Source organism: Spiroplasma corruscae (assembly GCF_002237575.1).
In the GTDB taxonomy this organism is placed as follows: domain Bacteria; phylum Bacillota_I; class Bacilli_A; order Mycoplasmatales; family Mycoplasmataceae; genus Spiroplasma_A; species Spiroplasma_A corruscae.
On the sequence record NZ_CP022535.1, the window covers coordinates 57,672 to 115,342 of the forward strand.

Consider the following 57,671-nt stretch of genomic DNA (forward strand, 5'->3'; position numbering starts at 1 on the left):
ATATGCAATCAAAGTAAAAAATGACCCAAAAAAATCTCCTGTTTATGAAGATAAAGATATACACGAAAAATTGTTTGCGATATCTCAAGATATACCTAAGTTTACTAAGAAACGAAAAGCTATTTTAGCAATATTTAGTGTAACTTTCATTATAATGATATTCTCCTTAATTGCATGAAATCAATTTGGTTTGAGTGTATTTGAAACATTTACTAAATGAGTTAGTCAAAAATCTCCATATATTGCAAGATTTTATAATCCAATTGGTAGTTGAAATTTTTTAGAAACTTCCGCCTTATTCTTGTTATCTTCAATAGTTATTGGTTTTATTGAATGAAAAGGAGAAGAAGACTTCGTTGAGAGTTTTATTAAAGGCTCATCTGATATTTTGTCCGTATGTTTAGTGATAGCATTTGCTGGAGGAATTGGTTTTATTATGGAGCATACAGGAATGCAAAAAGTTTTAGTAAACTCACTATCATCTCCAATGAGAGGGATTGGTAAATACGGTTTTATTGTGCTTGCGTTTTTATTCTTTTTATTAATTTCTGTATTTATTCCTTCTACATCCGGATTTGCAACAGCGGTATTTCCGGTATTAGGTCCTATAGCAAATAGTATTACGATAGGTCTAACATCGGGTACAATAACTGCTTTTTCATTTGCGAACGGAATAATAAATGTAATTTCACCAACTAGTGCAACATTAATGGCAGTTCTATCTTTATCTAAAGTGTCATATGGTAAGTTTATAAAGGCTAGTTGACCATTAATATGTAGTCTAATATTTATTTCGATTATAATTTTATTAATTGGAGTTTCATTACCACTTTCAAATGAAAGCCCATGGTTTTAAGTCATAAAAGATTATATGAAGTGTGTAAAAAAAGTATAAAATAAGTTTACTTTTTAATTTATTTTATGTAAAATAAAATTTACTAATAACTAGGCAAAAGAAACCTAGATTTTTTAGTTTTTTATTGGTGGTGAAAAAATGGAAAAAGAAAATAGAATTTTTGAATTAGTTACTGAATATAGTCCTGCTGGCGATCAACCAAGTGCAATAAAAAAACTCGTTGAAGGTTTAAAACAAAATAAAGAACACCAAGTACTTCTTGGTGCTACAGCAACGGGTAAAACTTTTACAATGGCAAATGTTATTAAAGAAATAAATAAACCAACTTTGATATTAGCCCATAATAAAACGTTAGCAATGCAGCTTTATATTGAACTTAAGGAATTTTTCCCAAGAAATAGAGTCGAATATTTTGTGTCTGACTTTGACTTTTATCAACCAGAGGCCTATGTGGCAGCTAGGGATTTATATATTGACAAAGATGCTAGAAAAAATAATGATTTATCAATGTTGCGATTAAGTGCAATGAATGCTTTAGTAACAAGAAAAGATGTTATTGTTGTAGCAAGTGTTGCGGCAATATATGCTAGTCAAGATCCTAATGAGTATAGTAAGGTATTCTTTGAATTAAAAGTAGGTCAGCAAATATCAAAGAAAGATTTATTAACATTTTTAGTTAGAACTGGTTATGTAAGAAATGATATTGCACTTGAAATGGGTAATTTTAGTGCAAAAGGTGATGTGATTAACATTGCACCAAGTTGAACTGATAATTACAATATCAGAATATCCTTGTTTGGTGAAGAGATAGAAGCTATTGAAATGGTAGATTCATTGAATAATAATGTAATAGACAGACTTCGTTTATTTACTGTTTTCCCTGCGTCTGCTTATGTTACTAACTTCGATAAACTAAAAATAGTAATTGATAATATACGTAATGAGTTAGACCATCGTGTCGATGAATTAAACAAGTTAGGAAAGTTTATTGAAGCAGATAGGTTATTAAAAAGAACAAATTATGATTTAGAAACAATGGCAGAATTTGGAGTATGTAATGGAATTGAAAACTATTCTGCACATCTTGATTTCAGAATGCCTGGCGAAGCTCCATTTACTATTATCGATTATTTTGGAGATGACTTTTTAACTATTATAGACGAATCACATATGATGATGCCACAAATCAGAGGTATGTTTAATACAGATAGAAGTAGAAAAACAACTTTAGTTGAATATGGTTTTAGATTACCAAGCGCCTTAGACAATAGGCCGCTGAATTTTGAAGAGTTTACTTCAAGATTGAAAAATGTTATTTATACATCTGCTACTCCTGGTGATTATGAATTACAACTAACAAATAATGATGTTGTAGAACAAATTATTAGACCAACAGGTTTGCTAGATCCCATAATTGAAGTAAGACCATCTTTAAATCAATTTGAAGATGTGATTAAAGAAATAAAACATAGAACTCAAAAAAAACAGAAAGTTTTTATAACTACATTAACTATTAAAAGTTCAGAAGATATTTCATTTCACCTGCAATCAAGAGATATTAAGGTTGCTTACCTTCACTCTGAACTAAAAACTTTGGAAAGAAATCAAGTATTAAATGATTTAAGAAAAGGAATTTATGACGTAGTTGTTGGTGTCAATCTTTTAAGAGAAGGACTTGATATACCAGAGGTAAGTTTAGTTTGCATTCTTGATGCTGATAAACAAGGATTTTTAAGAAATACACGTAGTTTAATTCAAACTATCGGTCGTGCAGCAAGAAACTCTGAAGGTAGAGTAATTTTTTATGCAGATACTATATCACCGGCTATGAAAGAAGCAATGGAAGAAACTGAAAGAAGGCGAAATATTCAGTCTGATTATAATCAATTGCACAATATAACACCAAAAACAATTATTAAAAAAATAATTGATATTGACGGTGAGTTTAATATTAATGATAAACTCGGAAAACTGTTAAATTCAAAGTCAAAAGAAAAGAAAATTGAAAAAGATAATTTAATAAAAAATTTAAGAAAAAAAATGTTAGAAGCAGCAAAAGAAGAAAACTATGAAAAAGCTGCAGAACTTAGAGATTTAATCATAGAAATCGAAGCCAGTTAGGAGAAATATGCAAAATAAAATAATAGTAAAAGGTGCTAGAGAACATAATTTGAAAAATGTTGATTTAGAAATCCCTAAAGAAAAATTAGTTGTATTTACAGGGTTGTCAGGAAGTGGTAAATCATCATTGGCATTTAATACAATTTATGCAGAGGGTGAGAGAAGATATATTGAATCATTATCATCATTCTCAAGACAGTTCTTAAAATCGGTTGAAAAACCAGATGTTGATGATATTGAAGGATTAAGTCCTGCTATATCAATTGATCAAAAGACTACTAGTCATAACCCTCGTTCTACAGTTGGAACAACAACAGAAATACACGATCATTTAAGAATCTTATATGCTAATATTGGTACTCCATATTGTATTAATGGTCATGGTCCAATAAAGTCATCATCACTTAAAGAAATAGTTGAATCAGTTAAATTAGACAGTGTAGATGATGATCAAATTTATATTTTAGCACCAATCGTAAGAGACAAAAAAGGAACACATAAAGACTTATTTATAAAACTAAAAAAAGAAGGTTTTTTAAGAGTACAAGTCAACGATGAAATAATATCGCTTGAGAGTGAAATAAATTTAGAACAAAACAAAAGGCATAACATTGATATTGTTGTTGATAGGGTAATATATAAATCAAAAGATGATGATTTACAATCCAGAATCTATTCTGCAATAGAAGTTGGTTTAAACTATTCTAAAGGTTTAATTAAAACATTTTACCCCGCAAAGAATAAAACATCAAAATTATTCTCAACCAATTATTCTTGTAGAGAATGTGGATTTGCTATACCTAACTTAGAACCAAACCTATTTTCATTTAACAAAAAAATCGGAGCTTGTTATACTTGCTATGGGCTTGGTGTTAATTTAGAAGCAGACCCAGAATTAATCATGCCAGATACCTCTCTTTCAATTAACCAAGGCGCTATTTTATATTATAAAAACTTAGTTGGCACTCAAAACATCGAGTGACAAAAGTTTAAGCTACTTTGTTATAACTACTTAGTTGATTTGGATGCACCTTTAAACTCATTATCTAAAAACCAGATAAGAAATTTATTGTATGGAAGTGATGAACCTATCGAAAGCAAAATTGTCACTTCATCTGGAAATATTTTAAAGTCATATGACTATATCGAAGGAGTAGCCAACCTGATTGAAAGAAGATTTATAGAAACAAAATCTGAAGACAATAGGAAATATTATGGAAAGTATATGATGTCAAGGATTTGTAAAACTTGCCTAGGTAAAAGATTAAACGAAATTGCCCTAAGTGTAAAAATTAATAATTTATCTATATCAGATTTTACTGAATTAACCATTGAAGAAAATTTAAATTTCTTACTTAATATTAAGTTAACAGAGAGTCAACAAAAAATTGCAAACTTGGTTTTGAACCAATTGATTTCAAGAATAAGTTTTCTAAATGAAGTAGGTTTAGAGTATTTAACTTTATCAAGATCTGCAACAACTTTATCCGGTGGAGAGTCGCAAAGAATAAGATTGGCTAAGCAATTAGGTTCAAAGTTGTCAGGAGTTTTATATGTACTAGATGAACCATCAATTGGTTTACACCAAAGGGATAATGATAAATTAATTCTAACACTAAAAAAACTTAGAGACCTTGGAAATACCTTAATTGTGGTTGAGCATGATGAAGACACAATGATGGAAGCTGATTGAATAGTTGATATCGGCCCAAGAGCTGGTATTGATGGTGGGGAAATAGTTGCTCAAGGTACCTATGATGATATTTGTAAAAACGAGAACTCTATAACTGGTAAGTACTTATCAAAAAAATTATCTGTACCAGTCCCCAAAAAAAGAAGAGGTGGTAATGGCTTAAAAATTGAGGTTATTGGAGCGACTGAAAATAACTTGAAAAATATAGATATAACTCTACCGCTTGGTAAATTTATAACAGTTACAGGTGTTAGTGGTAGTGGTAAATCAACTTTAGTTGAGGAAGTCATTTTTAAAGGTTTAAAAAAAGAGTTACATAAAGAGTTAATTAGAGCTGGTAAGTACAAAAAAATTAAAGGGTATGAAAATATTGATAAAATAATATATGTATCACAGGACCCTATTGGAAAAACCCCAAGATCTAATCCTGCTACCTACACTTCTGTATTTGATGATATTAGAGATTTATATGCAGAAGTTCCAGAAGCTAAAATTAGAGGTTATAAAAAAGGGCGATTTAGTTTTAATGTTCCTGGTGGAAGATGTGACGCATGCCAAGGTGATGGAATCATTAGAGTTGACATGCAATTTCTCGGATTTGTTGAAGTAGTATGCGAAACTTGCGAAGGTCGTAAGTATAATGAAGAAACTTTACAAGTTAAATATAAAGGAAAAAACATTTGAGATGTATTAAATATGACTGTTAAAGAAGCGAATGATTTTTTTGAAAATATTCCAAAAATAAAAGAAAAACTTGAAACGATCTTAGCGGTTGGACTTGGTTATATTAAACTTGGACAAAATGCAACAACTTTATCAGGGGGAGAAGCTCAAAGAGTTAAATTATCTACATTCTTATTAAAAAAACAAACTGGTAAAACACTTTTCCTTCTTGATGAACCTACTACTGGACTTCACATAGATGATGTCAAAAGATTAATTGAAGTATTAAATATTTTAGTAGACCAAGGAAATACAGTTTTAACAATAGAGCATAACTTAGACTTTATAAAAGTTTCTGATTATGTCATTGATTTAGGACCTGAAGGCGGTTATAATGGCGGAGAAGTTTTGGTTACAGGAACACCAGAACAAATTATTAAGAGCGATAAAAGTTTTACAGCAAAATATTTAAAAGGATATTTAAATGATTAGAGTTGATGAAAGTTTTATAGAGACAAAAATTTTATTTAGAAAAAAGTATAACTTAAAAAAGCTACTTGAAGATGTCGGTAATCCACAAAATAATATAAAAGTAATAAATGTGGTTGGTACAAACGGAAAAGGTTCAACATCAAAATTTATTTATGATGGCTTAAGAACTAAGTATCAAAATGTTGGATTATTTATATCACCTGCTTTTATATACCAAAATGAAAGAGTACAAGCAAACGGACAATATATTGACGATGAATCTCTTAAAAAAATTTATGAAGATAATAAAAAAACTTTTCTAGAATATGAACTAACATTCTTTGAAATCTGGACTTTTATAGCAATAGTTTATTTTAATGCTAAAGGGGTAGAATATGCCGTAATTGAAGCTGGTATTGGTGGTAAATTAGATTGTACAAATCTATTTAACAACCAAGTCGCTGTATGTTTAACTTCAATAAGTTTTGACCATACAGAGTTGCTTGGTAATACTATAGAAGAAATTATTGATCACAAAATAAATATCACTAAGTTAAATAACCCTGTTTTTATTAGCAATGATAATATTAAATATAAAAAGATAATAAATAAGTATACAAGTTTAAACATTGTATATACAAAAAAAGCTAAATCGAATATAAGTTATCAAAAGGCAAATGTAGGACTGGCAAAAAAGGTATTAGATTACCTTGGAATAAAAGTAAGTACATTTATTCCACCAATCGGAAGATTTACAATATTAAGAGAAAAACCTTTATTATTAATTGATGGGTGTCATAACATTGATGGACTAATGAAGTTTACTAAAGATGCAAAGAAGTATAAAAACTTTAAACTAGTTTATGCTTCTAGTAAAGATAAAGATTATTTAACTTCTTTAAACTTTTTAAGGAAAAAATTTAAAAATATCTATATAACTGAATTTAATCATCAAAAATCGTGAATAGTTCCAAATGAACTTAAGGGAAAGTATACCTTCATTGATAATTGACAATCATTTTTAGATAAAAACATATACAATAATATTGTAGTTTGTGGAAGTCTTTATTTCATACCACAAGTTTTGGAATGATATAGGAGCAATAAATAAATGGGTTATTGATACATCTGAACTAATGTTATTGGAGCTTTAGGTTTAATTATAGTATTTTTCATTTCATTATGAATTGAAGGTTTTACATTTAAAAAAATAAGTGTAAAACACATAGCTGTTTTATCAATGCTATGTTCTTTAAGCGCTGTGATGACTGGTTTATCATATAGATTATCAGATTTAATATTTGGTGGGTTTAATATTAGACTAGCTTTTGGTGATTGAATTATTTTCCTAGTAGGAATGTTATTTGGTCCACTTTGTGGTGTAATTGCAGGTATTTGTACCGACACTTTAATGACTATATTAATACCAAATAGTTATGGTTACCATTGCGGGTATATGCTTTGCAAATCCTTACTAGGGCTTGCCGGTTCTTTAGTTTTTATTTTTAAAAATAGAAATTATATATTTGCAAAAGTTATAGCAATATATTCTTTCGTGTATATATTTCAGAGTTTAGTACTAAATCAAATATGAATGATGTCTTGAAAAGGCAATGCCGCTTGACTAGATTTAGTTGCAAAAATTATAAAACTGCCAATAGCACTTTCTATATATATTTTCTTTGTATATACTTCGTTCCATGCACTAAAACCACTTCTAAATAAATGAACAACGAGTGATGTGTGGTGTTATAGAGGGTCTTTAAAAAGAAAGACGCAAAATCCAATAAGTGAAAAGGTATAAAGATGAGAAAATTAAAAGTAAAAGATATAATAAATAACTTTAATTTAGAAATACTTTCTAACAATGATCTAATGAAAGAAAGAGTGATAGAAGTATATGGTGTTAACAGGGCTGGTTTAGAATTAGCAGGTTATTTTGAAGAAGGGCAAAAGGCTCATAGGGTTATAATGATGTCTACAAAGGAATATCAGTATATCATGAACTTTAAGCCAGAAGATAGAATAGATAGATATAAAAACCTGTTTAGACAAAATGTCCCTTTAATTATAGTTACTAAAAAATTTGAAGATGACTTATTAATACAAACAGCAGTAAAAGAAAATGTTTTAATTGTAAGATCTGAAAGTGACTCAACAAGTAATTTTACTCAAAACTTGTTAGAGTTTATGGATGATTATTTTGCACCAAGCATTGAAGTTCATGGTTCATTAGTAAATGTTTTTGGTAAAGGCGTTTTATTAATTGGTGAGTCTGGTATCGGTAAATCAGAAATTACCTTAGACTTAATTAAGGCAAATCATTTATTTGTTGGAGACGACAGAATTGTTGTTGTGAGAAAGTTTAATGAATTATATGGTAAGAGTCATGAAATTCTAAAAAATTTGGTAGAAGTTAGAGGTATTGGTATAGTTGATGTATCTAAGACAAATGGTTATCAAGTAATAATGAATGATACAAAAATAGACTTAGTTATTGAATTATCACAATTTAAAAACAATGGTTCAGATGAGTATGACAGAATTGGTAGCGATTTTCAAATGTATCCTTTACTTGAAGCTGAAGTACCTTATATTAAAGTACCAGTAGCAACTGGTAGAAATATTCCAAATATTATCGAGGTCGCTGTTGCAAAATTAAAACTTAAACAAAACTCACAATATCAAGATGAAATCGATATAATTACAGAAAGAGCGATGAAGTACAGTGATTAATATTTTTGCAAGTTTTCAATGAAAGAATGGAGAAGAAATACCTAGCGATATATTTCCAAAAGGAGATGGTAGATATTCTGACAGTCTTTCTTTTCTTTACTCCATTTTTGTTCTCTCTGGAGTTATTTTAGTTGTTGTGGCTTCTATAATAAGTTTAAGATTAAGAAAAATACCGCTAAAAGATTTTGTAAATGGGATTTACATCTCTATTCCAGTAGCGGTTATTGGTGCAAGTTTCTTTGGAAAACTTGGTAGTACAGATGAAGATTGAAAAATATATAGACTTTTTTTCTTTTGAGAACCTGGTCTTAGTTTTTTTGGAGGTATGTTATTTGGGTCAACAGCTGCATTCATCTGATTTTGACATAAAAAGAGAGTGACTAAAATATCAATTTGAACATACGCAGATTGCATAGTCCCAAATATTTTATTAGGACAATCAGTTGGGAGATGAGGAAATCTTTTCAATCATGAGATAATGGGGAAGAAAATACTTGATTATAACATGGGTAAAATTACTTGATTGCCTGATTTTATTTGACACAGATTATTTTACTTTAGAAATCCACAAACTGGTGAAGAGTTAAACTATCTTCAATTTAGAGAACCGTTATTTTTATATGAGTCTTTTGCAACTCTAATATTCTGAATTATATTAGTTTTTATAATTCCAAACATCTGAAAACTTGTAAATAAAAAACCATATAAAATTGATCCTTATGCATTCCCTTGTAAAAAAAATAAAGAAGTAAGATGAATTAGTATTGATAAATTAAGAGAGTACCAAACTCAATCTCCGATACTTTATTTAAAAAATTCAAAAGGAGAGTTAAGTTTAAAAAGTAATTGGATGTGACGTAAAGCTTTTACATTATATGAGGCAGATTATATTAGTTCACAAAAACTACAAAAAGTTATTTTAGATAAAAAAGAAAACCAGTTAAAAGCACTTAATACTTACAAAAAACTTAAATCGAATTTTAAAAATAAAATCAAAATTATGAAAGAAAAAAAAGAGTATACAAAAGATAAATATACAAAAGAGTTAAGTATTTTGAAAAGTAATCAAGATTTTATTTATAGTAAAAAAAATAAATCAAGTTTTAAAGAGTTTATAAAAAGAGATTCAAAAGAGTTATATAAAATAAATAATCCAAATAACTATTTTATATTTCATGCTGGAACATACAGTTCAATTTATGTAATATTTATCTCAGTACTTAGAATTATATTAGACTCGTTTAGAGATCCATATGAATTATCTGTAAAAATGATACCAGTATTAAATTATTTATCACTTATAGGAATATTAGTTCTTGGAATTGTAATGTTCATTAGTGCACAATTTATCGCACCAAAAAAATGAAGGGAAAGTGGATGACTTTATGAAAAATCTTATTAACATTGATTATGACTTAGTTATAGTCGGAGAGGGTCCGGCAGGACTTTCTGCGGCTATTTATTCTTGTAGAGCGGGTTTAAAAACATTAATTTTAGAAAACTCAGTACCAGGTGGTAAAGTAATGAAGACTGATGAAGTTGAAAATTATCCTGGTTTTAAAACTATAAAAGGTCCAGAACTAGGCTATCATTTTTATGAACAAGCAATAAATCTCGGTGCTATAGAAGCCGGTTGTGGAATATTGAATTTCTTCAAAGAAGAAAATTATTTTACGATTACATTATCAAATAAGAAAGTTATAAAATCATACTCACTAATAATTGCTACTGGAACAAAAGAAAATTTACTTGGTATACCTGGAGAAAAAGAGTATTATGGTAAAGGTGTTTCTTACTGTGCGACTTGTGATGGTGCTTTTTATAAGGAAAATCAAGAAGTTATAGTTGTCGGTGGCGGTTACTCTGCAATCGAAGAAGCAATATTTTTAACTCGGTTTGTTGGTAGAGTATATATTGTTCATAGAAGACAAGAATTTAGAGTAGATCGAAAGTCTTTAGAAAAAGCAAAAAGTAATAGTAAAATAAAGTTTATTTTAGATAGTGCTGTAACAGAAATTAAGGGAGATTCATTTGTAAACGCTGTTCTAGTCAAAAATTTATTAACAAACGAAGTTAAGGAAATGAAAGTTGCTGCAATTTTTCCATTTATTGGTCATAACCCAAATACCACATTTGTTGATAATAAAGAAATACTAGATAATGATGGTTACATAATTACAAATGATAAAATGGAAACAATTATTCCAGGACTATTTGCAGCTGGTGATGTAAGAGTTACACCTTTTAGACAAATAGCAACAGCAGTTTCGGATGGTGCGATAGCAGGTCAGTTTGCTGTCAAATATATTGAAAATCTAAACTAATTAATCGCAACTTATGATAAAATTACAAGGTTATAAAGGTGTGATTATATGTTAACAAACTGAATCCAGGGAAATGATTGACATGAAGCTAATGTTGGATCAAGAGTTTATCCTGATTATGGAATTGTCCATATTTATGCTCTAACAATGACGTTAGGCGTTATCTTATCAATTTTAGGTTGTGCAGTCCAATTTTATAGAAAAAAATTAAACTTTAGAGAATTGTGAATCGCTGCTATTATTGTAGTACCGGTAGGTTTGTTCGGAGCTAGTTTTTTTGGTAAATTAAATGCAGAAAACGGAAATAACGCAGGCGGAGCAGGTTTTTTTGGGCTTTTTGCTTTTTGAAAACCAGGGATGTCAATACACGGGGCCATATTAGGAACTGTAATAGTTGGTTTAATAATGTTTAATTTTGTATCAAAGAAAAGCAAGGTATCAATATGAGTTTACGCGGATGCAATTGCTCCCAATGTATTATTAGGACAAGTAATAGGGCGTTGAGGTAATTTCTTTAATCACGAAATATTTGGTAAGCCTGTAGGACTTTACGAAGATAGTTCTGTTATGTCTTGATTGCCAAAAGTAATAAGAGATAATATGGCTTTCACATACTCTGGAAGCGATACAAATGGTTTAATAAATGGACAAGTTTATGTAATGCACCCAATATTTCTGTATGAATCTCTTGCTTTGTTGCTTAGTTGGATATTAATTACGCTTATAATACCTTTTATTGGCAGATGAATTGGGAAAAAACCTTGAAAAGTAAATCCTGATAAATATCAATTTGATTTAAAATACTCATTTAGAAACTTCTTTACAAGAAAAGTTGAGCCTGATAAAAAGACATATTGAGAAGTTTGAGATGAAGCAACTATTAGTAATTTTGATGAAAAGCAAAAAGATAGATATATTGAGGATGTTACTAAAATAAATAATAAAAACTCAATTATTAGAAGGTTTAAAAAAGGAAAGTTATTATTAGATACTAACAACCCAAATAAATACATGCTAACAAGGTGTGGTGTTGAATTTGGGGGGTATTTCCTAGCTTGAAATTTAATTAGATTTATTCTTGAGTTAGATAGACCAGATGATCATTTATTTATTATGTACCAAAAAACTTTATCATTAACACTAATTGGATTGACAGCGTTTTCTGGATTGGTTATAATGTTCTTGGCTCAGTTTTTACTACCATATGTGTTCAGAAAACCAGGATATATTTATGAACAAAAATACTTTATCATAAATAGTGTTAATGGTAAAAAGTTAGAAGTTAAGGAAAAACCTATAATAAAAAATCAATTAGAAGATTTAAAATTTCAAAAAGTTAAAGAAAAGCTTGCTAAGCAATTAGAAAAAAAGAATAAAAAATAATGTCTTTTGCTTTAAAAGTAAAAGAAGAAATTTTAAATCATAATTTTACTGAGAAACAAATGCGTATGATTTTGTTAGGGTTTTTAAAATTTAATGGAGAATTGATATATAATGATAATGAAGTCTTATTTCAGTTATCGAGTAGTAGCAATAAAATAATAAGGGGAGTGTTTAACCTTTTAAAAAACTTTTATCAAGAAGACTTCCAAACCACTGTTATTGATTTACCAGTAAATGTATCAAATAAAAAACTTTATCGTATATTAATATCCAAAAATGTGAAAAACTTTTTAGAAAGTTTTGAAGTCTATAATTTTAATGATAATAAAAAAGTTGTTAAAGTTAAAGAGTTTGAAATTAATAATACATTTGAAAAGCATCAAGATTTAGTTAGAGCATATGTGTCCGGGTTGTTCATTGCAATAGGTAGTGTCAACTCTCCAGAAACTTCTAACTACCATTTAGAATTACAATTTAAATCAGAAGAAGAATCTTCTTATTTTGTAGGTTTAATGAATCAGTATAACTTTGATTTTAAAATAGTTCAAAGAAGAAACAACTCGGTAGCTTACATAAAAAAATCAATGTTGGTATCAGATTTTTTAAAATTCATTGATGCATCTGAGTCAGTTATGGCTTTCGAAAATACAAGAATTGATAGAGATTTAAAAAACAATGTAAATAGATATTTAAATATCGAAATTCATAATCAAAAAAACACAATTATAGCCGGTAGTAGGCAAGTTAAAGAAATAGAGTTTATAAAAAAACAAGGGCTATTTGGTAAGTTGCCAATAAAAGCTCAAAAATTAGCACAAGCACGTCTTAAAAATCCAGATGCTTCTTTTTCTGATTTAGTTCAGATTTTAGAAGAAAACAATCTAAAAATATCTAAGTCTGGAGTAAGCAATTTGTTTAAAATTATAAGCAATATATTCAATCAAATAAAGAAAGGTTAAAACATGGAAAAAAATACTATTTTAGAAATTTTCAGCCAAAATATGAAACGTTTGAGACAGAATGCAAGAATTACTCAAGAAGAATTAAGTTTCAGATCAGGATTACATAAAAATTATATTTCTGATGCCGAAAGAGGTAAAAGAAACATTTCATTAAAAGCAATCGAGAAATTAGCAAGAGGTTTAGACATAGATTTAACAGAATTCTTTTTACAAAGTAATTAATATATTACTACATTTGTAAAGTTATCATAGGATTCTAAGTTTCTTATGTTCTTATAGCCCGTATCTAAAAGCCTTACATTAAATCCTTTTCTTTTAAGGTTTTTATATATTCATAAATTACTTCTATAGTCATTACTAATAAGAAGTATTTTTTTATTTTTATCTATTAATTTAAAATAATTAAAATTAAATGTTCAAGCAGGTACATTAGTTGTATTTATAAGGTGATGCTCTTCAAATTCTATTTTATTTCTTAAATCAATGACTTGTCATTTCTTGTTTTTAAGTATAGTTTTAAACTTTTTATTCTTGAGCACCTTGTATTTTCTATTAAATGAGTTAGTTCTAAATATTTTTTGTAATAATTTAAATACTAAATCTAGTCATTGCATAAATTCACCTTCTCTTAATATATATTTAAATATTTTATATCATATAAAATATTTTATAATGAATTCATATATGTTTTTTATAAATTAATTAAATATTATAGTAAGATATATATATTGAATGGAGGTAGGGTATGAATTTATTAGCAACAGCTTCACAAAAAGAACTGTCTAATCAAATTGTACTTGTATTTGAAGTTATAGCATTAATAATATCTATACTGATGATTGTAGTTGGTTTGGTTCAAAACAAAAGCTCTCAGACAGGTTTGAGCGCACTAAACGGTGGTAATGATGAACTATTCTCTAACTCAAAAGAAAGAGGTACTGATAAAACAATGTCAATTTGAATGTTTAGTTTGGGTATAATTTTATTTGTAATAACAATAGTAATAGGTATAATAACAAACACTATTCTTAAATAGTGTTTTTTCATAGAGGACATATTTGTATGAAAGATAAGTTAATTGATTTCTTAAAAACAAATGAACTTACAACATTAAATGATATATTAGCTAATTTATCTCAAAACAAAGATCAAATTACCAATCAATTAAAAGAATTAAAAGAAGAATACTTAGTTGGATGAACAAATGATAATAAGATTTTTTACATTGGAGATAAATATAAAATAGGGTCTATTAGAATTAATGATAAAGGGTTTGGATTTGTCAAAAACTACAACAATCTTGAAGAAGATTTTTTTGTTGCACCAAATTCATTAAATGGTTGTATAAGCACTGATGAAGTAGTATATACTATTGAAAAAGAGTCAGATGATCGTTATAAAGCAAATATTGAGGGAATATCAAACAGAACTAAGTTGTCACTTGTTGGAGAACTTGTTAAAAGCAAGTGCGGAAGATTCATTGACTTCATTCCAAGTGAACAAGGATTTAAAAATTATAGAATAGTTATGGTTAACCAAAAAGATTTCTCATTAAAAGTAGATTTAATTCTTAAAGCAAAAATATTGGATGTAAGAGATAAAAAACTCTTTGTTAGAATACAAAAAGTTATAGGTAATTCAAACAAAGCAATTGATAGAATTGTATCTATTGCTTATGAATTTAATATCAAACCAGAATTTTCTGTATTAGCTTTAAAGCAAGCAGAAGAAGTAGCAATACCAATAAATTATAATAGTGAAGAAGTTGCTAGAAGAAAAAATAACTCACTTATTGATAAGTGTTTAGTTACAATAGATGGTGAAGACTCAAAAGATTTAGATGATGCAATTTATGTCGAAAAAAACGGTGACAATTATAAACTTATCGTTGCAATTGCTGATGTATCTTATTATGTAAGGCCTCATTCAGAACTCGATAATAATGCATTGTTTAAAGGTAATTCAGTGTATTTGGCTAACAAAGTTATTCCAATGCTACCAGAAAAATTATCTAATGGTGTTTGTAGTTTAAACCCAAACGAAGATAAGTTATGTATGGTTGCAGAGATTATTTTTGATAAGAATGGAAAAGTAAAAAGGAAAAAAGTTTACGAGTCTATAATGAATTCAAAAGCGAGACTTACTTATAAAGAAGTAAACGATATTTTTAATAACAAAAACCCTCATAAAAGAAATAAAGAAGTATTAGATATGCTTCACGAAGCAAAAAAACTTCATCACTTAATTGAAGTTGAAAGACAAAGTAGAGGTTCAATAGAGTTTGAAATATCAGAACCAAAAATTATTTTAGACAAAGACTTTAATGTTGTAGATATTGTTAAAAGAAATAGAGGTATAAGTGAAAAACTTATTGAGAATTTTATGGTTAGTGCAAACGAGGCTGTTGCAACAATAATATTTGATAAAGAGTTACCATTCATTTATAGAAATCACGATTTACCTAAAGAAGATAGTTTAATTGAGTGACATGCATCTTTGAGGGCTCTAGGAATTAATGCAAAACTAAATGATAAAGAAAAATTAAATCCTAAAAAAATACAAGTAGCATTAAAAGATATTGAAGAGCAAGTTAAAAATGAAACCGAAAGAGAAGTTATAAACATCACATTGCTTAGATTTATGGAAAAAGCAGAATACGGATTAGATAATATTGGTCACTTTGGTTTAGCAAGTGAATGTTATACGCACTTTACCTCGCCAATTAGAAGATATAGCGACTTACTAGTGCATAGATACTTAAAACAATACATAATTGAAAAAGATTTTAATGAAAAGAAATTAATCAATAATGAAAAGTTTATTGTTAAAGCGTCAAACATAATTAATGAAACGGAAAAAAATGCAGTTTCAGCTGAAAGAGAAGTTAACAAAGTTTGTATGTGTGAGTATATGAAGGATAAAATAAATTTAGAGTATCAAGGCGTTATTTCTGCAGTATTAAAGTTTGGAATATTTGTGCAACTTTCTAATTGTGTAGAAGGACTTGTTCATATATCGGAACTAAAAGACTATGTTTATGATACTGATAAAAGTATAATGATAAATAAAAATAATAACACGTTAAGATTAGGACAAATTATTAAGATAAGAGTCAAAAATGCAGACGTAAAAAAAAGAGTAATAGATTTTGAACTTGTTAGTTAAGAGGTTAATATGGGGGAGCATGTACTATTAAAAAATAAAAAAGCTTATTTCAATTATCAAATATTAGAAACATACGAAGCTGGAATTGTTTTAACAGGACCGGAAATTAAATCCATAAGAGAAAAAAATGTTTCAATTGATGAGTCATTTATTTTAATAAGACGAGGAATTCCTGAAATATTGAATATGAATATAAAGAAATATGAATTTGCTAATAATGTAAATTTTGATTCAACAAGAAATAGAATTTTACTTTTACACAAAAAGGAAATCAAAAAAATTCTTAAACAAGTAATGTTGGAAAAGTTAACCATAGTTCCGTTAAAGTTATATTTAAAAGGTAATTATGCCAAATTAGAAATTGGACTTGCAAAAGGTAAAAAACTTTATGACAAAAGAGAAGTTATCAAAAAAAGAGAGATAGAAAGAAAAATAAAAAAGATTTAATTAGTGTAAGTGAGGATATGTGGAATAGGCCTCTTTTTTATTAAATAAAATTAAAATATTTTAGAAAAGTATAATACATTTAGAAAATTTTATTTATAATTATTATATGGGGGTGTCCCGGTCTCGACAGGATATTTTCGCCTATAGTTGCAGTGGTTTGGTAAACCTTAATACTTCTAGGTTTGATAAAATGCAAACGAAAACAAAAATGAATTTGAAATGCCAGCATTCATGATCAATAATGCATCAGCTGGAGTTGCATTAGCAGCTTAATAAGTATTTATTACTTATAGCATTCAACGTTAGTAAATGTGTTTATGCTTCATTTAATGACGTATTACCTAGCATAATAGATTAACTTATTGTGAGAAGGTTAATCGAAATTACTTCACAAAATCTATAAACTATTTTTGTAAGTTTTATTTTTTATAGATTAATCAAAACTTTCTAAACTGTAGACGCTATGGGTTGGAGTATTTTGGACGCGGGTTCGATTCCCGCCATCTCCACCATTTTTTTTATGCTAATTTTAAAAAAAGAAAGGCTAGTGATTATTGTGTTTGATATATGACCAACGATATTGATTATTCTTTCTTTTTCTATAATTAACATTTCATTTTATTTAGTATCTTGAGGTTTTACAAGACATATTTTTAAAAAAATTAGTTTATATTATCAAATATTTTGAGGAGTTATATTTGGATTCATTTCTACATTCTCTATTGCAATTACAAATATAGTTAGAGAACCTAAAAGTGATTTACATTTAACTTTGTTTATTCCAATTATTTCATACTTTATTGCAGTTCTATTTGTTAGTTGATACGCTTCAATTGGAATTTTAGTTTGAAATACACTAAATTTTTTATTATTTTCAAGTTTATTTTCACAATACTTTGGTACAGTTGATGATCAGTATACTAAAATACTAATAATTATTCTATATTTAATACCCTTTATTGGTAGTGTTATAAAAAAATATGCTTACAATAAGTTATCTCAGTGATTTATAGTTAGTTCAACAATATTAGTAGTTTTTATAACTATGTTAGTTATATTTATAGTTGAAGAAAAAACATATAGTTTAAAATTAGAAATAATAAATGTTTTATTTATTTTAATTGGAATATATTTAGTATATTTAATTTGTCAAACAGTTGAAAAGATTTATAAGCATGCTTTAAAGCTACAAAATATTGTTGTTTATGAAAATGAGTATTATCTTAATTTTGCTTCCACAAATAGTCAGATTTTCGATTTAATAGAAAAAGAAAAAATAAAGTATGGCATTTATTGCAATTTTTATATTCCAGGACTTGAGAAATTAGAAAGGAAAGTTAGTAATGTTATTAAGGATTATATTGTAAGTAGTATATCTTTTAATGCATACAAAAGTATTTCTGAATCATTTAAGAAAGTTGTTTTTTTTAAACCTAACTATAAAACATTTGGTGTATTTATTCCAATAAACATTGAAAATATAAACGATATGAGAAAGAACTTTGATGTAATAAAATTATTTAATTTATTGAAAAAAATAAAAACAGAATTTCTTTTAAGTAATTATGAAATTAAAATGAAATTGAAATCAGTTTCAAGTTTTTACGGTCTACATTCAAATGATCTAGATAAACTAAATGATTTAAATAGTTACTTAATAAAAAACCAACTTACAATAAAAAATAATGATAATAGTATTGCAGAACCAAATGTTATACTTTCTGAAAAAAATAGAAATAGAAGACTTGCATCACTAAATGAAGTTGTAAACTTAAACTTACATACTACAATCTATGAACCTATTTATGATTTACAAAAAGAATCATATCTCGGGTTTTTTATGAACGGTATGATAAATGGAGAAGAGTTTAATTCTCAAAGTTTTTTAAAGTACAAAAATCAAATAGAAGATATGGGGTTATCCAGTCTATTCCTAAGATTTATATGTCTTAACTCACTTAAAGATTATACAAAAAAAACATTACAAAATAAAACGACCGGACTTGTCTTTATTAATTATGATAGTGATTATTTATCAAGTGCAGAGTTTGATAAAGATGGGTTCATTTTAAAAATGAAAAGTTTTAAACTAGATATCAATAACATAGTATTTAATTTTGAAATAGATAAGGAAATTAATAGTAAGCTAGTTTTAAAAAACAATATTATGTTTCTTAAAAGTTTGAAAATAAAAATATCAGTGTCAAATTTTGGTAGTGAGTTTTCAGATTATAGTTTATTACAATGTTATGAGCCTGACTATATTTTTTTAGAATCTGAAATTGCAAAAAATATAACAAATACAGACGCATATAAAAAAATTATTGATGAAGTTTACAAAATATCTAAAAAAATTGAGGCACAAATTATTGTAACAGGAGTAAATAGTTATATAATATACAAAAGATTAAAAGAGTATGGATTAAATTATTTTCTTGGTGACTTAATTGGTAGTTCATCTGAAATTAAAACAAAAGTCCCAGAAGAGTTAAATTATTTATTAAAAAAATAAAGGAAATATATGAGCATAGATTCGAAAAAAAAAGAAATTATTGATAAGATTGAGTTCTTATTAAAACAAAATGATATCAAAGGTTTAAGAAGTTTAGTAGAAAAATACTATCCATATGATATAGCAAAAGCTTTAGAAGAAAAAGATGAAAGCATAATAATTCTTTTGTTACGTCTTTTGACAACTGATCAAAGTGCAGAATTATTTCCGTATCTAGAGCCTGAAATACAAGAAAATGTTATATCATTAATGAATTCAAAAGAGATAAACGAAATATTCGAAAATATTTATAGTGATGATATTGTAGATATATTAGAAGAGATGCCATCAAACATAGTGAAAAAAATATTACGATCTTCAACACCTGAATCTAGAGAACAACTTAATACAATTCTTAAATATGACGATGATACTGTTGGAAGTATCATGAATGTTGAATACATAAGATTAAGAGATAATTGAACTGTAGAGGAATGTATAAATGAATTAAAAGAGAAGAAAGACATTGTTGAAGAACAAAGTTTTTTCTTTGTTGTTGATAAATTAAATAATTTGAAAGGTATTGTAGATATTAAATCACTATTATTTGAAAGTAGAGACACATTAGTCAGTGATATAACTAATGAAAGAGTTATATCCGCTTATACTCGTGACGATCAAGAGTCAGTTATTGATTTATTTAAAAAGTATGAATTAAGTATCATACCAGTTACAAATAGTCAAAACAAATTAGTTGGTGTTGTTACATTTGATGATGTATTTGAAGTAATTGAAGAAGAAGTTACAGAAGATATACAAAAAATGGCAGCCATTAGGCCGACAGAAGATGAATACTTTAAAACAAGTATTTGAAGAATGATGAAGTCAAGATGCATATGATTAATTATTTTAATGACACTTGCAACACTTACTCAAACTATTGTTTTCTTATTCTTAAAATTATTCATTAGCAAAGATCCTAATATAAAATTAATGGATATTAGTAGTGGTTTATTTTATATTATTTTAATGGTTCTACCTGTAACTAATGTTGTTTCAAGCACATCAGGAAATAGTGTAATACAATCATCAACTATGGTAGTACGGGCAATATCATTAAAAGAAGTTAAAACAAATGATTATTGAAGAGTATTATGAAAAGAATTAAGAGTTTCGTTAATTACAGGAATAGTTTTGGTAATAATAAATTTAATTAGATCACTAATATTTTACTCAATACAATTTAAAGGGGACGTGTCGAGCAATATAGTTTGATATACAATAGCAATAACTTCTGTTTCATTGTTCTTATGCTTAATATTTTCAAAACTTGTTGGAGGTACATTACCAATAATGGCTAAGAAGTTTAAATGAGATCCAGCTATTATGGCATCTCCAATATTATCCACTTTTATAGATATTGTTTCTACATCAATATTTTTTGGATTTACTTATATTTTTTATTGCAGCTTTATACTATAGGAGATTAAATGAGATTAAGAAATAAAAATTGAACAATTAGCTATATCGAAGAGAATAAAGCATGATTCTTGAACGGAGATAATTATTCACTATCAAAAAATAAATTTATTAACAATAATGAAATTCATTTAGAGATTGGTTGTGGAAAAGGTAATTTCATTATTAATAAGTCAATGTTAAATGAAAAAATTAACTATATAGCAATTGAAAGAGAGAGAACAGTAATTGGAGTCGCTTTGAAAAAAGCTATCGAGTATTTTAAAACATTAAAAAGCAACTTAAGATTTTTAAATATTGATGCAAAAAATATAAAGGACTATTTTAAAGATACTAAAATTGGTAAGCTATATTTAAATTTTTCTGACCCGTGACCCAAAAAAAGACATTCAAAGAATCGTTTAACGCATATAAGTTATTTAAATTTATATTTTGATTTATTAAAAGTCGGTGGAATTATTGAAATAAAAACCGATAATAAAGATTTATATCTATTTACAATTAATGAAGTAAGTGATTCTAAATTTAAAATAATTTACAAGACAGATGATTTATATCAAGATCAAAATGAAATAAATAAAAACATACCCACTGAGTATGAAATAAAGTTTAAGGATCAAGGAAAAAAAATATATAAAATTCAATTAACTAAGAATTTATTTTAGTGTTGCATTTCTTATAAAATTCAATGTAGTTATTTTTAAAATCAGCATTATTATTTAGTAGATACAATGTAACACCAGTATATAAATAAAAATAAATTAGATTAACTAGAAATATTATTAAAAATACTCAATAAGTTTCTTTAGCATTTTCTTCTCAAGAAACTTTTTTTATTATTGAGCCACTTGTTAATTCAATAAAAAATGTCGATATTAATAGTATGGTAATAAATATGTAAGAGAAATTTGACTTCTTTATCATTACTTCGTATTCGCTTGACTCTTCTTTGGTAATAATTATTCTGTAGAATAAACTTATAGAAGATTTGCTTAAGTTAAGTATGCATGATATAAAGTACATCAATAAAAAATTTAATACGAATACACAACTAAATACAATTTTATTTTCTTTGCTAATCGGTATCAAAAGAACAATTAATAGGAATATTAACACTAATGTAAATATCACTGACCCAAACCAGATTATAGGTTTTCTTAACGTTTTCTTAACTAAATTAAAGTCCATTTATTTTCACCTATGCATTATTATATATAAAATAATAACTATAAATTATATTATTGAAAAGTTTAAACAAATATTTGAGTATAAAGAGGTTATTTTAATAAATACAAAAAATTTATATTTTTAAGTGCTATATCATAATAAAATCTTCACCATCATTATTTGATTTATATCTATTGATTATATTAAATACAATTATGATAAGGTTATAAATATAATTATTTATTAAAAAATAATATTTTTCTTGTATTATCATAATTATTCTATTTTTAATTACTTAACTCATATTAATTTATAAAAGCAAAAAATAATAAATATTTTTTTTGAGTTATTATTTGTAATTATGCATTCAGTTATTCAAATATTTTGATGCTTTTAAACTGATTCTTTGTAATATTATTCTTCTAAATGACCGAAAGTATTTATATATTTTTTTCTAATGTTGTAAAGTTTATTTATTGTAATCTTTGTAAGAAGAGAATTAGTGTGAAATAAATTATAAACTCCTAATAGTATTTAGAATCTATACTTGTTTTAGACCAAAATTCATTTTTTTGTATGATACTTTTTTTATTGCAATACAATATTTAGTAAAATATTTGTATATATTTTGTATATTTTTTGTAGTACTTACTAACTAAAATAATCTGCAAACTTTTTAATAGATTGGTAAATATAATCTGTTGATAGTTTTAAATCATTTGTGCAACCTAGACTTAAAGTATCGGCTAAAAACATTATTAAAGTAAGTTTTTTTAAGTTGTATGTGGATGTTAAAGAAGGCATGTGGGATAAATTATTGTTTGAATTTATTAATTAAATATAAATCCATTTTTATTTTGTTATACTAGTATTGCTAGATAACAGACTTTGTATTTCATAAGTTTCTCAATAATCAATTATTCTAAAATTTAATTACTTATTTTTATAATAGTTATAGTTTAATCTTCAATTTTACTAAACTTTTTAGGTGTTTATCTTTTTTCATTTATAAAAGTCTTTTCAATCAATTATTCTATATTATTAAACTTTGATATTACCATCTATATAAACCAAGTGTTTGGCACTTATTTCAATATAATTATTTAATTGATATTTCTTTAGTTACTTTAATTTTATTTTTTAATTGAAACTAAGCTATTTCTTTAATAACTATATCTCTAGGTAAGTTATATATGTAAATAACCGAACTATATTATTTTAAAGTTTGAATAAATATTTAATATCATTGTTCTATTAATATATAATAAATTTATCTATATATTATAAAAAAATAAATTTGTAGAGGGGTAAAATTAATATGACACCACATATAAGCGCTAAAAAGGACGAAGTAGCAAAAATTGTACTTATGCCAGGTGATCCTTTAAGAGCAAAAAAAATGGCTGAATTATTTTTAAAGGATTATAAACTAGTAAACGAAGTAAGAAATATGTACATGTACACAGGTACTTATAAAGGTAAGTCTATCACAATCGCTGGTAGTGGAATGGGTTGCCCCAGTATTGGAATATACTCATATGAGTTATTCAAGTTCTATGATGTAGATTGTATAATTAGAATTGGGTCAGCCGGTAGTTATAATAAAGATATTAATGTATATGATATATATAACGTTAAAGAAGCTCTTGGCGAAAATAATTATGCAAAATTAGCCGCTGGTATAGATGATAAAATATTAAATTCAAGTGATAATGTATATAATACAATAAAAAATACAGCTGATAATCTAAATATTAATTTATTTAGTGGTAGAATCCACTCGTCTGATGTTTTTTATAGAATGGGTGACTCGCTAGAGTTCGCAAAAGAAAATGATCTAGACCTTGTTGAAATGGAGTCCTTTGCATTGTTTGCTAATGCATTGGTAACAAAAAAGCAAGCAGGTTGTATACTTACTGTTTCTGATAGCTTTATCACTAAGCAAGTTACTACACCTGAAGAACGCCAAAATAATTTTATAAAAATGTGTGAATTAGCATTAGAATCATCGGTTAACTTATTTAATTAATATTAAAACTCAAGTTTTAACAACGGATTTATGTGTATTAAATAAATGTTTTTTTTACACTTTTGGGGGCTAAGTTATGACAAATACAAAAAATATTTCAAAAGAAATATCATCTATAATATCAGTTGAAAATAATGATCTTAAAAATGAAAATGCAAATATGAGTGGTGATACACCTAGTGGTAAGATGATGAAGTTTGCTTCAATTACATCAAAAGAATATGCACTTGATAATCTTCTTGATAAGCATCACGCAGACCTACATAGAAAATCATTAATCCATATACATGATTTAGATTATTATGCAACAAAATCAGCTACTTGTGTTCAGTATAACCTTGATGAAATATTTAAAGATGGATTTTATACAAGAAACGGTCACATAAGAGAACCAAAATCAATTGCAGTTTATGCAGAACTAGCAGCAATAGTTTTTCAAACTGCACAAAATGAAATGCATGGGGGACAAGCAATTCCTGCATTTGATTATTTTATGGCAAAAGGTGTAGCCAAATCATTTAAAAAAAGATTATATGAAAATATAATATCCTACTTAGAAATTTCTGATTCTATATTTACAGAACAGGATATTAAAGAAATTGTATATCAAAATGAACTTATATCATTTAATAATACCAAAGTAGAAAATCTCAAAAAGCTACTTATAAAATATGGTATTTCTTCGAAGATTGTTAATAAACTAATATTAAATGCAAATAAAAAGGTAGAATCAGATACTGACCAAGCAATGGAAGGGTTTATTTATAATTTAAATACACAACATTCAAGAGGTGGAAATCAAGTAGTTTTTTCATCAATTAATATTGGTACTGATACTTCAGACGAAGGTAGACAAGTTATTAAATCATTATTTAAAGCATTAAGAAATGGTTTAGGAAATGGAGAAACTTCAATTTTCCCAATTGTTATATTTAAAGTTAAAGAAGGAATAAATTTCTCTACAAAAGATAAAAAAAGAGCTGATTCATTAAGTCAGTCTGAATGAGATAATGTCAAAGATTGAGAATCAAAAAACTTTGATTTATTCTTAGATGCTTTAAAAACAACTAGCACAAGACTATTTCCTAACTTCATGTTTTTAGATCAACCATATAATAAACATGAAAAATGAAATGAAAATGATGATAATAGATGGATGTATGAACCAGCAACAATGGGCTGTAGAACTAGAGTGTTTGAAAACATCCGTGGTGAAAAAACTAGTGTTGGTAGAGGTAACTTATCATTTACCTCTCTAAATTTACCTTATATAGCCCTTGAATTACTTGAAGAAAAAGAATTGCTTGTTAACAACTTTATCAATTTAGAAACAACTTCAAGAGAGAAAATAAAAGCAGATTTTCTTACAAAAGTAAATCAGTTTTCAAATGTGGTTTGCCAACAAATGTACAATAGATTTAAGTTCCAAATATCAGCAGTTGCGAAAGAGTTCCCATTCCTAATGAGAAATAATGTATTAACTGGTGGACAATTGCTAACTTCTGGTGATAGTGTTGAAAGTGTATTTGTTAATGGAACTCTAACAATCGGTTTTGTAGGGTTAGCAGAATGTTTAAAAGCACTTTTGGGTTATCATCATGGTGAAAGTGAAGAAGCACAAGAGTTTGGTTTAGAAGTAGTTAGGGAAATGAATAAAGTATCTGAACTATGAAAAGAAAAAACTCATCTAAATTTCGGTGTAATTGCTACACCTGCAGAGTCAGTTGCTGGTAGAATGGCAAAAATAACAAGGTCTAGATTTGGTTCTATAAATGAAGTTACTACAAGGGATTACTTCACAAATTCAAATCATATTCCTGTATACTATAATCTATCTGCGTATCAAAAGATACAAAAGGAAGCTGCGTATCATAGCATTACATTAGGTGGTAATATAAGTTACATCGAACTTGATGGAGAAGCTAAAAAAAACTTACACGCAATTTTATCGGTTATAGATTATATGAAAAGTAGTGGAATAAATTATGGAAGTCTAAACCACCCTGTTGATAGATGCAAAAAATGTCACTACACATCTTTAATACAAATTGATTGTCCAAAGTGCGGAAATAATGATATATCTAGAACGAGAAGAATCACAGGATATCTTGTCGGAGATTTAGATGGTTGGAATTCTGGTAAACAGGCCGAAGAAAAAGAGAGAGTAAAACATCTAAAACAAGAAAATGAGAATTCTTAAAATCTTTAAAGAGACTATAAGTGATGGACCTGGCTTCAGATATTCAATTTATGTTGCTGGATGTTTGCATGCTTGTAAAGGATGTCATAATCTTCTTAGTTGAAGTTTTAAAATTGGAAGAGATTTTGATAAGGAATATGAAAATCAGATTATAAACGAAATTAAATCAAATCCATTACTAAGTGGCGTCACTTTCTCAGGCGGAGATCCAATGTTTAGTGCAAAAGAAGTTCTTGAATTGATAAAAGTTATTAAGAAAGAAACGGCTATGAATATTTGATTATATACTGGATTTACAATTGAAGAAATTATTAACCAAAGAGATAATGGTGAAGTTGAAAGAAATAGATTTGAAATATTAAAAGAGATTGATACATTAGTTGATGGTAGATGAGTACAAGAACTTTATGATCCACAATTAGAGTTTAGAGGAAGTAGTAATCAAAGAATCATTAACACATATGAATGGTTGTCTAATAATAATTTGATATAAAAAGACCTTATCATAAGGTCTTTTTATTGGAAGGAAAATTTTATATGTTAATACTAGCTATTGAATCAAGTTGTGACGAATTTAGTGTCGCTGTTATGGAAAATGGTAAAATTAAATCAAACGTAATTTCAACTCAAATAAAAGATCATACCAAATATGGGGGAGTTGTACCCGAGTTAGCTTCAAGGTTACATGTTGAAAACTTTTCAAAAGTTATATTAGATGCAGTGTCAAAAAGTAAAGTTATATGAAGTGATATTGATTACATAGCGTATACAAATAATCCAGGTCTTATTGGAAGTTTAATTATTGGAAGATTAGTTGCTAAAACTATTGGTCTATATTTAGATAAACCTACTATGCCTTTAAATCATATGGAAGGTCACATATATTCTGCAAATATAGATAATGATTTTGAATATCCTGTATTATCCTTAGTAGTAAGTGGTGGGCATACTCAAATTCAGCTATTGGAAAAACCACTTGATTTTAAAGTTGTTGGTACTACACTTGATGATGCTATTGGAGAATGTTATGATAAAGTGGCAAGATGTTTAGAACTGCCTTATCCAGGTGGTCCAGAAATCGATAAAATTACATTTGGTGGAAACTCTTCTGCATATGAATTTCCAAAACTAAATTTAATTAACGAATTAGATTACTCATTCTCGGGTTTAAAAACAGCAAGTATAAATCTAATAAATAAGCATAGAAAAAATAATACATTTAATATTAAGGACTTTTGTGCCGGTTTTCAAAACTCGGCTATCGATTATTTATTAAATGGTTTTGAAAAAGCAATAGTAAAATACAAACCAAGAACAATCACACTTGCAGGCGGAGTTAGTGCCAATAAACTTTTAAGAAGTAGAATTTTTTCCATTGGAAACAAGTATAATATTTGTAATATATTATTACCAGATTTAAAATATTGTACTGATAATGCTGCGATGATAGCAGAGTTATGCAATGAGTATATTAAGTATAAATAAAACATAAGGAGATTTATAATGAGGTCGTTTTTAAGTAAACTTACAACAATTGATGAGAATGATTTAACAATCAAAGAAAAGAAAATAGTAGATTTTATAAGAAGTCATCTAAAAGAAATAGTTGATACTAATATGAAAATTGAAAGAATGGCGCAAGAAGCCGGTACAGGTTATAGTGCAATATATGGATTATTAAAAAAATTAAATATAAAAGGATTCCGCGACTTTGCAATTTCATTAGCAAATGATGTAGAAAACCAAAAGATTAATGTAGCTAAAAATGACGAAAATGTTGTACAAGGTTATATAAATATTATTAAGCAAAACTATGCTTTAATAGAAAAAAAAGATATTTTTCAAACACTTACTGTTTTAAAAAACTCTTCAAGAGCTTTTATTTGTTATTGAGAAAATTTACTATCAGGGCCCGCTCAGGAATTATCTAATTTTTTATATAAAAATAATTTAGATACTTTCCTACTTGATTCAGATCAAGATACATTGAATCAAAGAACTGCTAGTTCAAGAGAAAATGATGTTTTTATATTCTTTACAAGATATGGTAATTCAAGTAGATTAGATAAGTTTATTACAGATATTGGTATTATGAATAGAAAAATCATATATATTTCTGGAAAAATTGCTTCACCGAACATTGTTCAATATTTATCATCAATTCATACATTAATTGTCGATAATCCCGATGAATCAATTTATAAGGGTCATATTTCAAATTCTGTTCCCTTTAACTATTTAAATGATTTATTAATCTATCATTATATGAATTCTGACTCATAGGGGGTATATATGGATATAATAAAAGTTCTTCCATATTTTTCTGAAAAAATATGAGGAGGAAATGAGTTAAAAAACTATGGTTTTGATATTGGTGATAAAAAAGTTGGAGAAGCTTGAATAGTAAGTGCTCATCCAAACGGTATATCATGATTACAAATTAATGGCGAAAAAGTTTCTTTACTAGATTTTTTTAATAAAAATAAATCTTTTTTTGGTGATTATCAAGAGCAATTTCCTATTTTAGCTAAAATTATTACAGCAAATGATTATTTATCAGTACAAGTTCATCCAAATGATAACTACGCCTTAAAAAAACACAAATCCTTAGGAAAACCTGAATGTTGATATATAATGAATTGTCCTGATAATGCAAGGATAATATATGGTCATAAAGCAACTACCTTAGAAGAATTTAAAAATGCAGTTGTCAATGACAAATGAAGTGAAATTTTAAAAGAAAAACATGTTAATAAAGGTGATTTCTTATATGTTGAGCCAGGCAAAATCCATGCAATCACACCAAGTTTAACTGTTTTCGAGTTACAAAGATCAAGCGATATTACTTATAGACTTTATGATTATAATAGAATTGATAATGGTAGACTTAGAGAGCTTCACATTGAGGACTCATTAAATAATATTAAAATACCAGATGTTAAAGATAATGTTATTCAAAATAAAGATAATTTTGATTTTAACTCAGATTTTTTTTCTTTATATAAACTAAAAGTTATAAATAAAAAAACCTTCTCGAAGCCAAAAAATGCATTATGACTTAACCTAACTATTATAAGCGGTGAAGGTTCGGTAAATGGATTTAAGATGAAAATGGGGGAGTCGGCAATTTGCAATTCAAATTTAGAGGAGTTATTTTTTATGGGTAATATGGAGTTAATAATATACTGGGTGTGCAAATAATGAATCAAAAATATGTTTATTTAATATGTGCAATCATATTTTTAGTATTAGCAATAATACTTTTTATTATCGATATTACTTTAAAGAAAAAGAACTCAATTAAATCTTCAAAATTATCTATAAAAGATAAAGGGATTTGAGGATTTACTAAACAACATCTTTTACAATACTCTGCAGTTTTTTGTTTAGTATTAGCAATTGGAAGTTTTTTCGGTTTTCTTTTATAAAAATATAAAAATTCCATTTATTGGTTTATAATAAACTTGTGAAAGGATAAGTAATATGAAAGAAAAACTAAAAGAAGAAAAAGCTAAAAGAAGTTTTAAAGAGCACTTAAAAAAACTCGGCAGTGGTATAATGCCGACTTTATCAAAGTTAAGTAAAGCTTTTTTACTTCCAATAGCCTTATTACCAATAGCTGGTATTTTTCTTGGTGTTGGTGCAACAATTGCAAATTTATGTATATATAATGGTGATTTAAATGCTGTAAACGATTATGTTATTATAAATAATAATAATATAATTGATGGATATCAAGGATTATACTTTTTTGGTAAAGTTTTAAATACTATGGGTGATGTGGCATTTGGAAATTTACCAGTATTGTTTTGTATATCTGTGGCTATTGCATATACAAATGACTCAGGGGTAGCCGCAATTACATCTGTAGTTGGTTTCCTTGCGTTCAACGGACTTCAATCCGCTTTGTTAATGGAACGTGAAAGTGGATTTGATATGTTATGGTACACTAATGTAAGTAAAAATCTAATTACACCTAATTTAGGTATTCAATCTTTGAATACAGGTGTTTTTGCAGCAATCTTTGTAGGAGCAATTTCAGCGTGAATGTATAATAGGTTTCACAAAACCCAGTTACCATCTGCAATAAGCTTCTTCTCAGGCTCAAAATTAGTACCAATTATAACATTCGTGGCTGTTATTCCACTAGCATTTTTATTTTTAATTGTTTGACCTCCAATTGGTAAAGGTCTAGCTTGATTTGGAGAAAACTCTGGTAAATTACCAATGGGAACTGACTCTTGAATATATGAAATATTTGAACGTTCATTAGTTCCATTTGGATTACATCACGTTTTCTATGCACCCTTATGGTGATCTGCAGCGGGTGGTGACCTTGAACAATTGCTAGCTGACAATAGTACATATGATTTAGGTACTAGAACCGCAGGAGAACTATTAGAATATTTAAAAACTAATAATATCCCAATCCCAAAAGGTGATCAAACAATGATGTATTGAGTTATAGGACATCAAGATTTAATTAACTTTACACAAATATCAGAGATGGGATTAAATCTAGGTAGATTCCAATCTGGAAAATTCCCATTTATGATGTTTGGTTTACCAATGGCTGCATTGGCAATGTGATTAAATGTGCCAAAAGATAATAGAAAAAAAGTAATGGGAATTTATTTCTCAGCTGCATTTACTTGTTTCTTAACAGGTATAACAGAACCAATAGAGTTTACATTTTTATTCTTAGCTCCTTGGTTATTCTACTTAGTTCATATGCCATTAGCTTCAATATCATTTTTACTAACAGGGTTAATGAAAACACATACATCAATGACAGTATCAGGAGGAGTAATTGATTATATTGTATTTGGTTTAATACCATTTAAAGCAGGAACTAATCCTCTACACATTTTATGAATAGGAGCAATAATGGGACCTGCATATTTCTTCTCATTCTACTTTGCTGTTAAATATGGAAAAGTAATGGTACCTGGAAGAGATGGATCTAACTTATCTACTTTATTTACTAAAAAAGACTTCAAAGAAAAAAAAGCGAGTGGAGGTAAAACAGCTGCTCAAGCAGAAAAAGCCTCTAAAATACTTAATTTCTTAGGTGGATGAGAAAATATAGAAAGTGTAGACTCTTGTGCTTCAAGACTACGTGTAACTGTAAAAGACTCAAGTGTCGTAAGCGCCGAAGGAATTAAATCATTAGGTGGTTGCAATGGAGTGATTGTTAAAGGTAAGAGTGTTCAAGCAGTTTACGGTGGAGAACAAGAAGTTATAAAACCATATCTAAAAGAATTAATTGAAGTAGAAAGAAATAAAATTAAAAATAAAGAATAAAAAAAAGATTTTTAAGAAATCTTTTTTTTATTATAAAATTATCTTGTTTAAGGAGCAAAAATATGGAAATTAATCAATTATTTAACAATTCAAATTTAAAAAATGGGGAAAAAGTAAATTTTATTGCTAGAATTAGAACCAATAGAGTTGGTAAGGCTGTAGGATTCTTAGTAGTAAATGATGGGACAACTTTTAGTGATCTACAAGTAGTTTATAAAAACTCATTAGATAATTTTGATTTGATATCACAACTTAAAATAAGTTCAGTTATTAGAGTGATTGGTAAAATCGTATTGACTCCTGATAAAGAACAAAAGTTAGAAGTTCAATCTGAACAAGTAGAAATACTTGATAGTGCAAGCCAAGATTATCCTTTACAAAAAAAAGAACATTCACTTGAATTCTTAAGAGAAATATCTCATTTAAGACCCCGCACTAAAACTTTTCAAGCAATTTTTAAGATAAGATCATCAGCTGCATTTGCACTTCACAAATTTTTTCAGGAGGATGGGTTTATTTATGTGAACTCTCCAATAATTACTGAAAATGATGCAGAAGGAGCGGGGGAATCTTTTATTGTAACAACATTATCAGATGGGGATTATGAAAAAGACTTCTTTGGTAAAAAAGCAAGTTTGACTGTCTCTGGTCAGTTAAATGCTGAATCATATGCACAAGCTTTTAAAAAAGTATATACATTTGGACCAACATTCAGAGCTGAAAACTCAAACACTTCTAAGCATGCAGCTGAGTTTTGAATGATAGAGCCTGAAGTTGCTTTTGAAGATCTGAAATACAATATGAATTTAATTGAAAATATGGTTAAGTATGTAGTGAATTATATTTTTGATAATTGCTATGATGAATTATTATTTTGTGATAAAAACCTTGAAGAAGGATTAATAAAAAAATTAGAATTAGTAAAGAACTCAAACTTTGAAAAAATTACTTATACAGAAGCGATAAATATATTAAAAGATGCTGTGAAAAATGGTCAAGATTTTATAGAAAAAAATATAGATTTCGGATTAGATCTAGCTACAGAGCATGAACGATTCTTATGTGAAAAACACTTCAAAAAACCTACATTTATTACTGATTATCCCAAAGACATAAAAGCATTTTATATGAAGCAAAACGAGGATGATAAAACGGTTGCGGCAATAGATTTATTAGTACCTGGAATTGGAGAATTAGTTGGTGGTAGTCAAAGAGAAGATGACTATAACATACTAATGAAGAGGTGTAAAGAAATGAATATAGATGTTAAATCCGTATCCTGATACAACGACTTAAGAAAGTTTGGTTATTATAAATCATCAGGATTTGGGCTTGGTTTTGAGAGATTAATCATGTATTTAACTGGTGCAGCAAACATAAGAGATGTAATTCCTTTCCCCAGAACACCAAAAAATCTACTATTTTAATAGTAGATTTTTTGTTTTTAAAAAATTTTTTAGAAAGTTTTTTAAAATGAGGTTAAAAAGACTTATAATAAAAAAAGGAGGATCTTATGAATAAATTAGAAGAAGTATTTAAAAAAGCAAGAGAAGCTTATGAAGAATATTCAAAATTCTCACAAGAGAAAGTAAATTATATTTTTAAAAAAGCTGCATTAGCTGCTAATGTAGAAAGAATAAGATTAGCAAAATTAGCATGTGAAGAAACATCGATGGGTATTGTAGAAGACAAAGTGATAAAAAATCATTTCGCAAGTGAGTTTATATATAATAAATACAAAAATTTACAAACTGTTGGTACTTTTTATTCAAATGAACCTGGTGGATTAGAAAAAGTATATGAACCAATTGGAATTGTTGGTGCGGTTATACCAACGACCAACCCAACATCAACTGCGATATTTAAATGTTTAATTAGTATAAAGACAAGAAATGCAATAGTTATATCACCCCACCCAGGAGCAAAAAAATGCACAATTGAAGCCGCAAAAGTTGTATACGAAGCCGCTGTTGCAGCAGGTGCACCAAAAAACATTATTAGTTGAATAGAAGATCCATCATTAGAAGGAACTGAATTTGTAATGAAGAACTCAGATATTATCCTTGCAACTGGGGGACCTGGTATGGTAAAAGCTGCATATTCATCAGGAGTTCCTGCAATAGGTGTCGGTGCAGGTAATGCACCAGCAATTATTGATGAAAGTGCAGATTTAGAAATGGCAACTTCATCAATTGTATTATCAAATACATTTGATAATGGTGTAATATGTGCTACAGAAAACTCAATTGTGGTTCTTGACTCGGTTTATGAAAAAGTTATAAAACTTTTTGAAAAGAAAAATACTTATATTGTAACAAAAGAAGAAGAAAAAAATAAGTTTAGACAAGCAATGTTTAAAGAAGGTAAATTTGGTGTACTAAATGCAAGTATTGTTGGTAGAAGTGCTCAGGATGTTGCCAAAATTGTCGGCATAAAAGTTCCTCCTAACATAAGGTTCATATTAGTTGAAGCGGAAAGTACTGACCACACTGAAGCATTGGCCCACGAAAAACTTTCAACATATGCAACGATATATAGAGCGAAAGATTTTAATGAAGCATTAAAAAAATCAGAGAATATATTAAAATTAGGACCTGGCCACACTGCATCACTATTTATTGATAGACAAAAGTCACCAGAAAAAGTTGAGAAATTTAAATCACTTAATCCAGGGAGATTATTAATAAATTCACCATCATCACTTGGAGGTGTCGGAGATATTTATAATTTTGTTTTAGAACCAAGTTTAACATTAGGTTGTGGGACAAAGGGTGGAAATTCATTCTCACAAAATATTACACCTTTAAATTTATTAAATATAAAATCTTTAGTGGAAAGAAGAGAAAATATGCAATGATTAAGATTACCAGAAAGAATTTATCATAAGTATGGGTCATTAGAAGTAGCTTTAGAAGACCTAAAAGACTGAAATATCAAAAATGTATTTATTGTTACAGATAAAGTAATTAATCAATTATATGGTAAAAGATTAACTTCAATTTTAGACCAACTCAACATAAATTACTCAATCTTTGACGATGTTGAACCAAATCCAATGCTTTCAACTACTTTAAAAGGAGCTAAATTATTAGAAAAAATAAAAGCTGACGCAATTATAGGAATTGGTGGTGGTTCATCAATGGATGCAGCCAAACTAATGTGATTGTTTTATGAAAGTGAAGAAGAAATTGATTTCAAAGATTTAGCAGTTACATTCGCTGATATAAGAAAAAGAGTTGTAAAATATCCAAATACAGGAAGAAAAGCTAAAATGATTTGTATTCCTACAACATCCGGAACTGGTTCTGAGGTTACTCCTTTTTCAGTTATAACAGATGATGTAGATCATAAAAAATATCCATTAGCTGATTATTCGTTAACACCAAACATGGCTATAATAGATCCTTCATTAACAATGACTGTTCCTAAATCTGCAACAAATGCTCCAGCATTAGATGCATTAACTCATTGTATGGAAGCGTATGTTTCTGTAATGTCAACAGATTATACTGATTCATATGCATTACAAGGAGCAAAAAACATTTTTGAATATCTTGTAAGGGCTTATAAGGACGGAACAACAGATAAAGAGGCAAGAGAAAAGGTTATGAATGGGGCTGCTTTTGCAGGTATATCATTTGCAAATGCTTTCTTAGGTATAGTTCATTCATTATCTCATAAAGTCGGGGGATATCATGATGTTATTCACGGGGCTGCAAATGCAATATTACTTCCATATGTCATAAGATATAATGCTGCTTGTATAATAGATGGTGGTAAACAAGGTTATTTCTCACAATATGAAACACAAAACTCAATGGAGAAATATGCCAAAATGGCTAAGTATATTGGTTTAAAAGGGAAAAGTGATGAAGAGTTAGTTGATGCTCTAATCGAAAAAATAAAAACCTTAACAAAAGATGTTGAACTTAAATCTAACTTTAAAGATTATGGAGTAGACGAAAAAGCATTTCTTGACTCTCTAGATAAAATGTCTGAAGATGCATTTGATGATCAATGTACTGGTGCGAATCCAAGATATCCATTAATCGAAGATATAAAACAACTTTACCTTGATGCTTACTATGGTAAGGAAATAATTAAATTTTCTAAATAATACAAAAAAACCTAATTTTAGGTTTTTTTAATTAAAAAATAAAATATATTATAATTTGTAAAAAAACTAGAAAAAATTCTAGTTTGTAATATAATTATATCAAAGGAGAGATTATGAGATTTAAAGAGTGAGAAGGATTCCAATCAGGTGAATGAGTTGGAGAAGTCGATGTTAGAGACTTCATTCAAAAAAATTATAAACCTTATATCGGTGATGACTCTTTCTTAAAAGGACCTACTGCTAATACTAATAAATTATGAGCAGAAATAATGGAACTTAATAAAAAAGAAAGAGAAGCGGGTGGTGTTTTAGATGTAGATAATGATGTTCCGTCTACCATTACTTCACATGCAGCTGGTTATATTAAAAAAGAGTTTGAAAAAGTTGTTGGTTTACAAACTGATAAACCTTTTAAAAGAGCGTTGATGCCATGAGGTGGTATTAATATGGCCATCCAAGCCAATGAGTCTTATGGATTCACTGTGTCGGATAGAGTCAAAGAAATATTTACAAAATATAGAAAAACACATAACCAAGGTGTGTTTGATGCATATACACCAGATATGAGGAAAATTCGAAAGAGTCATATTGTTACTGGTCTTCCAGATACGTACGGAAGAGGAAGAATTATTGGAGATTATAGAAGACTAGCTTTATATGGTTCTGATTACTTAATTGAACAAAAAATTAAGGATGCAACTTTATATGAAGGAGAAATGACTGAAAATAAAATTAAATTACGTGAAGAAATTTCAGAACAAATAAATGCCTTAAAAGATATAACAAAAATGGCTGCTTCTTACGGATTTGATGTATCCAAACCTGCAAAAAATGCTGTTGAAGCATTTAATTTTACATATTTAGCTTACCTAGCAGCAATTAAACAAAATAATGGAGCAGCTGAATCTTTTGGTAGAACAGCAACATTTTTAGATATTTATATTGAAAGAGATTTTAAAAATGGAGTATTAACTGAAGAAGAAGCACAAGAGTTGGTAGATCATTTAGTAATGAAACTAAGAATTGTTAAGTTTGCTCGTACACCTGCCTACAATCAAATATTCTCAGGAGACCCTGTTTGGGCTACTGAATCTATAGGAGGTATGGGCTTGGATGGACGTACATTAGTAACTAAAAACTGTTTCAGATATATTCATACTTTATCTAATATGGGTCCATCACCAGAACCAAACTTAACAATCTTATGGTCATCAAATTTACCTCAAAACTTTAAAGAGTTTTGTTCAAAATATTCAATTATGTTTTCTTCAATGCAATACGAAAATGATGACATAATGAGAACAACACATGGAGACGATTATGCAATAGCTTGTTGTGTATCACCAATGAAAGTCGGAAAACAAATGCAATTTTTTGGTGCTAGAACAAATCTAGCTAAAACATTATTATATGCAATTAATGGTGGAATTGACGAAATATCTAAAGAACAGATTACTCCTATTTTTGAACCAGTTCAAACTGGCGATGGTCCGTTAAACTTTGATGAGGTTTGAAAAAAACTTGATAATATGATGTCTTGAGTAGCTGATAAATATGTAAATACACTAAATGTTATTCATTATATGCATGACAAATATTATTATGAAAGTGCAGAAATGTGTTTTTATGATACTAAAGTACATAGGTTTTTTGCAACGGGTATAGCTGGGTTATCAGTTGTAGCTGATTCTTTATCAGCAATTAAATATGCTAAGGTGTTTCCGGTAAGGGATGAAAAAGGCATTGTTGTTTCTTATAAAACAGAAGGAGATTTCCCAAAATTTGGAAATGACGATGACAGGGTTGATGAATTAGCAAAAGATATTGTGAAAATTTTTATGAATAAAGTTAGATCACACAATACATATAGAGATTCGGAAGCAACTATGTCAGTTTTAACAATTACATCAAATGTAGTTTACGGTAAATCAACTGGAGACACCCCTTGTGGAAGACGTTATCCAGAAGCGTTTGCACCTGGTGCTAACCCAATGCATGGAAGAGATTGTTCAGGTGCTGTAGCGTCACTAGCATCAGTTTCAAAAATACCTTTTAAACATGCGGCTGATGGTATATCTAATACTTTTTCGGTAATTCCAAATGCATTAGGCAAAGATGAAGATTTAATTATTCCTGGAGAAATAAAAATCTCCGGAAAGTTACCAAAGTAGTACCAATACAACTTAAAAGGTTATATAATATAAGTAAATAGAGGAGTAAGAAAATGAAAACAAAAGTATCGCAACAACAAGTTGAAAATTTAGTAAATATGTTAGATGGTTATATGGGACATGGTGGACATCATTTAAATGTAAACGTTCTTGATAGAGAAATATTAAGAGATGCACAAAAACACCCTGAAAGTTATCCACAACTAACAATTAGAGTTTCTGGATATGCAGTCAACTTTGTAAAATTAACCAAAGAGCAACAAGAAGAAGTTATTTCAAGAACTTTTCATGAATCAATGTAATAGAGAAAAGAGGGCTAAGTCCCTTTTTTAGGTATATACTAATGAAAAAAGAAGAAAATATAATAGGGTATGTTAACAGCATAGAGACATTTGGGGCCGTTGATGGACCAGGACTAAGGTTAGTTATCTTTTTACAAGGTTGTTTATTAAGGTGCAAATATTGTCATAACCCAGAAACGTTAGAGTTTAAAAAAGATAACATTATTACAGTTGATGAAGTGATAAGTCTTTATGAAAAGAATAAATCTTTCTACAAAAATGGGGGTGTTACTCTTTCAGGCGGAGAAGCTACGACTCAGATTAATTTTTGTATTGAACTTTTTAAAAAGTTAAAAGAATTAAACATACATACTTGTTTGGATACTTGTTTTGGAACATACAACGATGTTGATAAAGTTAAGTCAAAATGAAAAGAACTTTTAAAATACACTGATTTAGTATTAGCTGACTTAAAACATATCGATAATGAAAAACATATAAATTTAACTTCAAGACCTAATACAAACATACTTGAGGCTATAAAGTTTGTAGATGCTTGTAATACAAAAATGTGAATAAGACATGTTTTAGTTCCTGGTTGAACTGATGAGAAAGAAGATTTAATCAATATGGCTAGGTTTGTAAAAAAACTTAACAATGTTGAAAGATTTGAAATGCTACCATATCATAATATGATGATTCCAAAATACGAGAATTTAAAAATGAAATTCTATTTAAAAGACGTAGTACCTCCAAAAAAGGAATATGTTATTGAATGTAGAAAAATAATAGAAAATGAGTTAAGAAAATAAAGTACTTTATAACATGTAAAGTACTTTTTATGCAAATGTAAAGTTATAAAACTCTCATATGACAAATTAGTGTAAAATTAAGTTATTATAGAAAGAAGAATTTTATATGTTGATATCATTCGTTTTAGTTGTACCAAATGCAAATGAAGAATTTAGAAATACAGTTGAAAGTGTACTAAAACAAAATAATAAAAGTAATTATGAGTTAATTGTAGTTCTAGATAGAAGTATTGATGATCTTGAAGCCAATGACTATTTTTACTCTTTATTTAAAAAAAATAAAAATGTAAAATTAGTATTTAATAATGATCGACATGGTTCTTCATATTCTTGAAATGTTGGAATAGATATTTGTTCGGGAGATTATATAAAGTTTATTTCTCAAGGAGATACATTAGAGAGTGATTTTTTAGACAGAGTTTTAGGTGCTATAAATAGCCATAAAGACATATCCCTTGACATTATTGAGTATAATTTCTCTTTTAAAGGTGATCAAATAATAGCCTCAAAGTCATATTTAGAACCAAATAAAGTTTATAACTTAAAAGAAGATTATGAACCACTTGCTCTAACTAATAACTTATTATTTAATAAGCTTTTTAAAACTGATGTTATAAAAAAATATAATGTTAGATTTAGAAATCAAGTACGATTTGATATGTTGTTTTTCTATATAATTTATAGCCAGTCAAAAAATTATATATATTTAAATTCAAAAAGCTTTGAAAATATTATTTTAAGACAAGTTCAGTATTCTAATTTTGATATAGTAAACCAATGAACTCATATTTTTAATTATTATAGAAGAATAAAAAAATACAATGATTTACATGATCAATTAAAATATTCATACTACAAAACAATATTACATATATGAATCTGAACAATTGCAAAAACTGATAATAAAGTATTGATTAGAAAAGCATTAGAATTTGTTAATAGGAAGTATGAACCTAAAAAAGATTTATTTGTTAAGAATAATATTGTTTTTAAAGAAACGAAGGATTTAACTTTTAAAGAATTAGCAGAAAACTTTTCAGAATATTATAGAGATTATTTAAAAACCAATAAGTAAAGAGAGATATAGATGGAAAAAAGTATAAGAGAATTAGAATATAAAACTCCAGCTATATCAATATTATTTTTGGCAAGACTGATTGACTTACTTATTGCCTCTGCGCCAATGTTGCTAATATATATATTTTATAAAATTTATGATTGACAAAGTTTATTAATAGTATTTAGCATTTTTAATGCTATTGTTTTTACTTACTTTGTTTTAATTCCTTATTGATTAAAAGGGAATACGTTAGGAAAGCTAATTTGTAATTTAAGATTAATTATTTATAGTAAAAAGAGATTATTTTTTTGTATAATTCTAAGAGAAATATATTATTTGTATATTCCACTATTATTTCAACTTCTAACACAAATAATAGCATTATTATTTTTTAAATATTATAGACCAGGTGATAACAATATTGACACCAATGGTTGAAAAATAGCTGTAATGATAAAAAATATAGGCAATGTTTTTTTTGCTATCTGATTTTTTTATTTAGTTATAACAATATACTTGAATCCTAATAAAAGATCAGCAATAGATGCAAAATTTAATATTAAAGTCTTATACATAAGTAAAAAAATCAAACAAGATAAAGTGGTAGTTATGAATCAAGAGAATGAAAATAGGGGACCTGGATTATTTGATATGAGCAAGATAATAATTGATAAAGAAAATAATTTTAAAGAAACTAATAGTCTAATAAATAGTTTAGTAGATAAATCAGTTTTAAATGGTGCTGTGATTAAACTTATATATAAAAATAATGTCGTATTTAATAAGGCATATGGTTATAATGATTTAGGTCTTAAACAAGAAATGGATAAAAACTTAATTTTTAGAGGGTACTCAATTACAAAAATATTAACCGCTGTTTGCACACTTTATTTAATTGAAAGAAACTTATTAAACCTTGATGATGATATAGCATTATATTTGCCATGGTTTAAAAATATTAAATTATATGAAGGTGATAAAATAGTTATACCAAAAAATAAAATTAAAATAAAAAACCTTTTAACAATGACTAGTGGTATAACTTATGGTGGTAAGAATACTAATACAGAAAAAGAAACTGAAAGAGTTCTATTTAGCTTAAGGAATAAAAATTTAACAGCTGATGAATTTACAAAAGCAATTTCAGAAGTGCCTTTAGAATTTGAACCTGGTACAAAATGAAAATATGGATTATCATATGATATTCTTGGTGCTATTATAGAAAAGGTAACACAAAAAAAATATAGTGATTTTATTAAAGAAAGCATTTTAATTCCATTAGGCATGAAGGATACAGACTTTTATTTAAAAGATGTATCTAGGGAAGCTTTTGTTTATCGCGTCATTTTAGAAAAAGAAAAAAATAAATTAGAGAAGTATGAAAGCTTTAATTTTTTAAGTCAACAAGTTTATGAAGAACCTAATATAATCATGGGAGGTTCAGGAGTATATACAACTTGTGACGATTATACTAAGTTTTTACAGTTTTTATTAACAGGTAAAGATATAGAAGGAAATCAACTTATTTCAAATAACTTGTTAATTCAAATGAGAACGGATCAAGTACACTCTTTGAAAAAATATTTATATATGAATATTAATGATGATTTTACTTATGGTTACGGTGTAAGAGTAAGAATAAATAACACATTAGAACCATTAACTTCATTGGGCCAGTTTGGTTGAGATGGATTGTTAGGATCAAGCTGTATTATTGACCCTAGAAATGATCTAGTAGTTTGCTTTATGGCTAGTACTAAACAAACTGATGGAAGTTTAGTTAAAAATTTATCAAAAGCAATTTATAAAGATTTAGAAAATGAATTGAGGTAATATGGATAATTATTTAAACAATTTAAATGAAGAACAATTAGATGCTGTAACAAGTGTTGACAAGCCACTAAGGATAATAGCAGGAGCTGGTAGTGGTAAGACTAGAGTAATCACGTCAAAAATAATATACCTAATTAAGGGTTGCAATATTTCTCCTAAGAAAATTCTTGCAGTAACTTTTACTAATAAAGCTGCAAATGAAATGAAAAATAGAGTAGTAGATTCTTTAAATGAAATAGGTATAAACCCATTAATAACAACGTTTCATTCTCTTTGTGTTAGGATACTAAAAGAAGATGGTGAGTACATTGGGTTAACTAAAGATTTTACAATTATAGATTCAGCTGAGCAAGCAAGAATTGTAAATAAAATAAAGAAACAATTAAACCTATCAGACTCTTTATTATTAAGTAATAAAAAAATAATATCAAAGATATGTGGTTGAAAATCAAAAAAACTATCAATTGATTACTTAGAAGAAACAATATTTAATAACGATGAAAAAAAAATAATCCGTATTTATCAGCATTATTTAAACGAACTAAGTGAAAAAAATTATGTTGACTTTGATGATCTTATTTTAAAAACTCACTCACTCTTTTATAATGAATTAGATATTAGAAATAAGTGAAAAAATAGATTTGATTATATATTAGTTGACGAGTTTCAAGACACAAACTATGAGCAATATGATTTAATAAAATGATTATCTAAGGATAGCAATCTTACTGTTGTTGGTGATCCAGATCAAACTATTTATTCTTGAAGAGGAGCGAAAATTAAAATTATACTAGATTTTAATAATCACTTTAAGAGTGCAAAAACTATTTTTTTGAATAGGAATTATAGATCTACTAAAAATATATTAAACTTGGCAAACCAGTTTATTAGCAACAATAAACAAAGAGAAGAAAAAAATGTCCACACTACTAATGAAAATGGCGCACCAATTAAAATAAAAGAAGCTGCTTCTAGAAATTATGAAGCGAGATTTGTAGCTGATGAGATAAAACTACTTGTAGAAAAAAATAACTATAAGTATTCAGATATTTTTATACTGTATAGAGTAAACGCTTGATCACAAGAGTTTGAAAAAGAGTTTCAAAATAAAAGCATTCCATTTCAATTAATAGGAGGTTTTAAGTTTAAGGATAGAAAAGTAATTAAAGATGTTACAGCGATGCTAAAGTCAGTCTCATTCAAAGATAATTTATCAGTTGAACATTTTCTATCTACAATCCCAAAAGTTGGACAAGTATCAATTGAAAAACTTGTAAGTAAAGCAGACTCAATGAATATTAGTTTATTTCAGTTATTAACTTTACATTTAGATGAAGCTTTGATCATTAATAAAAATTTAAAAGATATTAGCAATTCGCTAGTCCAAGTTACAAGTATTGTAGATAAGAATATCTCAGTTCTTGAAACTTGTAAAAAAATCTTAGAATTATCTCATTATATGAGTAGATTTAACCCAAAAGATAATGACGATAGAGAAGCTATGAGTAATATTGATGCCTATCTAGATCAAATGAATAATTTTGATAATCAGTATATTCATAATAATGAAACTAATATTGTAAAAGATTTTTTATATGGTGAAGCACTTGTGTCTGATCAAGATGGAATAGATACCATTAATAAAGTAACTTTATTAACTATTCATGCAGCTAAGGGATTAGAAAATAAGGTTGTTTTTATAGTTGGGTTAAATAGAGATGTGTTTCCTTCTTATATGAGTTTTATGTCCAAAGAGTCCTTAGAAGAAGAAAGAAGAGCCTTCTATGTTGCTATAACAAGAGCAAAGGAAGTGTTATATATTTCCTATGTACAAGGAGAGTATTCAAATATCTCAAAAGGAAATCTTATTCAGTCAAAATTTATCGATGAACTGGATCCAAACCTATATGAAATAGAGAAAAATATATTTTATCATAGTGATAATACTTATAGTAGTAATAGTTTTGTAAAGAAACCTGATAAGGCAGAAATTAAAAGAGAAGAAATGAACTTAGTTAAAGGGGATAGTATTGACCATGTTTTATTTGGTATTGGCACTATTGTTAAAATACAGGATAAGTATATATCTGTTGCATTTAACGACCCAAAAAATGGAGTAAAAATGGTTCCAATAAATTCTTCAACTTGAAAAAAAATTTAATTTATTTTTAATAATATTATTGTATATAATGAAAGAGTAGGAGGAAAAATTATGACTTCATTTAAAGCAAAAGTAATTGATCCAGTTGGATTACACGCTAGACCAGCTTCAGTATTGACAAAGGAAGCATCAAAGTTTACATCAGAAATTAAAATTAAGACTGGTGACAAAGAGGGAAATCTTAAATCAATAATGAATGTAATGGCATTAGCTGTTAAATCAGGTGCTGAAATAACAATTGAAGCGTCAGGTGCAGATGAAAAAGAAGCAGTAGCTGCTATCGAGCAAGCTATGAAAGATAATTCAATAATTTAATAATAATTATTTTTATAATGTATAAAGTAAAAAAAATACAATTATAGGTATTTTTTTTTCTCTAATTAGGAAGGTTAAATATGGCAAAGCAAAAAAACAACTATTATAACGAGTCGTTATCACCACTTGAATATGCAATGAATAACTTCAATGGTAAAATGCGCTCAGTAAATTGAAATGTTATTAATGATGACAAAGATTTAGAAGTATGAAATAGGGCTACCCAAAACTTTTGACTACCTGAAAAAATTCCAGTTTCTAATGATTTAGTATCTTGAAATAGTCTTGAACCTAAGTGACAAGAACTAATAACACGTACATTTACAGGACTTACATTATTAGATACTATTCAGGCAACAATAGGTGATATAGCTCAAATACCAAATTCATTAACTGACCATGAGCAAGTTGTATATGCAAACTTCTCATTTATGGTAGCTGTTCATGCTAGATCATATGGAACCATATTTTCAACACTATGTTCAAGTGAACAAATTGAAGAAGCACATGAATGAGTAATTAATACAAAAAGTTTACAAGATAGAGCAAGAATTCTTATCCCTTATTATACTGGAAAAGATATTCTTAAATCAAAAGTTGCAGCTGCTTTAATGCCAGGTTTCTTGTTATATGGAGGGTTCTATTTACCTTTTTATTTATCAGCAAGGGGAAAACTTTCAAATACCTCTGACATAATAAGACTAATTTTAAGAGATAAGGTAATTCATAATTATTATAGTGGTTATAAGTATCAAAAAAAGGTACAAAAGTTAGATATAAAACAACAAGAAGAAATGAAAAAGTTTGTATTTGATTTATTGTACGAGTTAATTGATCTCGAAAAAAAATACCTTTTGGAACTTTATGATGGTTTTGGAATAGATGAGGACGCCATTAGATTTAGTGTATATAATGCTGGAAAGTTTTTGCAAAACCTTGGTTATGAATCTCCATTCACAGAAGAAGAAACAAGAATAGATCCGGAAATTTTTACTCAATTATCTGCTAGAGCAGATGAAAATCATGATTTCTTTTCTGGGAATGGTTCTTCATACATAATGGGTATAACTGAAGAGACTGAAGATTCAGATTGAGAATTTTAAAGTATGCATAATGATATTATTTTAGTAGATGATGAGGATGTTATAAAACCAAGTGGGGAAATACATGTCGTATATTTCTCATCAATATCTAATAATACTCATAGGTTTATTGAAAAACTAGATTTCATTAGTTCTAGGATACCATATAATATGGATGAAGAATTAATAATAGATATTGATTATGTTTTAATAACTCCTACTTACGGCGGCGGAGGAAATGATACAGCTGGAGCTGTTCCGAAACAAGTAATCAAGTTTCTTAATAATGAAAACAACCGTAAATACTGTAGAGGCGTTGTTGCATCTGGTAACACAAATTTTGGTGACTCATTTGCAATTGCAGGACCAATTTTATCTAAAAAATTAAAAGTCCCATTACTATACCAATTTGAATTATTAGGTACAAGTAATGATGTAATAACATTAAAAAAAATTCTAAATAATTTTTGAAACAAAGGGGATGGTTAAAAATATGAATAATAAAGAAATAGTAATAGACAATGAAGAATATATAAAATTGAATGCGAGATCAAAAATATTTGTTAAAGATAAAGATAATTTTATATTAGATAAGGAAGCTGCGAAGCTATACATTGAACAACACGTAAAACCAAACTTTATGCATTTTAATAGTATAGAAGAAAGAATTCAATATTTAGTTAAAAATAATTATTATGATGAAGAAGTTATTAATAAATATAAAATGAATGAAATTATTGAATTAACAAACTTAGCATATAACTATAATCATACATTTCCTAGTTTTATGGGTGCGTTAAAGTTCTATAATGCATATGCATTAAAAACATTTGATGGAAAAATGTATTTAGAAAATTATGAAGAAAGAATAGTGATGAATGCATTGTTCTTGGCGGGCGGAGACTTTAAAAAATCTGAAGACTTATTAAAACAAATGATATTAAATAGATATCAACCAGCAACACCAACATTCTTAAATGCAGGAAAAAAACAAAGAGGAGAATATGTTTCTTGTTATCTGCTAAGAGTCGAAGATAATATGGAATCAATTGCAAGAGCCGTGACAACTTCCCTACAACTTTCAAAAAGAGGTGGTGGAGTAGCGTTATGTTTAACAAACTTACGTGAATTCGGGGCACCTATAAAAAACATTGAAAACCAAGCAACAGGTGTAATACCAGTTATGAAAATATTAGAAGATACTTTTTCTTATGCTAATCAGTTAGGTCAAAGACAAGGTGCAGGAGCGGTATATTTAAATGTTCATCACCCTGATATTATTTCATTCTTAGATACTAAAAGAGAAAACGCGGATGAAAAAATAAGAATTAAATCCTTATCTCTTGGAGTTGTAGTTCCAGATATAACATTTGAATTAGCAAAAGATAATAAAGAAATGGCCTTGTTCAGTCCTTATGATGTCGAAAAAGTTTATGGTAAAGCATTTTCAGATATTTCTGTTACTGAAGAATATGAAAACATGCTAAATAACCCAAACATAAAAAAAACATTTATTAATGCAAGAAAGTTATTTCAAACAATAGCTGAACTTCACTTTGAAAGTGGTTACCCTTATCTTTTATTTGATGATACTGTTAATAATAGAAATGCACATCAAGGAAGAATTGTTATGAGTAACTTATGCAGCGAAATTGTACAAGTAAGTACACCAAGTACTTTTAATGAAGATTTATCATTTGATAAATTAGGTGAAGATATTTGTTGTAACCTTGGGAGTCTAAATATAGCAAAAGTTATGGAAAGTGGTAAGGATTTCGGTCATGTTGTATTTGATGCGATATGATCATTAGATTATGTCTCTAGAAACTCTGATTTAAAAAGTGCGCCATCTATAGAAAATGGAAATAAAAATAACCATGCCGTTGGTTTAGGAGCAATGAACTTACACGGTTTCTTAGCAACAAATAAAATTTATTATAATTCTAACGAAGCAGTTGATTTTACTAATATGTTCTTTTATACACTTGCTTATAATGCATTTAGAGCTTCAACCAAGTTAGCCCAAAAATACGGTCCCTTTAATAATTTCAAGTCTACAAAGTTTGCAGATGGTTCTTATTTCGATAAGTATTTAAAATGTAATAAAGATGAATGAACACCTAAGACTGAAACAGTGAAAGAAATATTCAAGAAATATGGAGTAGATATCCCTACTCAACAAAATTGATTAAACTTAGTTGAGGAAATTAAAAAGAATGGGCTTGCGAACTCACATCTATTAGCAGTTGCTCCAACTGGTTCAATAAGTTATTTATCTTCTTGTACACCTAGTTTACAACCTGTTGTAGCACCTGTTGAAGTAAGAAAAGAAGGTAAACTTGGAAGAGTGTATGTTCCTGCATATAATATTAACTTTGATAATATGCAATATTATGCAATGGATGCATACAATGTAGGACCGGATTGAATAATTGATGTTGCAGCAGCAGCTCAACAACACGTTGATCAAGCTATATCATTAACATTATTCATGACTGATAAAGCTACTACTAGAGATTTAAATAAAGCATACATAAGAGCATTTAAAAAAGGGTGCGCTTCAATTTATTATGTAAGGGTACGTCAAGATGTACTTGAAGATAGTGAAAATTATGATTGTGATGCTTGTGTAATATAGTATAAAAAAAACTTTTAAGTTAAAATTAAAAGTTTTTTTATTTTTTGTTCTATATAATAATATTAATAATAAAGGATAATAAAAACATGATTGAAATTAAAAATATATCAAGAAAAATTGGAAACTTTAGTTTAAAAGAAGTCAGCTTTAACATTAAAGATGGTGATGTAATAGCATTCGTTGGAGATAATGGTGCTGGTAAAACAACAACAATTAAAGCTTTATTTGGTGAACTCAAATTAGATAGTGGTTCTATTTTGATTGATGGAGAAGACATATTTAAAAATAACAATTTAAGAAGAGTTGCATTCTTTCCGGATTCAAACAACGTCCCATTAAATATGAAACTATCAGATTATTTAAGATATATTTGTGCAGCTAATGATCTTTCTAAAGAAGAGACAGAACTTAATACAGAATATGTTTATAGATTACTAGAATTAAAACCTTATAAAGATAAGTTAATAAAAAAACTATCATCTGGGTGAAAAAAGAAAGCAATTATGGCAAGTGTATTAATTAGAAAACCGAAGTATATTATATTTGATGAACCAACCGCAAACGTTGATGTGGAATCAAAGCTATACTTTATGGAAATATTTAGGCTACTTGCAAAATCAGGTATAACTATTCTTATTACTAGTCATATAATCGAAGAACTTCAAGAAGTTGCAAATCATTTAGTTCTTATCAAAAAAGGCCAAATTGTACATGATAAAGATTTTGATAATAAAAGCGAGAAAATAATGGATGTATATAAACAATATATGCAAAGTCCAATTAGAGATTTAACCATATTAAGAAATTTATACAGAGACAAAAAGGGTAAACACAATGAATAATTTAGTTAATAAAAGTATTATAAAAAAAAGTCTAAAAGAGAATTATAAAAACTTTAATAATCTTTATACAATCAATCTAAAAGTTTCAATTAAAACAGCAAGTATTCTTGCGATAGGAATTATAATGTCGGTAGTATTATTTATTTTCTTAGCCGTAGAATTATCTACTAGTTATTCACCTGAAGCAAGCTACTCAAGTATGAGAGATTTAACATATATATTTTGTTCAGGAATAGCTATTTTGACAATGATGGTTTTATCATTTTATTTATATAAAACACAAACAAAAAATGGAATACAAGCAATTGAACTAAGAGCTGGATATACGATATTTAAATCTTTTTTAATTAGGCAGTTTATTCAAATTACAATATTTTCTATTTACATTATTCCAGTTTTTGTATTATCGCTATCATTTATATTTTTATTTAATATTAGTGTTTCATTTTATATTGGCACTATATTTTCTCAAATATTTTTTGTTTTAATAATAGGTTTATTAGCGGGAATTATCGTTAATACATTGATATTAGGTTTTAAAACTGCAATGGCAGCTTGCTTATCAACAATTTTCTTAATCCTAGTGTCACTTGTCCCATTTATATATAATATCTCTTCTAGTACATTTAGTAATATGAATGGGTCTTCAAATAATTTAAATTTATCAACTATTAACTTAAAATTTAAGACTGGTTCTGATTTTTATCAAGAGTTTAAAGATGATAGTAATGTAAAAAATATTTTTAAAGATGATATTAATTCTTTATATAATCTTAATAATAATTATAATAGTATGCTTGATGAATTTGTTAATGTTGGTGGAAATAGAAGTAAAGAACCATACGTTACTAACTCATTATCAAAATGACTTATTGATTATAAAGTAAAATCATTCAATCCACTTAATAAACCATTTTTTGAAGGTGAGTTAATGTATAATTACAAACTTGTAAAATATGAAAAGCCCGTTTTATATATATTTCAAAACATGTCATTCTTTGAACTATTAAAAGCGATTAATGATAAATTATTAAGTGACGATATATTTAATTCATTGAATAAATCATATCAAAATGTTGTACCTTATATTTTTAATAATAATAAATATAATAAAACAATAAATGTAAGATTAGAAAGTTTATTAAATGATGTAAAAACTTATTTACCTGATTATTCAAACTTGGCTGAATACATAAATCAAGTATATTTGGAAAACTATGATTTTATGTCAAACCGTGAGAATAATATAATAAACACCGTAGTCTCATCTTCTTATAATAGTTTGTATGAAAATGACACATGAGGTTATCGTTTTTTTTGTGATTCAAATTATAATGTAAATAGTAAACCTAATTGTGATAAAGATGTAGTTGATAGAAATGATAAATTAGCAGAAAAATATAAATTGTATCCTGAATTAAAAGTATTTAATGCTGTTTTCTTAGGATTGTGAAAAAATAGTATGTTATTTAGTATGTCGGATGAAGAAAGTGTAAGTTCTTCATTAGATAGTTATTTATACGCTAGTCAGAAATATTCAAGTATTAGGACTCAAATAATACTTCATTGACCAATGTTATTTAGTGGATTATTTATGGACCCACTAATTGATGATTCATACTCAACATTATCTAGTATTTCAATGTCAAAGCCATCGACATATATTAAAAATTTATTTAATTACGAATATTTATCACCAGAGTATTTACCAGAAAATAGTGGTTTGACACCTATTTTTGAAAAGGAAAAGTTAGAGTATTCATTGTACTTTAATAAAGGCTTAGCAATTTTTGTCTACATAGTACTTGTCTCACCACTTCTATATATAGACTGACTATTATTTAAAAGAAAGGCTAGAATTTAGGTGATCGGTATGATAGAAATAAAAAACATAACACGTGAAATTGGTGGTTTTTTACTAAATAAAGTAAGTTTTAAAATAAAAAAAGGTTCTGTTGTTGCATTCGTTGGAGATAATGGTGCTGGTAAAACAACAACAATAAAAGCTTTGTTTGGAGAACTCAAGTTAGATAGTGGAAGCATTACTATTGATGGAGAAAACTTATTTGATAATAATAATCTTCGTAAAGTTGCTTTCTTCCCGGATTCAAACAATGTACCAATGGATTTATCTTTAAAAGATTATGTTTCATATTTATGTGCAGCGAATGGAATTAATAAAAAAGAAAGCAAAAAGAATGCTAAAGATGTTTTCAAAATGCTAGGACTTGAAAAGTATGCAACTAAAAAAATGGGCCAACTAAGTGCTGGTTGAAAAAAACGCGCGATAATGGCTAGTATTTTAGTAAGAACACCTGAGTACATTGTATTAGATGAACCTACTGCCAACGTTGATGTAGAAGCAAAATTATCATTTATGAACATATTGCATGAATTAAGGAACATAGGAGTAACTATTCTTATTACAAGTCATATCTTAGAAGAGTTGCAAGAAATGGCAAATTATCTTGTGCTTATTAACGAAGGTGAAATTGTTTATGAAAATGATTTTGACAATACAAAAGAAAGCATTTCAGATATTTATAAAAAATATAGAGTTAAAAGGTTAGACAAAGAGAAAATATTAGGGGAATTATATAATGGAAAATAATAAAAAAATTATAGCTAATAATGAAAATTTGTTATTAGATAAGCCCAAAAATAAAACTAAGTTAAATAAAGATCATTCTAAAATAATTACATTATTTCTTATTAATTTAAAAAGAGTGATTGTTAACAAAGGTATAATAGCAATGGCTTGCTTATTCTTAATATTTAGCTTTATTTTTACAATATCAATCTCTTCTAACTTTAATAGTTCTGATTTAGCAATAATAATTGTAAAGTTTATTGTTCAAACATTCTTTTTTGTTATATTTTTAACTTTATTAATAAATGACTTGTTTAAAAAACAAATGACAGACGGTGTTCAAATTATTGAAATTAGATCAGGTATCAAGCTAAAAAACTCATTTATAATGAGATTTTTACTATATATCCTAATTGCTTTTGTAATTTGCTTTGCCAATATGATAATTACAATGATTCTAAAACCAGGAGTTTTATTCTCTACATCTATATCTTCAAAAGTATTATGAAGTACAATATTCTTTTACTTTATGTTTACAATTATATGAGCACCTATATTGATTGCAATTAATATTTCATTAGGGGCTGCGGGCTCTGTTGTATTAAACATTTTTATTGGTACAATAATGATATTCACACAGCTTATATCTACTTTCTTAATACAAACATTTACTAATAACTATAATTATCAAGTAACTATGTCCCCAAGTTGAACAACAAGAATTAAAATGTCTTATGATTTTTATACAACATTCAAAGGTGATGAACTTGTAAAAGGTTGATTTGATGATAAATTTATGACTATTATTAGTGAAAATGTAAATAATTCATATCAAAATGCAAAAGAAGGTACCGACGAAGATAACTACTCTGATACAAATGAGTTAAATTATGTATTTAGTTTTGACAAATGAGCAAGTTTATTAAATAATAGTTATAATAGTAATAAACCAAGTGCATCAAAGGAATCTTCACTATTATTTAATTTATTTGCAGGTAGAGTTAACTATGCTGTAAATTATGTAGATACACCATTGAGACTTTTGGAAAACACAAAAATATTTAATTTAATGAATAGTGTGTTTGAAGTGGTTAATAAAAACTTTTTATCTAATGATAATAGAGCGCCATACGATAATGCTAATAAAAAAGCTTTTTTTGAAAATGGTGGTTCAAATGATATAGATTTAAAGAAATTTATCAATTATCTTAAAACTCAAAATGAACTTAAGAATTATATAAACTTATTTGACTGAATATTAAATACTTATAATAATTATAGTGAGTCAATAGACTCAGCATTTCAAACATTGTATAGTATAACTTTGCAAACATTACAACTAACTTACCTAAAATCTAGTGACTGAAGAAGTTATATAGAATACGATAGCGAAAATGAAAAATGGATTAATTATAATAATAGGGTTGGTGAAGTTTATAATAGATATCCAGAATTAATATTAATTAATTACATGGTATTAAACAATTTCACTAATTCAGTAAAAATAGATGTTAATAATGGGAATTCTTTATCTGAAATCCTAAATGCAAATGATAGTTCTTCTACTGAGACTAATTTGATTCTAACTTTGAATCCATTTACCCACTTTATTTCATTATTTACAAATTCATTTACAGACCCAATTACTAATGATTTATACCAAGCTTCATATAATTTTGCTTGAATTGGGCCACGTAAACCAATAATAAATACTTCTGAATTGTCAGATTTTGATTCTAAAAATAGAAGTGGTGATATAAGCCCTATATATGAAAACTACACTCCAGAGTATAAATCATTATTTTCTATAACAGGAACTTATATATTCTATTTGTTATTCTCAATATTTTTGGACTATATGGCATATCTTATATTTAAAAAAGTTTCAAGAGTTTAAAACCTATTTCTATAGGTTTTTTTTCAATAGATTGACATTTTTTAAATACTTGTCATATAGAATTAAGTTAATCAAGTTATTTTATGTATAATATATATTGAATATTAGGAGGGTAACAACATATGTGCAAAAAGTTCAATGGAATAGGTGCTAGTAATGGTATAGCACTTGCTAAAGTTTATATTCTAAAAGAAGAACAAATTATAATCAATAAAAGTGAAGTTAAAGATATTGATAGTGAAATAGTTTTAGTTCAAGAATCTATTAAAAAAGCAAAAAGTGATCTACAAAATTTAAAAAAAATAGCAGAGGAAAAACTAGGGGAAGAAAAAGCAGCAATATTTGAGGCTCACGCTTCAATATTAGAAGATCCAGTAATGGTGGAAGAATTTGTTGCCCTAATTAAAGAAAAAAACTATAGTGCATCAAAATCAATTAGTGAAGTATCAAACAAATATATTGATATGTTTAAGGCTATGGATGATCAATATTTTAAAGAGAGAGCAGCAGATATTAAAGATGTAACAGAAAGATTGTTAAGATATGTTCTTGGACTTCAGGTTCTTGATCTAGCAACAATAAGTGAGGAAGTTGTTATAGTAGCTGAAGACTTAACTCCATCACAAACTGCACAATTAAACCCCGCTTTCGTAAAAGGATTTGCATGTAATGTGGGTGGAAGAACAAGCCATGCTGCAATTATGGCAAGAAGCTTAGAGATTCCTGCAGTCCTTGGTTTAAAGACAATATTATCAACTGTAAAAGAAAATGACTTAATAGCAATAAATGGTTCAAATGGAGAGGTAGAATTAAATCCATCTGATAAAAATGTTTGACAAGAATTAGCTTTAAAATATATTAAAGAAAAAGAAGAATTGAAAAAAATGAAAAATCAACCAACTTTAACAAAAGATGGTTATGATAAATTCATTTTGGAAGCTAATATTGGTAGTCCAAAAGACGTCGACTCAGTTCTAGAAAACGGTGCTGAAGGAATAGGTTTGTTTAGAAGTGAATTTCTATACATGGATAACGATCATTTTCCAACTGAAGAAGAGCAATTTAAATCTTATAAAGAAGTAGTAGAAAAAATGAATGGTAAGTTAGTGGTAATCAGAACCCTTGATATAGGTGGCGACAAAAAACTTTCTTACTTTAATTTCCCAAATGAAATGAACCCATTTTTAGGGTATAGAGCTATAAGATTTACACTAGATAGAAAAGATATTTTTAAAGATCAAATAAGAGCTTTGCTTAGAGCAAGTGCTTTCGGTCCACTTGGAATTATGTTCCCGATGATAGCTACAGTTGATGAATTCCTTGCAGCGAAAAAATTTACACTTGATTGTAAAGAAGAACTTATTAATGAAGGTCAAAAAGTAGGTGCTCATTTAGAAATTGGTATGATGGTTGAAATTCCTGCAGCCGCTGTTAACGCTGAAAATTTTGCAAAACATGCAGATTTCTTCTCAATAGGAACAAATGATTTGATTCAGTATTCAATGGCCGCTGATAGAATGAGTGAAAATGTTGCATATTTATATCAACCTTATAACCCTTCAATTTTAAATCTTGTAAAAATGACTATTGATGGCGGTCACAAGCATAAAAGATGAGTAGGAATGTGTGGAGAAATGGCTGGTGAGCCTGATGCATTACCATTGTTAATGGGTCTTGGATTAGATGCTTATTCAATGTCAGCTACAAGTATTCTTAAAGCTAGAAGTATTATGTCAAAACTTACTTTAAAAGAAACACAAGAGTTATCTTCAAAAGCATTGAAATGTGAAAATACAGAAGAAGTATTAAAATTAGTCAATGATTTAATGAAAAATAAATAAATATTACAAATGTTTTAATAGTTTATCTAAATAATATAAAATATAAGTATGAAAGAAGGTATAACTATGGGATTATTTACAAAAAACAAAAGTCTGGAAGTATTTTCTCCAGTGGACGGAGAAGTTATTAGTATAACTGATGTGGAGGATGAAGTATTCTCTGAAAAAATGCTTGGAGATGGACTGGCTATCATTCCAAGTAATGGAAGTTTCCACGCACCAATTGATGGAAAACTAGTAACAGTTTTTCCTAGTGGGCATGCATATGGTATTCTTGCAAAAAATGGTGTTGAAATTTTATTACACATTGGTATTGACACTGTATCCCTTGACGGAGAAGGATTCGACATCAAAGTAAAACAAAATGACAATGTTCAGGTTGGGGACTTACTTGCTGATGTAAATATTGGAGAAGTTTCTAAAAAGGTACCTTCAATGCAAACACCTCTTATTTTTACGACTGAATCAATGGATGGGAAAAAATTTGAAATCGTAAAAACAGGAACGGTTAAAAAAGGTGATTTAATAGCAGTTGTGAAATAAAACAATAAACAATAAGTTTATTGTTTTTTTATGAAAGGAATTTATTAATGAGCAAAACACAAATTATAATATTAGACTATGGAAGTCAGTACACACAATTACTAGCAAGAAGAGTTAGAGATTTAAATGTTTATGCAGAAGTAGTTAGTCATAATATTAATGCTAGTAGTATTAAGGATTATAAAGACCTAAAAGGAATAATTTTATCCGGCGGACCATCAAGTGTCTATGATTATGGTTCATATGATATTGATGATAAAATATTTAAACTGGGTTTCCCAATATTAGGTGTTTGTTATGGTATGCAATTAATTGCACAGAAACTTGGTGGTAAGGTTGATTTAGCTGAAATTCAAGAGTTCGGTAAATCATCTTTAACAATAACTGATGAAAATAGTGTTTTGTTAAGAAATATAAAAAATAATAGTCAGGTTTGAATGAGTCATGCAGACCATATAGTCGAAATTCCTACTAACTTTAATATAGTTGGAAAATCAGAAAGTTCAATAGCTGTTATTGAAAATAAAATAGATAATATTTTTGGTATTCAATTTCACGCAGAAGTAACTCATTCAACACAAGGAAATGAAATAATTGGCAATTTTTTATTTAATGTTTGTGGGTGTGATAAAGATTGAACAATGAAGCAATTTATTGATGAAAAGTTACAAGAAATTAAATCTATAATTAAAAATGAAAAAGTTATATTAGGATTAAGCGGAGGTGTAGACTCTTCTGTTTGTGCTGCTTTGTTATCAAAAGCTATTGGTAAACAACTAACATGCATTTTTGTCGATACTGGTCTATTAAGAAAAGACGAAGCTCAAAAAGTAATGAATAATTATTCAAATTTTAGTATGAACATTAAACTCATTAATGCCAGTGATAGATTTTTTAACGCATTAAAAGGTGTTAGTGATCCTGAAGAAAAAAGAAAAATAATAGGTCATAACTTTGTCGAGGTTTTTAATGAAGAAGCAATAAAGTTAGAAGGTGCAGCTTTTCTCGCACAAGGTACTATTTACCCTGATGTAATTGAGTCGTCATCTGATGGTCATACCTCAAAAACTATCAAATCTCATCACAATGTGGGCGGATTACCTAAAGAGTTGAAATTTAAGCTTATTGAACCAATAAGGAACTTATTCAAGGATGAAGTTAGACGTGTTGGAAAAGAACTTGGTATTCAAGACTTTATTTTAAATAGGCATCCTTTCCCTGGTCCAGGACTTGGAATCAGAATTATTGGTGAAGTTTCAAGAGAAAAAGCTGATATCTTAAGAGAAGTTGATGATATTTTTATTAATAAATTAATTGAAAAAAAATTATATAATAAAGTTAGTCAAGCATTTGCAACTATAACACCGGTTAAAACTGTTGGTGTAATGGGTGATAATAGAACTTATGATTATCTAGTTGCTTTAAGATCGGTGGACTCAATAGATTTTATGACTGCTACAGCCAGTGAATTACCGTGAGAATTTTTGACAGAAGTAACAAATGAAATAATAAATAATGTTAAAGGTGTAAACAGAGTAGTGTATGATGTTACATCAAAACCACCAGGTACAATTGAGTGGGAATAAAATAGGAGATAAAATGGATTTAGACAATTTAAATGGGAAAATTATTAGTAGTGGGATTACATTTGATGATGTATTAATAGTCCCAAATTACTCTGAAGTATTACCAAGTGATGTTATCACTAAAACAAAACTTACAAAAGATATAGAACTTAATATACCGATTATAAGTGCTGCAATGGACACAGTCACTGAGTCAAGATTAGCAATAGAAATGGCAAGGGCAGGCGGCCTAGGGGTAATTCACAAAAATTTATCTATCGAAGATCAAGCGATAGAGGTACAAAAAGTAAAAAGAAATGTATCTGGTTTTGTTACTGACCCTATAACCATTAACTCTAACACAAAAGTTTCAAGAGCAAATGAGTTAATGGGTTTATACAAAATATCAGGGTTACCAGTTGTAGATGAAAA

Annotated in this window: 47 protein-coding genes and 1 other RNA gene (2 of these 48 cut by a window edge); 46 read left to right on the plus strand and 2 right to left on the minus strand. The window is 27.7% G+C overall.

Annotated elements, in window-relative coordinates; genetic code table 4:
• The 11 genes from SCORR_RS00285 to SCORR_RS00335 form a co-directional block, all read left to right on the plus strand.
• On the plus strand, positions 1-856 hold the 3' portion of the coding sequence (locus tag SCORR_RS00285) for a YfcC family protein (RefSeq protein WP_094048023.1). 638 nt of this gene lie to the left of the window's left edge; 856 of the gene's 1,494 nt are visible here — the last part of the coding sequence; the start codon falls outside the window, past its left edge; it ends in the stop codon at positions 854-856.
• 138 nt (positions 857-994) lie between these two features.
• On the plus strand, positions 995-2,977 hold the full coding sequence (uvrB, locus tag SCORR_RS00290; protein WP_094048025.1) for an excinuclease ABC subunit UvrB: 1,983 nt from the start codon (positions 995-997) through the stop codon (positions 2,975-2,977).
• A 7-nt stretch (positions 2,978-2,984) separates the two neighbouring features.
• Positions 2,985-5,825 carry an excinuclease ABC subunit UvrA gene (gene uvrA, locus SCORR_RS00295; RefSeq protein WP_094048027.1) on the plus strand — a complete coding sequence of 947 codons (2,841 nt, stop codon included), beginning with the start codon at positions 2,985-2,987 and terminating at the stop codon, positions 5,823-5,825.
• Positions 5,818-6,915 carry a bifunctional folylpolyglutamate synthase/dihydrofolate synthase gene (locus SCORR_RS00300; protein ID WP_094048029.1) on the plus strand — a complete coding sequence of 366 codons (1,098 nt, stop codon included), beginning with the start codon at positions 5,818-5,820 and terminating at the stop codon, positions 6,913-6,915. Before uvrA ends, SCORR_RS00300 begins: the two co-directional genes overlap by 8 nt.
• Positions 6,916-7,608: a folate family ECF transporter S component gene (locus SCORR_RS00305; RefSeq protein ID WP_094048031.1), complete on the plus strand. Its 693-nt coding sequence runs from the start codon at positions 6,916-6,918 to the stop codon at positions 7,606-7,608.
• 2 nt (positions 7,609-7,610) lie between these two features.
• Positions 7,611-8,540, plus strand: coding sequence for an HPr(Ser) kinase/phosphatase (hprK, locus tag SCORR_RS00310; RefSeq protein WP_094048033.1), 930 nt, complete (start codon positions 7,611-7,613; stop codon positions 8,538-8,540).
• Entirely contained in the window at positions 8,533-9,942 is a 1,410-nt protein-coding gene (locus SCORR_RS00315) for a prolipoprotein diacylglyceryl transferase (protein ID WP_094048035.1), read from the plus strand. Before hprK ends, SCORR_RS00315 begins: the two co-directional genes overlap by 8 nt.
• On the plus strand, positions 9,926-10,864 hold the full coding sequence (trxB, locus tag SCORR_RS00320) for a thioredoxin-disulfide reductase (protein ID WP_094048037.1): 939 nt from the start codon (positions 9,926-9,928) through the stop codon (positions 10,862-10,864). Before SCORR_RS00315 ends, trxB begins: the two co-directional genes overlap by 17 nt.
• 48 nt (positions 10,865-10,912) lie before the next feature.
• Complete coding sequence (locus tag SCORR_RS00325; RefSeq protein WP_094048039.1) at positions 10,913-12,247, plus strand: prolipoprotein diacylglyceryl transferase; 1,335 nt, start codon at positions 10,913-10,915, stop codon at positions 12,245-12,247.
• Positions 12,247-13,206, plus strand: coding sequence for a DNA-binding protein WhiA (whiA, locus tag SCORR_RS00330; protein WP_094048041.1), 960 nt, complete (start codon positions 12,247-12,249; stop codon positions 13,204-13,206). Before SCORR_RS00325 ends, whiA begins: the two co-directional genes overlap by 1 nt.
• Before the next feature lie 3 nt (positions 13,207-13,209).
• Entirely contained in the window at positions 13,210-13,431 is a 222-nt protein-coding gene (locus SCORR_RS00335) for a helix-turn-helix domain-containing protein (RefSeq protein WP_094048043.1), read from the plus strand.
• On the opposite strand, the gene SCORR_RS00340 is transcribed toward SCORR_RS00335, so the two are convergent.
• A complete protein-coding gene (locus SCORR_RS00340; RefSeq protein WP_094048045.1) occupies positions 13,428-13,823 on the minus strand; it encodes a rhodanese-like domain-containing protein in 396 nt (131 codons plus the stop codon). The genes SCORR_RS00335 and SCORR_RS00340 overlap by 4 nt on opposite strands.
• Positions 13,824-13,954: 131 nt before the next feature.
• Between SCORR_RS00340 and secG the strand changes: the two genes are divergently transcribed.
• From secG to trmB, 7 genes are all read left to right on the plus strand, one after another.
• The gene (secG, locus tag SCORR_RS00345) at positions 13,955-14,245 is read left to right on the plus strand and encodes a preprotein translocase subunit SecG (RefSeq protein ID WP_094048047.1); all 291 of its coding nucleotides are present in this window, start codon (positions 13,955-13,957) and stop codon (positions 14,243-14,245) included.
• A 26-nt stretch (positions 14,246-14,271) separates the two neighbouring features.
• The gene (gene rnr, locus SCORR_RS00350) at positions 14,272-16,374 is read left to right on the plus strand and encodes a ribonuclease R (protein WP_094048049.1); all 2,103 of its coding nucleotides are present in this window, start codon (positions 14,272-14,274) and stop codon (positions 16,372-16,374) included.
• Positions 16,375-16,383: 9 nt separating this feature from the next.
• A complete protein-coding gene (gene smpB, locus SCORR_RS00355; protein ID WP_094048051.1) occupies positions 16,384-16,821 on the plus strand; it encodes an SsrA-binding protein SmpB in 438 nt (145 codons plus the stop codon).
• 108 nt (positions 16,822-16,929) lie between these two features.
• Positions 16,930-17,333: a transfer-messenger RNA gene (ssrA, locus tag SCORR_RS00360) on the plus strand.
• A gap of 44 nt (positions 17,334-17,377) precedes the next feature.
• Positions 17,378-19,333, plus strand: coding sequence for an EAL domain-containing protein (locus SCORR_RS00365; protein WP_157705300.1), 1,956 nt, complete (start codon positions 17,378-17,380; stop codon positions 19,331-19,333).
• Positions 19,334-19,342: 9 nt separating this feature from the next.
• Positions 19,343-20,794, plus strand: a complete 1,452-nt coding sequence (mgtE, locus tag SCORR_RS00370; RefSeq protein WP_094048055.1) for a magnesium transporter — start codon at positions 19,343-19,345, stop codon at positions 20,792-20,794.
• 8 nt (positions 20,795-20,802) lie between these two features.
• Positions 20,803-21,456, plus strand: a complete 654-nt coding sequence (trmB, locus tag SCORR_RS00375) for a tRNA (guanosine(46)-N7)-methyltransferase TrmB (RefSeq protein WP_094048057.1) — start codon at positions 20,803-20,805, stop codon at positions 21,454-21,456.
• Here the strand turns inward: trmB and SCORR_RS00380 are convergent.
• Entirely contained in the window at positions 21,440-21,979 is a 540-nt protein-coding gene (locus SCORR_RS00380) for a hypothetical protein (protein WP_094048059.1), read from the minus strand. The genes trmB and SCORR_RS00380 overlap by 17 nt on opposite strands.
• Positions 21,980-23,276: 1,297 nt before the next feature.
• On the opposite strand from SCORR_RS00380, the gene deoD reads away from it, so the two are divergent.
• The 28 genes from deoD to guaB form a co-directional block, all read left to right on the plus strand.
• Positions 23,277-23,987: a purine-nucleoside phosphorylase gene (gene deoD / locus SCORR_RS00385; RefSeq protein ID WP_094048061.1), complete on the plus strand. Its 711-nt coding sequence runs from the start codon at positions 23,277-23,279 to the stop codon at positions 23,985-23,987.
• A gap of 76 nt (positions 23,988-24,063) precedes the next feature.
• The gene (locus tag SCORR_RS00390; protein ID WP_094048063.1) at positions 24,064-26,187 is read left to right on the plus strand and encodes an anaerobic ribonucleoside triphosphate reductase; all 2,124 of its coding nucleotides are present in this window, start codon (positions 24,064-24,066) and stop codon (positions 26,185-26,187) included.
• Entirely contained in the window at positions 26,174-26,680 is a 507-nt protein-coding gene (nrdG, locus tag SCORR_RS00395) for an anaerobic ribonucleoside-triphosphate reductase activating protein (RefSeq protein WP_094048065.1), read from the plus strand. The genes SCORR_RS00390 and nrdG overlap by 14 nt, the downstream gene beginning before the upstream one ends.
• A gap of 44 nt (positions 26,681-26,724) precedes the next feature.
• Positions 26,725-27,672 (plus strand): tRNA (adenosine(37)-N6)-threonylcarbamoyltransferase complex transferase subunit TsaD, encoded by a 948-nt coding sequence (gene tsaD / locus SCORR_RS00400; RefSeq protein ID WP_094048067.1) that lies wholly within the window; start codon positions 26,725-26,727, stop codon positions 27,670-27,672.
• A gap of 18 nt (positions 27,673-27,690) precedes the next feature.
• Entirely contained in the window at positions 27,691-28,470 is a 780-nt protein-coding gene (locus SCORR_RS00405) for a MurR/RpiR family transcriptional regulator (RefSeq protein WP_094048069.1), read from the plus strand.
• Between the two features lie 9 nt (positions 28,471-28,479).
• Positions 28,480-29,388, plus strand: coding sequence for a type I phosphomannose isomerase catalytic subunit (locus SCORR_RS00410; RefSeq protein WP_094048071.1), 909 nt, complete (start codon positions 28,480-28,482; stop codon positions 29,386-29,388).
• Positions 29,388-29,615: a hypothetical protein gene (locus tag SCORR_RS00415; RefSeq protein WP_094048073.1), complete on the plus strand. Its 228-nt coding sequence runs from the start codon at positions 29,388-29,390 to the stop codon at positions 29,613-29,615. Before SCORR_RS00410 ends, SCORR_RS00415 begins: the two co-directional genes overlap by 1 nt.
• Positions 29,616-29,670: 55 nt before the next feature.
• Complete coding sequence (locus tag SCORR_RS00420; RefSeq protein ID WP_211279179.1) at positions 29,671-31,491, plus strand: PTS transporter subunit EIIC; 1,821 nt, start codon at positions 29,671-29,673, stop codon at positions 31,489-31,491.
• 62 nt (positions 31,492-31,553) lie between these two features.
• Entirely contained in the window at positions 31,554-32,918 is a 1,365-nt protein-coding gene (gene asnS, locus SCORR_RS00425; protein ID WP_094048075.1) for an asparagine--tRNA ligase, read from the plus strand.
• An 86-nt stretch (positions 32,919-33,004) separates the two neighbouring features.
• On the plus strand, positions 33,005-35,608 hold the full coding sequence (gene adhE, locus SCORR_RS00430; protein WP_094048078.1) for a bifunctional acetaldehyde-CoA/alcohol dehydrogenase: 2,604 nt from the start codon (positions 33,005-33,007) through the stop codon (positions 35,606-35,608).
• Between the two features lie 113 nt (positions 35,609-35,721).
• Entirely contained in the window at positions 35,722-37,779 is a 2,058-nt protein-coding gene (gene pflB, locus SCORR_RS00435) for a formate C-acetyltransferase (RefSeq protein WP_094048080.1), read from the plus strand.
• 53 nt (positions 37,780-37,832) lie between these two features.
• On the plus strand, positions 37,833-38,081 hold the full coding sequence (locus tag SCORR_RS05550) for a glycine radical domain-containing protein (protein WP_094048082.1): 249 nt from the start codon (positions 37,833-37,835) through the stop codon (positions 38,079-38,081).
• 41 nt (positions 38,082-38,122) lie between these two features.
• Positions 38,123-38,872: a pyruvate formate-lyase-activating protein gene (gene pflA, locus SCORR_RS00445; protein WP_094048084.1), complete on the plus strand. Its 750-nt coding sequence runs from the start codon at positions 38,123-38,125 to the stop codon at positions 38,870-38,872.
• A 106-nt stretch (positions 38,873-38,978) separates the two neighbouring features.
• A complete protein-coding gene (locus SCORR_RS00450; protein ID WP_094048086.1) occupies positions 38,979-39,947 on the plus strand; it encodes a glycosyltransferase family 2 protein in 969 nt (322 codons plus the stop codon).
• A gap of 12 nt (positions 39,948-39,959) precedes the next feature.
• Positions 39,960-41,765, plus strand: coding sequence for a serine hydrolase (locus SCORR_RS00455; protein ID WP_094048088.1), 1,806 nt, complete (start codon positions 39,960-39,962; stop codon positions 41,763-41,765).
• Between the two features lies 1 nt (position 41,766).
• On the plus strand, positions 41,767-43,926 hold the full coding sequence (locus SCORR_RS00460) for an ATP-dependent helicase (RefSeq protein WP_094048089.1): 2,160 nt from the start codon (positions 41,767-41,769) through the stop codon (positions 43,924-43,926).
• Between the two features lie 51 nt (positions 43,927-43,977).
• Positions 43,978-44,241: an HPr family phosphocarrier protein gene (locus tag SCORR_RS00465; protein WP_094048091.1), complete on the plus strand. Its 264-nt coding sequence runs from the start codon at positions 43,978-43,980 to the stop codon at positions 44,239-44,241.
• Positions 44,242-44,321: 80 nt separating this feature from the next.
• The gene (nrdF, locus tag SCORR_RS00470) at positions 44,322-45,344 is read left to right on the plus strand and encodes a class 1b ribonucleoside-diphosphate reductase subunit beta (RefSeq protein ID WP_094048093.1); all 1,023 of its coding nucleotides are present in this window, start codon (positions 44,322-44,324) and stop codon (positions 45,342-45,344) included.
• 3 nt (positions 45,345-45,347) lie between these two features.
• Positions 45,348-45,812 (plus strand): class Ib ribonucleoside-diphosphate reductase assembly flavoprotein NrdI, encoded by a 465-nt coding sequence (nrdI, locus tag SCORR_RS00475; RefSeq protein WP_094048095.1) that lies wholly within the window; start codon positions 45,348-45,350, stop codon positions 45,810-45,812.
• A gap of 4 nt (positions 45,813-45,816) precedes the next feature.
• Positions 45,817-47,961 (plus strand): class 1b ribonucleoside-diphosphate reductase subunit alpha, encoded by a 2,145-nt coding sequence (gene nrdE, locus SCORR_RS00480; RefSeq protein ID WP_211279180.1) that lies wholly within the window; start codon positions 45,817-45,819, stop codon positions 47,959-47,961.
• 86 nt (positions 47,962-48,047) lie between these two features.
• Complete coding sequence (locus SCORR_RS00485) at positions 48,048-48,803, plus strand: ABC transporter ATP-binding protein (protein WP_094048099.1); 756 nt, start codon at positions 48,048-48,050, stop codon at positions 48,801-48,803.
• On the plus strand, positions 48,796-50,667 hold the full coding sequence (locus SCORR_RS00490) for an MFS transporter (RefSeq protein WP_094048101.1): 1,872 nt from the start codon (positions 48,796-48,798) through the stop codon (positions 50,665-50,667). Before SCORR_RS00485 ends, SCORR_RS00490 begins: the two co-directional genes overlap by 8 nt.
• Before the next feature lie 9 nt (positions 50,668-50,676).
• The gene (locus SCORR_RS00495) at positions 50,677-51,414 is read left to right on the plus strand and encodes an ABC transporter ATP-binding protein (RefSeq protein ID WP_094048103.1); all 738 of its coding nucleotides are present in this window, start codon (positions 50,677-50,679) and stop codon (positions 51,412-51,414) included.
• Positions 51,404-53,290 carry a hypothetical protein gene (locus SCORR_RS00500; protein WP_094048105.1) on the plus strand — a complete coding sequence of 629 codons (1,887 nt, stop codon included), beginning with the start codon at positions 51,404-51,406 and terminating at the stop codon, positions 53,288-53,290. Before SCORR_RS00495 ends, SCORR_RS00500 begins: the two co-directional genes overlap by 11 nt.
• A gap of 122 nt (positions 53,291-53,412) precedes the next feature.
• Positions 53,413-55,131 (plus strand): phosphoenolpyruvate--protein phosphotransferase, encoded by a 1,719-nt coding sequence (ptsP, locus tag SCORR_RS00505; protein WP_094048107.1) that lies wholly within the window; start codon positions 53,413-53,415, stop codon positions 55,129-55,131.
• A gap of 66 nt (positions 55,132-55,197) precedes the next feature.
• On the plus strand, positions 55,198-55,674 hold the full coding sequence (locus tag SCORR_RS00510) for a PTS sugar transporter subunit IIA (protein WP_094048109.1): 477 nt from the start codon (positions 55,198-55,200) through the stop codon (positions 55,672-55,674).
• Between the two features lie 47 nt (positions 55,675-55,721).
• Positions 55,722-57,260, plus strand: a complete 1,539-nt coding sequence (gene guaA / locus SCORR_RS00515; protein ID WP_094048111.1) for a glutamine-hydrolyzing GMP synthase — start codon at positions 55,722-55,724, stop codon at positions 57,258-57,260.
• 13 nt (positions 57,261-57,273) lie between these two features.
• Positions 57,274-57,671: the start of an IMP dehydrogenase gene (gene guaB, locus SCORR_RS00520; protein WP_094048113.1), read on the plus strand. Its footprint extends 1,072 nt past the window's final position; only the first 398 of its 1,470 coding nucleotides appear in the window; its start codon is at positions 57,274-57,276; the stop codon falls past the right edge of the window.